This window comes from Pseudomonas sp. GW821-FHT03A09 (assembly GCF_059421065.1).
On sequence record NZ_JBWKUX010000003.1, the window covers coordinates 1 to 56,292 of the forward strand.

Below are 56,292 nucleotides of genomic sequence, written 5' to 3' on the forward strand. Positions count from 1 at the left end.
GCGGTAGTTCAGTCGGTTAGAATACCGGCCTGTCACGCCGGGGGTCGCGGGTTCGAGTCCCGTCCGCTGCGCCATATCTGCTTCAAGGCCCACTGAACGCCTTGGTGCACAAAGCAAGCCTCGGGCTGCTTTGATCCGATAGCAAAGACCCTGGTCGAAAGACCGGGGTTTTTTGTTTCTGCGATTTGGTATGTGGTGGCGGGCTTGCTCGCGAATGCGGTGGATCAGTCAACTAATCTATCGACTGACACTCCGCTTTCGCGGGCAAGCCCGCTCCCACAGTTTGGTTGGGTCAGAACCCCAGCTTGTCCCGCAGGCCGTAATACCAGGCTCCCAATGCCGCAAACGGCGTGCGCAGTAATTGCCCGCCTGGGAACGGGTAGTGCGGCAGGTCGGCAAACGCGTCAAAACGCTCTGCCTGGCCTCTCAGCGCCTCCGCCAGTACCTTGCCTGCCAAGTGTGTGTACGTCACGCCATGGCCGCTGCAGCCCTGGGAGTAGTAGATGTTGTCGCCCAGGCGTCCGACCTGTGGCAGTCGGGAGAGGGTCAGCAGGAAGTTGCCGGTCCAGGCGTAGTCGATTTTCACATCCTTGAGCTGCGGGAAGGCTTTGAGCATCTTCGGTCGGATGATCGCTTCGATATTGGCAGGGTCGCGTGCGCCATAGACCACGCCACCGCCGAAAATCAGGCGCTTGTCGCTGGTGAGGCGGTAATAGTCGAGCAGGTAGTTGCAGTCTTCTACGCAGTAATCCTGCGGCAGCAGTGTCTTGGCCAACTCATCGCCCAGCGGTGCAGTAGTGATGACCTGGGTGCCGCACGGCATCGACTTGGCAGCCAGCTCCGGCACCAGGTTGCCCAGGTAGGCATTGCCCGCGACGATGATGAATTTGGCTCTGACCTTGCCTTCTGCGGTATGCACCACAGGGTTGGCAGCGCGTTCGATGCGCACCGCCGCAGACTGTTCATAAATGGTGCCGCCCAGGGACTCCACTGCGGCTGCTTCACCCAGCGCCAGGTTGAGCGGGTGAATGTGCCCGCCGCTCATGTCGAGCATGCCGCCTACATAGTTGTCGCAGGCCACCACTTCGCGAATACGGCGCTCGTCCAGCAACTCCAGCTGCGTGTGGCCGAAGCGTTCCCATAGGCGCTTCTGCGACTCCAGGTGGCCCATGTGCTTGCTGTTGAGTGCCGCGAACACGCCGCCGTCCTTCAGGTCGCACTGGATCTGATACTTGGCCACGCGCTCACGGATGATCTTGCCGCCCTCGAATGCCATTTGCCCCAGCAGTTGCGCTTGCTTGGGGCCGACACTGCGCTCAATCACATCGATATCACGGCTGTAGCTGTTGACGATTTGCCCGCCATTGCGGCCAGAGGCGCCGAACCCCACCTTGGCGGCCTCCAGCACCGTCACGCGAAAACCGTTCTCCAGAAGGAATAGTGCGCTGGAAAGACCGGTGTAGCCGGCACCAATCACACATACATCGGTTTCGACTTCGCCCTGCAGTGTCGGACGAGGCGGGACCGCATTGGCGGACGCGGCGTAATACGACTGGGGGTAGGGGGTGTTCGCCATCCTGGAACCTCTGTTTTATATTTTTTACGAGTGCTCCGATCCTACCTGAGTTGAAAATTGCCTGCCAGCCACCCGAAAATCACGAGCGTGCCTGTCGCAAATAAAAAATTCGCATATTCATAGGGTTAGCTGCAAAAAAGATGTTGACACCCCTCCGGAATTCCGTAGAATGCCGCCTCACAGCAGGCACGTAGCTCAGTTGGTTAGAGCACCACCTTGACATGGTGGGGGTCGTTGGTTCGAGTCCAATCGCGCCTACCAAACAAAATCCGCTCTGCTGGGCGGTATGAAAAGGCTCACCGAAAGGTGGGCCTTTTTTTTGTCTGAAATTTGGGCAGTGCTGAGGCTCCGTAAATGTTGTATCCCTTTCAGGCGTGCGATCTTTGCTCGCCTCTCGTTCCTTTGTGTACTGCGGGACGTTCATTCGAAATTATTGCTATATGCTATGATCGCGTGCGTTGAATAGTAAGGTGTTCATGTTTTGGCGTTGTTTTAAAAACTTAGATAAGCCTCAGTTGTTATCTGGGAGTTCGATAAGAAAAATAATATCGAAAAATAGGGGAGTAGGGGTGTTTACTAAAGAGTTGGGTGTAGCGCTGGATTTCACGCGGGTAATCGCTTGCTTGATGGTTGTCATGCTTCATGTGTCTGGGCCCGGTGTTTCAGAATTTACCCAGGGCTGGATATATTCTGAAATTTATCAGTCGCTTGTAAGAGTGTGCGTTCCGTTATTTTTAATGTTGTCCGGGGCTCTTCTGCTGAGTCGAGGGGGCGGGGCGATTGATTTTTATAAAAAACGCTTTGTCAGGGTTTTTCCACCGCTGATTTTTTGGTCGATCTTCTATATCTGTTGGAAGTCAATATTGAATGGTGATATTACAGGGCTGATGGGGGCTTTCGCTTCGGCGCTTGCCGGGCCTGCGTATTATCACCTTTGGTATCTTTATGCCCTCATTGGGATTTATCTTTTTATTCCTTTCATGTCACAGATATACAGAGCCTCAACAGAGGTTGAAAAAATAATATATCTCATTATTTGGTTTGTTGTTGCTTGTGTCTTTCCGACGGTTTCTTATTTTTTTCCAGCGGTGGGTGATCTTGCTTTTGTATATGGGCTTTCGTCATTTGTCGGCTTAAGTGGGTATGTATTTCTAGGAGCGTTCTGTTTTGAGCGGATTCGAGCTCGTGGGTGCCCGTCAGTGCTTTCAAGTGCATGTGGGTATATGTTGTGCGTCTTATTTATCGCCTTGGCGACCTATTGGTTGTCTATGAAAGATGGAGCCCCCAATCAATTTATGTTTCGTTACTTGGCGCCATTTGTTGTGATCGGCTCGTTTTTCGGCTTTAGACTCTTGATTACTTTAGGTGTACGGCTTTCCAGGTATGCCAACCCACTCAGCGTCCTGGCAGGTTGTACACTCGGGGTATATTGTCTGCACGTATTTGTAATGAATAGACTGAGCTTGTTCTATGGAGCTTTAATCGAAGGACATTCAGTGCTATGGGTAACGCCGCTGCTGGTTGCTGTTATTTTCATCGTGACGTTAATCCCCATCTTTATTGCTCGACTGTTCAAGCCGCTGCGACAGATTATCTAGAGGGTTGAGTAAAAAAGGCGTGCAGTGCACGCCTTTGTCCTTACAGTGCTTTAAGCGGGTTTCCCTCTCGCTTGATGTACTCATCACCTAGTGCGGCGGCGCCTAGAGCATTGAGGTGAGATCCATCCAGTCGGAAGATTATCTTCCCGTCTACTATTGATGTGCATTTTTCTTGGCACAGTACGTCGTTGGGATCAATCAATATGACCTCTGGGTAGGTTTTTTTGATTTTGTACTCGATGCGTTGTTCGTTTTTTCTCGGTGGGTGCAAGCATTACTTTTGATGGGGCGGTGTGTTTCAATTTCATTTCACGTAGCTTGCTCTCCGTTGCCCTTCCAATCTCGGCAAAGGGCTGGACAATGATGACTACTTTGACGCCCGCATCTAAATAAACCTTTACAGTAACTCAAAAAAACGGAAGGGCAGTAGCAAGTAGGCGGCGTTCTTATGGTTGACAGCGTAATACTCAGAGGCTAGCAGTGACACCACAAACAAACCGGCGATGACATAGCGGGCAATCTTGTTACTGCTGACTCAGGCCAGCCCCAACAGGACAATCGGCCAAACAATATAGAATTGTTCTTCGACATCAATGGACCAAGTGTGCAGCAAGGGTTCAGTACTGGCAGAACCGAAATAGCCTGTGCCCGAATAGAAGTAGATGTTGCTGATGGCCACCAGCGAATAAACCGCGCTTTTGGCATAGGAAATCGGGTCGTCGGGCATTAGATAGTTGTAGCAGTACATCGACAGGCAACACATCATGAATGCATAGGCTGGCAACAAGCGTTTGATACGCCGCACGTAAAACGACTTGAATGAAAACTTATCGGCCAGTATTTCCCGGCGCAGTATTGAAGTAATCAGATAGCCGGAAATAACGAAGAACACGTCTACGCCGACGAAACCACCCAGGATGGGGAATTTTGCGTGGTAGAGAACGACGAGCAGCACAGCAATTGCCCGCAGACCGTCAATATCCGGTCTGTAGGATTGGTTTTTGACTTGCATGAATTCCCTTTCTCTGGTTTTTAACCAGTTTTTTGTTGGTTTTGCCTTGGGGTTTAGAAGCGATTCCGGATTTTGTCTGCTTTATTCGCAGCCTGTATAAGTGAAATAGTGCAGCCCTTATTGGGTCTGCCTATGCCTTGAGCTTGGGTGGTCAGCAAAAGAGCTGTGCCACCGCCAGCAGGCAGATGATCTGGACGATCACCTGGCACCGGATCTCCCCGAACATCATTGTCGTCATACTCATTTGCCCTGCGTACATAGCGTCTCACCTCTGCGCCGACTAGGGTGCTGCGAACCTTGTGCAGAAACACTCAGATGCATTATTGAGTATAGGCAATGATCCAGATTTTCCAGCGCTGAACCCGAGCTGGCAATTGTGCGATGGAGCTGGCAATTGAGGCGTTGCACAATGTGACGAAGCCAAATCATCCAGGGCCAATTACCCACAAAATTTATTGGTTTGCAGCAACAATTTTTCTTGTTGGACACCCCCTGTCCCAAGCAGCAAAGATGCGGCCACTGACGCTCGACCTTCCGGGTCAACAATAAAAAATCGAGCCGACTGCCCGCCACTTTCACGCTGTGAACCCTTGGTTCACATCCTGCTTTAATGGCGCCGCAGCGCGCACTTAAGGACCTCACCGTCATGCAAACTGTTGTGAACCTATGGCCGTTGATCGGCGTGCTTGTCATCGTGGTTGGCTTTGTCTTGCGTTTCAATCCGCTCTTGGTGGTCACCGCCGCCGCTATTGCCACCGGGTTCGCAGCCCATTTTCCATTGGAAAAAATCCTCGCCACCATGGGTGATGGTTTCCTTCAGACGCGTGCCTTACAACTGATTCTGTTGCTGCCCTTGGCAGTCATTGGTCTGCTGGAGCGTCACGGGCTGCGCTTGCATGCTCAAAACTGGATTGCGCGATTTGAACGAGCCACCGTCGGGCGCTTGTTGATTATTTACCTGTTCGTGCGTGAGTCCACGGCGGCCATGGGTCTGACCAGCCTGGGTGGCCATCCGCAGATGGTGCGCCCACTGTTGGCGCCAATGGCCGAAGGGGCTGCGGAAAAGCGCTACGGTAAATTACCGGACAAGCAGCGCCACAAGGTGTTGGCCATGTGCGCGGCCACCGACAACGTCGGGTTGTTTTTCGGTGAGGACATCTTTGTCGCGTTTGGTGCGATCGCACTGATGCACACCTTCCTGCTGGGTTCAGGCATTGATGTGGAGCCGCTGCACATCGCGGTGTGGGGTATTCCGACGGCAATCTGCGCCTTCATCATTCATGCGATCCGCTTGCATCGATTTGATCGCAGGCTTACCCGTGAGCTTTCCGGCTCTACCGCCGCTTCCGTGGAGGCGGTGCAATGATCATCTCCATTGAATACCTCTACTGGCTTGCTGGTGTGCTGTTGCTGATTACCGCAGGCATGATCCTGATGGACCGCACCCATCCCAAACGTTGGTCCAGTGCTCTGTTCTGGCTGTTGTTTGCCATTCCGTTTTTGATCGGGGAGCGCTTGCCTTCGGTGGTCATCGGAATGGGTGTCGTGATCATGGCGCTGATCGCCGGGCTGGGTGGCGTGGGTCGAGGTGCGCATGCCGAGCTGCATGACAAGGCTTCCCGCGCCAGCGCAGGTCGCCTGGGGCACAAGCTGTTTATCCCTGCACTGGCCATTCCCCTCACGACGGTGATTGGCTCTGTGTTGCTCAAGAACACCGAGATTGCTGGCATACCGTTACTGGACCCGAAAAACACCACGTTCGTATCCCTGGGTATTGGTTGTTTGATCGCTCTCGGCCTGGCCTGCTGGCTGACCCGCGACACGCCCGTACAAGCCTTGCGCGAATCCCGACGCCTTACAGAAGCTTTGGGCTGGGCCATGGTGCTACCTCAAATGCTGGCAATGCTCGGGTTGCTATTCAATGAAGCTGGGGTGGGTACTGCGGTCGCCCATGTCACCACCACCTACATCAACTTGGATTTCAAGTTGGTAGCGGTGATGGTTTACGTGCTGGGGATGGCGTTGTTTACCGTGATCATGGGCAATGGGTTTGCGGCGTTTCCGGTCATGACCGGCGGGGTTGGTGTGCCAGTGCTGGTGGGGATCTATGGCGGCAACCCGGCAGTGATGGCGGCGATCGGTATGTTCTCAGGTTATTGCGGTACGTTGATGACCCCCATGGCGGCCAACTTCAATATCGTTCCTGCGGCGTTACTGGAGCTGCCCGACAAGAACGCAGTGATCAAGGCTCAGTTACCAACAGCGTTGATGATGCTGGTGGTCAATATTGTTCTGCTTTACCTACTGATGTGAGGGCAAGATGCAAACCCTATTGCTGACGGGCTTCGAGCCATTCGATCAAGACCCGGTCAACCCATCTTGGGAGGCTGTACGTCAGTTGGACGGCGTGCAATGGGGTGATGAGGTGCAGATTTTGGCACGCCGCTTACCCTGTGCATTTGCTACGGTAGGGGAGCACTTGACTCAACTGATTGAGGAAGTACGCCCCGCCATGGTGATTGCTACCGGCTTGGCTCCCGGACGCAGTGATATCTCCATTGAGCGGGTGGCAATCAACCTCAACGATGCGCGTATCCCCGACAATCTGGGGGCGCAGCCAATCGATACGGCTGTGGTGAGCGGCGGCCCTGCGGCTTACTTCAGCACGTTGCCGATCAAGGCTATGGTCAAGGCGGTGCGCGAGGCGGGGATTGCGGCGTCGGTTTCGCAGACCGCAGGTACGTTTGTGTGCAATCAGGTGTTCTACCAATTGCAGCATACGTTGGCGGGCTCTGGCATACGCAGTGGGTTTATCCATGTGCCGAGCCTGCCGGAGCAGGTGGGTGACTCGGGGAGGCCATCAATGGCTTTGGATACGTTGGTTGAAGGTTTGCAGGTGGCAATACTGACGGCGTGGCGAACCACGGTGGACGTCTCTGAAACGGGCGGACAGGTCAGTTGATCGGCCATCTGCAAGAATGCTGACCTCCACTGTGTTGGCCAGCCCTTCGAAACCACAAGGTTGTAATGCGATGGCGTGATCCGTAGATTGCATCGGGGTCAGCCTATGTCCGCGAATAGAAGGAAAACCCAACAGTGTCCGCCCCAGGCCCCGCCGCATTTACCCAGCGTTACCGTGCCTTCCTGTTCGATATGGATGGGACGCTGCTTAATTCCATTGCCGCCGCCGAGCGTGTGTGGAGTCGCTGGGCTGAGCGCCATGGCTTGGATGTGGAGGCGTTTCTCACCACCATCCATGGCGCTCGGGCCATCGATACCATTACCCGCCAGGCGTTGCCAGGCGTTGACCCGGAGATCGAAGCACAGTGGATCACTGAGGCTGAAATCGACGATGTCCAGGGTGTGGTGGCAATTCCCGGCGCTATCGAATTTCTGAACAGTGTGCCGAGTAAGCAATGGGCGCTGGTCACGTCTGCACCCAAGGCGTTGGCATTGCGTCGGCTGCAAGCGGCGGGCATTGCTGCGCCGGCGGTGATGGTGACGGCCGAAGATGTCGTCTGTGGCAAGCCCGATCCCGCGTGTTATCTGCTCGGTGCGCAACGCTTGGGCGTGCCGGTACAGGAATGTCTGGTGTTCGAGGATGCGGCGGTGGGTATTCGAGCGGGGGAAGCAGCGGGAGCGGATGTAATGGTCGTTACCTCGACCCACCTCACACCCATGGCGACAGCACATGCCCGCATTGAAGGCTATGAGGGGTTGCAAGCCCGGCGCGATACGGAGGGTTGGCTGTACTTGAGAGCGTTGCTTGGCTGATGTGAAAACACCAAGCATAAGTGCTGTCGTGGCTCTGTAAATGCCGGTGATCTGATGCGTAAGTAGAGGCGTCAGCGTGCGGCTTTGTGGTGCTCACGATGGGCGGCACGTTGGCATAATTTACGCAGAACCGCCTTTTGGATCGGCTTGAGGCAGAACGCTAGCAGGTAACCACATAGCAATAGTGTCAGGTCCAGCCACGAGTGAGCGCTGGGATCGCTGACGCGTTCAATTTCGAACCTCAGGCCATATCCAGCAGCTAGAAAAAACAACCCAATCAACAGGGCGATGATCCAGGATCTGGAAATAAGCGGTTGTGTTACTGGAGGCCTCATCGACGTGCTCCTAGATGCACACAGATGGCAGGATGATTGTCAGAAGCTTCGGCTGCGAATAGCGCAGCAAGTTCCAGGCTTCATGACAGTTTCATCTTGCGGCGAAGGAAAATCGGTAAGGCGCGCTGGTCGCGTGAGCAAGCGCGAGCAGGCTGAATGGGTTTTCGCCAGCCGTCAGTATGGATGAAAAGGCTGGCTACTCGGGCTGCGTCAAGGAGTCTGGTTTTTGTCCGGTGCCGTAAGGCCGGCCTGGATACGCTGGTAAATTTCCTCACGATGTACGGCAACGTCCTTGGGGGCGTTGATGCCGATTCGAACTTGCTGGCCGCTGACGCCCAGGATGGTGATCGTAATGTCATCACCGATGTTTATGCTTTCACCGACTTTGCGGGTGAGTATAAGCATGGAGTTCTCCTTGATTACTTTTAAGGACACATGTTTCAGACAGGGTCGTTGTCGGATGTGTGTAGCTTACTGCTAAGCGCTTCCCTGTGACTGCCTCTTTCTAGGACGCATAGAGGCGACATTAATTCCCATGGTGGCATCATACAGGTCTGCGATACATCATTCGCATTGTTTAAGCCAACGTTTATGACGGCCAGAATAGACAGTGAATGGTAAAGTTGCCTCTTTATCCTCAAAGGAGCAGGGCAGTGCGTAAAGTAGCGATGGCAATTGCGGTGTTGGCATTGGCCGGTTGCGGTGAAGGTAAAAGTGTCGATGCCCCCAAGGCCAAGCCTGCCGCGACCGAAAGCCAGCCACAGACCGGTGCAATTGCCGCTCAGGAATGGGATGTGTGGGTTGGCCCGCCAGATCACAAGCTGCAGGCGATCACCGACCTTACCGCTTGGTTGCTGGAGCACGGTTTCAGTTTTTACATCGTGAAGGTAGACGGTAAGGATGAAGTGTTTCTGGGGCCGTTTGCCAGCAAGGCCGAAGCCGAAGCCAAGCAAACACTGCTGACCGAGAAGTTGGCTCGTGCCAAGAAGAACGACACCGAGTCGCAAGTCATCGAGCACACGCCCGCGCAGTAACGGGTAGGTTGGGCGGGAGTGCCGCCCACGTTCAACCGCAGGCTTTCAGGTTCACCGGGCCGACAAACTCATTGCCGCGCCCCATCACACAAGCCACGGTCTGGTTGCGCTGACGCTCCCAGGGTTGTACCGGATAGGTCTTGTTCCAGGCTTCGTAGAGTTGGCGGTCCTGTTTTGACAGGCGCAATCCGTACTGCTTGCTCATGTAAAAGTACGTGCGCGCGATCATGCCGCGAATGGACGGGCGCGGCATGACCTTCTTGGCCTTGAAGTCCACTTGAGTCAGGCATGAGCCGTACTGCCCGCTTTGTACCGGCAGCCAGCCGAAGCTGAAGTTGTTACGGTCGCCATTCACTTCGCCGATGCTCGGGACCAGGTTGTGCAAATCAGCCTCGGCGCGCTTGAACACCTCGTCATTGCGTGTGCAGTTCTTGCGTCCGCCGTTCTGCCAGCATTGGCGCTGGTGCCCGATCTGCCACGCTGGAACGATATGTTCCCATTCGATGCGTGCGGCGCGGTTGGCGTTTTTACGCGGGATATAGCCGCAGGCTTTCAGGTCCACACGGTTACCGGTGTATTTGCAGCCGCAATAAAACTCAGTGGATTGCGGGGCGTAGAGCTTCCAGGCGATTTTCTTGGCTTCGCTGAAGGTTCGAGGCGCCTGGGCGTGGGCGGTGATGGAAAAAAACAGGCAAAACACGGCAATAAAGCGGGCACTCATTGAATCAATCTTCCTTCGGTACAACCCAAAAAATCTGCACGCCACCGTCATCCCGATAGGCGAGAGTGACGTTATCGTTCTCCGCGATTTCTTCCAGCAGGCGCTCCCATTCACTCACCGGTTCATCCGGCAAACGGAATATCAACGCGGCCTTGGCTTTCTGGGCGTTGGTCGAATTGATGATTTTTTGCACACGAAGGGCCAGGCGTTCGTACGCATCAGGCGGTGTGGGCGTTGCGGAAGAGGACTTTGCCACGGACGTATCCTTAATAAGCTGTACGCACATACAGTATTTAACTGTGAGCGATTTCGCAACTGCTTAAATTTCAAGAGCTTCGTCTGACAGCTGTTTAAGAGGATTGGTGTAGGGCGGGGGGGATTGGGGGTAGGGAGATAGGGGCGGTCAAGCCCCTATCGAGGTGTCAGCGCAAATCAGTATTCCCAGAACATCCGCTGCAGCTCTTTGCTGTCTTGGGTCTTGGTCAGTGCGACCATGGCCAGGATGCGGGCTTTCTGTGGGTTCAGGTCATGGGCGGCCACCCAGTCGTATTTGTCGTCAGGCTGTTCGGCATTGCGCAGAACGAAACCGCCGGCATTTACGTGGGAGGAGCGGATGATCTGTACACCTTGCTTGCGCAGTTCCTGCAGGGCAGGAACGACCTTGGAAGACACCGAACCATTACCGGTACCGGCATGAATGATGGCTTTTGCGCCGGCCTGCGCCAGGGCCTTGACGGCGGTGTCGCTCACGTTGCCGTAGCCATAGGCGATTTCCACATCTGGCAGGCTCTTGATGGTCTTGATATCGAATTCCGAATCCATGGTGTGGCGCTTGGCAGGTAGGCGGAACCAGTAGGATTTGCCTTCAACCACCATGCCCAACGGGCCCCATGGGCTTTTGAACGCTTCGGTCTTGATGTTGATCATCTTGCTGACGTCGCGACCCGACTGGATCTCGTCGTTCATGGTGACCAGCACACCTTTGCCGCGCGCGTCTTTGCTGCCGGCTACGGCCACGGCGTTGTACAGGTTGAGCATGCCATCAGCCGACATGGCGGTGCCTGGGCGCATCGAACCGACCACAACGATTGGCTTGTCGGTTTTTTCGACCAGGTTCAGGAAGTAGGCGGTTTCTTCCAGGGTGTCGGTGCCGTGGGTGATCACGATGCCGTCCACGTCCTTGCTGTCGGCCAGTTCGGCCACGCGGCGGCCCAGCTGCAGCAGGTTTTCGTTGTTGATGCTTTCGGACGCAATTTGCATCACTTGTTCGCCACGCACATTGGCGATCTGGCTAAGCTCAGGAACGCCGGCGATCAGTTGTTCGATGCCGACTTTGGCCGCCTGGTATGTGGCACTGTTGGCCGCACTGGCGCCGGCGCCGGCAATGGTACCGCCGGTGGCGAGGATCACCACGTTGGACAGTTTGGTCTTGGTTTCAGCTTCCTTCGCCTGGGCGGCAATGGGGAACAGCAGCAGAAGGGCGAGGGCGCCCGGAACAAAGTTCTTCAGTGCAGATTTCATTATTTTTCTCTCTGGTTTTTGATGAGTGCTGGTGCAGGTTCATCTAGAACACCCGGGCGGTTCTGAACGCCTCAAGGTTCTGAGAAAGAGCAGGATTTGTACCAGGCGGATTGTGTGTGCGGATATAAATTAAGGTATTGATTTAAAACAATTTAATTTTGATTTTGAAATGAATGAAGCGAGCTGTTGTCCGGCTTTCCGAACAGTGGGCTAGTATTTCGTTCGGTTGTCCGAAAATCATGATGGGATATCCATGGCGGGTGTATGACCCTGGCGTAACAGCCTGTCGTTTTAGAGAACGATCCGGACAGGACGATGTTTAAACGCATCACTGGATGGGCGTCGAGGCAGTGGCTGAATACCTTGAGTGAAAGACTGCTCTCACCCGTTGACAAATCTCGGCAAGGTTCTCATAGTTTGATTAACGCAAACGTTTGCGAGATGTTTCACGGAGTGCTCCTTGAGTATCGTGGCCGCTCGTATCAGCCGCCCAGGTGGGAAGGCTGCCGAAGAGATCTTCGGAGCAAGCGTTGCTCACAATAATCATAAGATCGGAGTGAACCCATGAAGCTGCCATTTGCTGGACGTCTTCTTGCTGTCGCTGTGCTTGCTGCCGCATCCGCTGCTCTGCCTCTCTCCTCTGCATTTGCCGATGACGTCGCCAAACCCAAGGTCGGCCTGGTCATGAAATCCCTCGCCAACGAATTCTTTGTCACGATGCAGGACGGCGCCAAGACGTACCAGAAAGAACACGCCGCCGATTTCGACATGATCACCAACGGCATCAAGAACGAAACCGATACCAGCGCGCAGATCGATATCGTCAACCAGATGATTCTCGCCAAGGTAAACGCCATCGTGATCGCGCCGGCTGACTCCAAGGCACTGGTCACCGTGTTGAAAAAAGCCTCGGACGCCGGCATCAAGGTCGTCAATATCGACAACCGCCTTGATCCGGACGTGTTGAAAAGCAAAAACCTCGACATCCCGTTCGTAGGCCCGGACAACCGCAAAGGTTCCAAGCTGGTAGGTGACTACCTGGCCAAGCAACTGACCTCGGGTGACAAGGTTGCAATCATCGAAGGTGTGCCGACCACCACCAATGCCCAGCAACGCACCGCAGGCTACAAAGATGCGATGGACGCTGCGGGTATGAAGATCGTCTCTACCCAATCCGGTAACTGGGAAATTGACCAGGGCCAGAAAGTGGCTTCCGCGATGCTGAGTGAATATCCAGACCTCAAGGCGCTGCTGGCCGGCAACGACAACATGGCCCTGGGGGCTGTCTCTGCCGTACGCGCGGCAGGCAAGGCGGGTAAAGTGCTGGTGGTTGGCTACGACAACATCGAAGCGATCAAGCCGATGCTGCAGGACGGTCGTGTACTGGCGACCGCTGACCAGGCCGCCGCCCAGCAAGCCGTGTTCGGTATCCAGAACGCGCTCAAACTGGTCAAGGGTGAGAACGTCGATGCCAAAGACGGCGTGATCGAAACCCCGGTCGAACTCGTCCTCAAGAAGTAATCCTGGCGGCACCCAACAGCGTCCGCTCGTCCTGAGCGGACGCCTGGAGATTTTCCTATGTCATCTTCCGCCCCGAACGCTGTCCTCTCGGTCAGCGGTATCGGCAAGACTTATGCGCAACCGGTTCTATCCGACATCACCCTGACGCTCAATCGAGGGGAAGTGCTGGCGCTGACCGGCGAGAATGGCGCGGGTAAAAGCACGCTGTCGAAGATCATCGGTGGGTTGGTCACGCCGACCGCCGGGCACATGCAATTCAACGGTCAGGATTACCGTCCAGGCAGCCGCACCCAGGCCGAAGAGTTGGGCGTGCGCATGGTCATGCAAGAGCTCAACCTACTGCCGACGCTGACCGTAGCCGAAAACCTGTTCCTGGATAACCTGCCCAGCAAGTGTGGCTGGATCAGTCGCAAGCAATTGCGTACGGCCGCCATCGAAGCCATGGCCCAGGTCGGCTTGGATGCGATAGACCCGGATACCCTCGTCGGTAGCCTGGGCATCGGCCATCAACAGATGGTTGAAATTGCACGTAACCTGATCGGCGACTGCCACGTACTGATTCTCGACGAGCCCACGGCCATGCTCACCGCCCGTGAAGTCGAAATGCTGTTCGAGCAAATCACCCGCCTGCAGGCCCGGGGCGTGGCGATCATTTATATTTCGCATCGGCTCGAAGAACTGGCCCGTGTCGCCCAACGCATTGCGGTATTGCGTGACGGTAAGCTGGTTTGCGTCGAGCCGATGGCCAACTACAACAGCGAACAACTGGTCACCCTGATGGTCGGTCGTGAGCTGGGCGAGCAGATCGACCTGGGCCCGCGGACTATCGGAGGCCCCGCTTTGACGGTGAAAGGGCTGACCCGTTCGGACAAGGTCCGCGATGTGTCCTTTGAAGTGCGTGCTGGTGAAATCTATGGCATCTCCGGCCTGATTGGTGCCGGCCGCACAGAGTTGCTGCGCCTGATCTTCGGTGCAGACCTGGCGGACAGTGGCACCGTTGCCCTGGGTTCGCCAGCCCAGGTGGTGAGCATTCGTTCCCCGGTGGACGCGGTGGGCCATGGCATTGCCCTGATCACCGAGGACCGCAAAGGTGAAGGCTTGCTACTGACCCAGTCCATCAGCGCCAACATCGCCTTGGGCAACATGCTCAAGATTTCCGGTGGCGGGGTGGTGAACAGTCGCGACGAAACTGCCTTGGCCAAGCGCCAGGTCGATGCCATGCGCATCCGCAGTTCCAGTCCGGCGCAGCTGGTCTCCGAGCTTTCGGGCGGCAACCAGCAGAAGGTCGTGATTGGTCGCTGGTTGGAGCGCGATTGTGCGGTGATGCTGTTTGACGAGCCGACCCGAGGTATCGACGTGGGTGCCAAGTTCGATATTTATGCCTTGCTCGGCGAACTGACTCGCCAAGGCAAAGCGTTGGTGGTGGTGTCCAGCGATCTGCGCGAGCTGATGCTGATCTGTGATCGGATCGGCGTGCTGTCAGCCGGACGCCTGATCGAAACCTTCGAGCGCGACAGCTGGACCCAGGACGAGTTGCTCGCCGCCGCTTTTGCCGGTTACCAAAAACGTGATGCGCTGCTCAATGACGCAGTGCTTAGGGATACCCCATGAAAACAACAACTTCCCCCGGCAAAACCGGCGGTAACTTCTACGGCCTGGGCACCTATCTGGGCCTGGCCGGTGCCCTGCTGGCGATGATTGCACTGTTCTCGGTGCTCAGCGATCACTTCCTGTCCTATGACACCTTCAGCACCCTGGCCAACCAGATTCCAGACCTGATGGTGTTGGCGGTGGGCATGACCTTCATCCTGATCATCGGCGGTATCGACCTGTCGGTGGGCTCGGTGCTGGCGCTGGCCGCGTCGGCCGTCAGCGTGGCGATTCTTGGTTGGGGCTGGAGCGTGATGCCCGCTGCTGTCCTCGGCATGGCGTGCGCGGCGTTGGCCGGCACGATCACTGGCTCCATCACGGTGGCTTGGCGAATTCCGTCGTTTATCGTGTCCCTCGGTGTGTTGGAGATGGCCCGTGGCGTGGCCTACCAGATGACCGGCTCGCGCACCGCTTACATCGGCGACTCGTTTGCCTGGTTATCCAACCCGATTGCTTTCGGCATTTCTCCGTCGTTCATCATCGCGTTGCTGGTGATTATCGTGGCGCAGTTGGTGTTGACCCGCACGGTATTTGGTCGGTACCTCATCGGTATCGGTACGAATGAAGAGGCAGTGCGCCTGGCAGGGATTAATCCCAAGCCTTACAAGATCCTGGTGTTCAGCCTGATGGGGCTGTTGGCCGGTGTGGCTGCACTGTTCCAGATCTCTCGCCTTGAAGCGGCAGACCCGAACGCCGGCTCGGGTCTGGAGTTGCAAGTGATCGCCGCTGTGGTGATCGGCGGCACCAGCCTGATGGGCGGGCGCGGTTCGGTCATCAGTACCTTTTTTGGTGTGTTGATTATTTCGGTACTGGCGGCCGGTCTGGCGCAGATCGGTGCGACGGAGCCCACTAAACGCATCATTACCGGTGCTGTCATCGTGATCGCCGTTGTCCTCGATACCTATCGCAGCCAGCGCGCCAGTCGGCGGGGCTAAACCATGGCTACGATCAAGGATGTGGCAGCGCTTGCGGGTATTTCCTACACCACGGTGTCCCATGTGGTGAACAAGACACGCCCAGTCAGCGAGCCGGTACGCATCAAAGTCGAGGCGGCGATCAAGCAATTGGACTATGTGCCAAGCGCCGTCGCGCGCTCACTCAAGGCGAAGACCACGGCCACCATCGGTTTGCTGGTGCCCAACAGTCTTAACCCCTATTTTGCGGAGCTGGCTCGGGGTATCGAGGATTATTGCGAGCGTAATGGCTACTGCGTGATCCTGTGCAACTCCGATGACAACGCCGAAAAACAACGTAACTACTTGCGCGTGTTGTTGGAAAAACGCATCGACGGCCTGATCGTCACCTCGGTGGGTGGCGACGACAGTGGTCTGGCTGCTGGCTTGAGTGCGGTACGTACGCCCATGGTGATTGTCGACCGGGCGTTGGATGGCATTGATGTCGACCTGGTGCGAATTGACCACGAAGAGGGCGCCTACCTGGCGACTCGGCACCTGCTTGAGTTGGGGCATCGGGACATCGCCTGCATCGGCGGGCCAGGACATACCCGCGTGGCGCAAATGCGATTGGCGGGGTATCACCGTGCCTTGCGTGAGGCGGGCGTCGAGTTGGCGTCCAATCGCATCCGGGAAAGTGATTTCACCAGTACCGGTGGTTATGCCGCCGCCGTGCAATTGCTGGCGGAACATCCGCCCAGCGCGATTTTTGCCAGCAACGATATGATTGGCTTCGGCGTTCTGCGTGCGGCGGCGGAACGCAATATTCGCGTGCCGGGCGAACTGTCGGTGATCGGCTTCGATGATATTCAGATGGGGCGTTATGTTTATCCGGCGTTGACCACGGTCGGGCAGTCGATCGTGCAACTGGGTGAAACGGCGGCCGAGCTTTTACTGCGTAGAATTGCAACACCCCAACTGCCGGTCGATCAGCGCATAGTGACGCCGAGCATTGTCTTGCGCGAGTCGACAGCACCGTTGACCGGCGTGTTTGCCCAATACCGCTGAACCGAATTGATGAGTACTGATGTATGCCAGCAAAAGTAGTGGTAATAGGCAGCCTGAATATGGACCTGGTCACCCGTGCCAGCCGGTTGCCCCGTGCCGGTGAAACCCTGATTGGCCAAACATTTGCCACTGTTCCTGGTGGCAAGGGGGCGAACCAGGCCGTGGCGTCGGCGCGCCTGGGAGCCGAAGTGGCGATGATCGGTTGCGTCGGCACGGATGCCTACGGTGTCCAATTGCGCGATGCGTTGCTGGTGGAGGGCATCGATTGCCAGGCCGTCACTACAGTGGACGGTTCCAGTGGTGTGGCACTGATCGTGGTGGATGACAGCAGCCAGAACGCAATCGTGATCGTGGCCGGCAGCAACGGCGAGCTGACACCTGCATCGTTGCAGGCCGCCGATGCGGTTCTGCAGGCCGCCGATGTGATCGTCTGCCAATTGGAAGTGCCAATGGAAACTGTCGGCTATGCGCTCAAGCGCGGCCGTGAGCTGGGCAAGACAGTGGTCCTCAACCCGGCGCCGGCGAGCGGCCCCTTGCCAGCCGAGTGGTATACCTCGGTTGACTACCTGATTCCCAACGAGAGTGAAGCCACGGCCCTGAGCGGCGTGACGGTCGACTCCCTGGACAGTGCCAAACTGGCCGCGACGCACCTGATCAAGGCGGGTGCCGGCAAAGTCATCATCACCCTTGGCGCGCAGGGTGCCCTGTTTGCCAATGGCAACGGTTTTGAGCACTTGGTGGCGCCCAAAGTCAAAGCGGTAGACACCACCGCAGCGGGGGACACTTTTGTAGGTGGTTTCGCCGCCGCACTTGCCAATGGCAGGAGCGAAGCCGAGGCCATTCGATTTGGCCAGGCTGCAGCCGCGTTGTCGGTGACTCGCGCCGGAGCACAGCCCTCTATTCCTATGTTGCTCGACGTTCAAGGTTTTGTGCCCTCATGAAAAAGACACCATTGCTTAATATCGCCCTGTCGCGTGTGATCGCGTCCCTCGGTCATGGTGACATCCTGGTCATCGGTGACGCTGGCCTGCCGGTGCCGCCGGGTGTCGAGTTGATCGACCTTGCACTGACCCAGGGTATTCCTGATTTCATCAGCACGTTGCGCATTGTGCTCAGCGAAATGCAGGTGGAAAGCCACGTGTTGGCGGAAGAAATCCTGCTCAAACAGCCTCCGGCGCTGGCGGATCTCAATGTGTTGACCGAACAGGTCGCGCTGGGTGAGCGTCGCCTGGTCAGCCATGAAGAGTTCAAGCAGTTGAGCCGCAAGGCGCGCGCTGTTGTGCGCACTGGCGAATGCCAGCCTTACTGTAATATCGCGCTGGTTTCCGGCGTAACGTTCTAGCATTTCCCTACGACAAGGAGTGTTTCATGCAACGTGGTCTCCCAACCCTGAAGAACCTGTTCCGGAGTGTCCTGCTTTTGTCCGCACTCACTGCTGCCAGCGCCCAAGCGGCGGAAAAAATCGACCTGATCATCGATACCGACCCAGGGGCCGATGATGTGGTGGCTTTGTTGTTCGCCATGGCCTCGCCAGAGGAGTTGAGCATTCGTGCACTGACTACCGTCGCTGGCAACGTGCGACTGGACAAGACGTCCCGCAATGCTCGTCTGGCTCGTGAATGGGCAGGGCGTGAGGACATTCCGGTCTATGCGGGTGCGCCAAAGCCGATGCTGCGCACACCGATCTATGCCGAGAACATTCACGGTAAGGAAGGCATTTCCGGTGTCACTGTGCATGAACCGAAAAAAGGCCTGGCCGAAGGCAATGCCGTCGATTACCTGATCAAGACCCTGAGTGCCGCCAAGCCCCATAGCATCACCATCGCCATGCTCGGCCCACAGACCAACCTGGCCTTGGCGCTGACCCAAGCACCGGAAATTACCCAAGGTATCAAGGAAGTGGTGGTGATGGGTGGCGCGCACTTCAACGGCGGCAACATCACGCCGGTGGCCGAATTCAACCTGTTCGCCGACCCTATTGCGGCTGAAGTCGTGCTCAAAAGTGGCGTCAAGCTGACTTACCTTCCGCTGGATGTGACTCACAAGGTGCTGACCAGCGAAGCGCGCCTGAAACAAATTGCTGCGCTTAACAACAACGCGAGCAAGGTGGTGGGCGACATCCTCAATGAATACGTCAAGGGCGACATGGAGCACTACGGCATCCCTGGGGGGCCGGTACATGACGCCACCGTGATTGCCTATCTGCTCAAGCCTGCACTGTTCAGTGGGCGTGAGGTGAATGTGGTGGTCGACAGTCGCGAAGGCCCAACCTTCGGCCAGACCATCGTCGATTGGTACGACGGCCTGAAACAGCCGAAGAACGCATTCTGGGTTGAGAACGGCGATGCTCAGGGCTTCTTTGATCTGCTGACTGAGCGCCTGGCTCGTCTGAAGTGATGTAACTCCCGGTCGGCGCTCGCCGGCCGGTTCTTATTCGCGCTCTGGATTGTGCGCGCCCATGTGATCGGTCGGGTATTTCTCGAATATCTGGCCGATGAACGCCTGTGCCGCCTGGGTGCCGAGCTCTTTGACCAGCAGGTCGATACCAATGATTGCCAGTTCTTCCGGGCTCCCAGGGCTGTAGGAACTCTGTCCTTGGGGCCATTTGGCTTTGATGTCGGCTTGGAGCGTTACGGTGGTCATGGAGGTCTCGCGAGCTGTAGATACGGGGTAATGCGCTAAAACGCGGTTCGTGTGTGGGAGGTTAACCATTTTGCGCCATGATTGGCACTGCTACTTAGGCATGGGACAGGTGCTGTGCGACACTGTCCGTCTGTTTAAGTGTTGGGAAACGTCGCGTGCAGATCGATTTGAGCAAACCCGGGAACCTGACGCTGGAGTCCGTGCGTCATCTGATCGCCAGCGCCAGTGATGACGAACATACCCAGTTGCGGGTAACCAGGGCCGGTATCGCCTATATCTCGTCCGGCAGGGCCGTCGGCGGTGTCGATGTGGAGGGTCTGCTGTTTCGTCTGGAGACCTGGGCCAAGGGCTCCGGCTACGTCGGTAACGTGGCGGCCAGCGATGAAGTCTGGGTCATGCAGATTTTCAATGCGCTGCAGCAGAATTGGCCAACGCCGCCGTTTGACTATATCGACATCTACTGAATAGGTTCATATTTCGTGACGATTACCCTGGCGATTGCCCGCTGTGAGTCAGGCAGACTTACCGTAAGTGGTTAACGTCTTGAAACCAATCGGCCTAGCCGCTGTCGCACGATCTCTGTCCATTTTTTATCATAGGAGGCTTCATGCCTTGGAAGCTCGCATCATTCGGTACTTTGTTGGCGGCACTCGCGTTGGCGGGTTGCAGTACCCCGGGTACCTCTGAGCCAGCCAAAGACGCCGCCGTGGCCGATGCTGGTCATAGTCGCTGTGAGTCGAAGGCCGCCGAGTTCACGATCGGCCAGAAAGCTTCGCCCCAGTTGCTGGAGCAAGCGCGTACCCGTGCCGGTGCGCAGAATGCACGCATCCTCAAACCTAACGACATGATCACTTTGGAGTACCGCTCCGACCGCTTGAACCTGAACACCGACGACAACCTGGTGGTCACGCGGGTCAATTGCGGCTAAGTCTCTCCAGGCTTTTGCAGCGCCCATAAAAAACCCCGTCACTTGGACGGGGTTTTTTAGCTCAGCGGAGAATTACTCGCCGCGAACCTGTGCAGCTTGCATACCCTTTTGGCCTTTCTCAGCCACGAAGGAAACGGTTTGGCCTTCTTTCAGGCTTTTGAAACCGTCGCTTTCGATAGCTTTGAAGTGTACGAACAGGTCGTCACCGCCACCTTGAGGAGTGATGAAGCCGAAGCCTTTTTCATCGTTGAACCATTTAACGGTGCCGGTTTGGCGATTAGACATGGTGTATCTCCAAGAAACATATATTTTCAGTAGTGCTGTGCTGCTCAGGCCAACTGGGCACACTGGGCTATCATAGTCGAAATGTTCGGCTTGGGAGCCCCCCCAAGGCATTGTTTGCCAATCAATAGCGTTGAGTTTGGTGCTTTGTTCGGCTGAAAGCCCCGTTCTACGGGGCTTTGACGCGAAATATCAGCTGTTAAAAAAAGCCGTAAAAGCTACGTAATTTGTGAGAAATGGCAGTTTTAGAGCCATTTTTCCAGCAGCGCTGCTGTGTGATCAGCTGTAAATCTTAATTTTTCTTCACGACTTTGCAGGACGAAATAGCCGCGACTGCTTTGTTTTTAAGCTCCGGGCTGGCGTTCTGGTTGGTCATGAGCTCCTTGATTTCGGCAGTGCTCAATTCTGCGTTGATCTTGTCAGCGCCACATTCGCAGTGGGCTTTGGCAGTTTTGACGTCTACGTTCTGGCTGGCGGCTGCGCTGCAGTCGCTGATGAAGCTGTCGCGGGCACCGGCTGGCCAGTTCGATGGGGCTGCGGCCTGCGCACCGAGGGAAAGGAGGGTCAGGGAAGCGGCGAGAGCGAGGGTCGAGGTGAAACGCATCATGAGGATGCTCCTTTGGGTCGAGGACGAACGGCGATTCTCAGTGGCTTTGAGGGCTGACGTACAGCCCAAGTTCACTTTTGCAGCTATAAAGGCCGAATTTGTATTTACGCAAGATAGCGGCGGCGCGATGACCGTTCATCTGTGCTAGCATCGTGCGCTTGGCTATTTACAGGTGCGCCAATTGCCGCCTTGCCATATTTTTAGCTCACTCCAGTCACTCTGGTTCGATTATCGGTTGGCCGAAAGGCTCCTGCCGCTGTAAGGCAGGCGTTCATCACTGAACGGCCTGGTGTTGGATCTTGTACTGGCTCATCCCAACCCACGTGACCTTTGGTAGGGGTCACCACTAGGAGAGGAGGCGCCATGCCAACTATTACTCTTCCCGACGGCAGTCAACGTTCATTCGATCATTCGGTTTCCGTAGCCGAGGTCGCCGCATCCATCGGTGCCGGTTTGGCCAAGGCCACCGTGGCCGGCAAGGTCGACGGCAAGCTGGTTGATGCCAGCGACCTGATTACCTCTGATGCCAGCCTGCAAATCATCACGCCCAAGGATCAAGAGGGGCTGGAGATCATTCGCCACTCTTGCGCGCACTTGATTGGCCATGCGGTCAAGCAACTGTACCCAACCGCGAAAATGGTGATCGGCCCGGTTATCGAAGAAGGCTTCTATTACGACATCGCCTACGAGCGTCCTTTCACTCCGGACGACCTCGCGGCCATCGAACAGCGCATGCATGCGCTGATCGAAAAAGATTACGACGTGATCAAGAAAGTCACGCCGCGCGCAGAAGTGATCGACGTGTTCACCGCCCGTGGCGAAGACTACAAGTTGCGTCTGGTGGAAGACATGCCGGACGAGCAGGCCATGGGCTTGTACTATCACGAAGAATACGTCGACATGTGCCGTGGCCCGCACGTGCCGAATACGCGTTTCCTCAAGTCGTTCAAGCTGACCAAGCTGTCCGGCGCCTACTGGCGTGGTGATGCGAAGAATGAGCAACTTCAGCGCATCTATGGCACCGCTTGGGCTGACAAGAAGCAGCTGGCCGCCTACATCCAGCGCATCGAAGAAGCTGAAAAACGCGACCACCGCAAGATCGGCAAACGCCTGAACCTGTTCCACCTTCAGGAAGAAGCGCCGGGTATGGTGTTCTGGCACCCGAACGGCTGGACTCTGTACCAGGTGCTTGAACAGTACATGCGCAAGGTTCAGCGCGAAAACGGCTACCTGGAGATCAAGACTCCTCAGGTTGTTGACCGCAGCCTGTGGGAGAAGTCCGGGCACTGGGCCAACTATGCCGACAACATGTTCACCACCCAGTCGGAAAACCGCGACTACGCCATCAAGCCAATGAACTGCCCTTGCCACGTGCAAGTGTTCAACCAAGGCCTGAAGAGCTACCGCGAGTTGCCGATGCGCCTGGCCGAGTTCGGTGCTTGCCACCGTAACGAGCCATCGGGTGCGCTGCACGGCATCATGCGTGTGCGTGGCTTCACCCAGGACGATGCCCACATCTTCTGCACCGAAGAGCAGATGCAGGCCGAGTCCGCCGCGTTCATCAAGCTGACCATGGACGTTTATCGCGATTTCGGCTTTACCGAAGTCGAAATGAAGCTGTCCACTCGTCCGGAAAAACGCGTCGGTTCCGACGAACTGTGGGATCGCGCCGAAGCGGCACTGGCCGCAGCGCTCGACAGTGCGGGCCTTGCGTACGACCTGCAGCCTGGCGAGGGTGCGTTTTATGGTCCGAAGATCGAGTTCTCGCTGAAAGATTGCCTTGGCCGCGTCTGGCAGTGTGGTACCCTGCAGCTCGATTTTAACCTGCCGATCCGTCTGGGAGCCGAATACGTCTCCGAAGACAACAGCCGTAAACACCCGGTTATGCTGCACCGGGCGATCCTTGGTTCGTTCGAACGGTTCGTCGGTATCCTGATCGAGCACTACGAGGGTGCATTCCCTGCGTGGCTGGCTCCGACCCAGGCAGTGATCATGAATATCACTGATAAACAGGCAGATTTTGCCGCAGAAGTTGAAAAAACACTCAACGAAAGCGGGTTTCGTGCCAAGTCCGACTTGAGAAATGAAAAGATCGGCTTTAAAATCCGCGAGCATACTTTGCTCAAGGTTCCCTATCTTTTGGTTATCGGAGATCGGGAAGTCGAGATGCAGACTGTCGCTGTGCGTACTCGTGAAGGTGCTGACCTGGGCTCGATGCCCGTCGCCCAGTTCGCTGAGTTCCTCGCGCAAGCGGTTTCCCGGCGTGGTCGCCCAGATTCGGAGTAATTATTATTAAGCGTGAAATGAGACAAGATAAACGAGCTGCACCGAAAGCCCCGATCAACGAGAATATCTCGGCACGCGAGGTTCGGTTAATTGGCGCTGACGGCGAGCAGATTGGCATCGTCTCGATTGATGAAGCGCTTCGTATCGCTGAAGAGTCCAAATTGGACCTGGTGGAAATCTCCGCCGACGCAGTCCCGCCTGTTTGCCGGGTGATGGACTACGGCAAGTCGATCTTCGAAAAGAAGAAGCAGATTGCTGCGGCGAAGAAGAACCAGAAGCAGATTCAAGTAAAAGAAATCAAGTTTCGTCCAGGGACGGAGGAAGGGGATTACCAGGTAAAACTGCGCAACCTGGTACGTTTCCTGAGTGATGGGGACAGGGCCAAGGTATCCTTGCGATTCCGCGGCCGTGAGATGGCCCACCAGGAGCTGGGGATGGAACTCCTCAAGCGGGTTGAAGCTGACCTGCTCGAGTACGGTTCGGTCGAACAGCATCCTAAGATGGAAGGACGCCAGCTGATCATGGTCATCGCCCCGAAAAAGAAGAAGTAATCAACAGGGCACGGCAGGCCTTCTGATTATGTTTATCAACTGAATGCGGAGTATCCGAACATGCCAAAGATGAAGACTAAAAGTGGTGCTGCTAAGCGGTTTCTGAAAACTGCTAACGGTATCAAGCACAAGCACGCTTTCAAGAGCCACATCCTGACCAAAATGTCGACCAAGCGTAAGCGTCAACTGCGCGGTAGCAGCTTGCTGCATCCGTCTGACGTGGCAAAAGTCGAGCGCATGCTGCGCCTTCGTTAATTTTTGGATCAAGAATAGAGGAAGTAACTCATGGCTCGTGTAAAGCGTGGCGTCATTGCCCGTAAGCGTCACAAAAAAATTCTGAAACTTGCTAAAGGCTACTACGGCGCGCGTTCACGCGTATTCCGTGTTGCCAAGCAAGCGGTAATCAAGGCTGGCCAATACGCCTACCGTGACCGTCGTCAGAAAAAACGTCAGTTCCGCGCTCTGTGGATCGCTCGTATCAACGCTGGTGCACGTGTTAACGGTCTGTCCTACAGCCGTTTCATCGCTGGCCTGAAAAAAGCGTCCATCGAAATCGACCGTAAGGTTCTGGCTGAACTGGCCGTGAACGAAAAAGCGGTGTTTGCTGCGATTGTCGAGAAAGCTAAAGCCACCTTGGCTTAAGTACCCCCGACAGTCACCCTGGGCTGCTCCTGCAGTCCAAGGTGGTAAACGTCATAAATAGGGGAAGAGCCTTCAAGCTCTTCCCCTATTTTGTATCTGGAGTCTGTACATGGAAAACCTGGACGCGCTCGTCGCTCAAGCTCTTGAGGCTGTGCAAAGCGCTGAAGATATCAATGCCCTGGAGCAAATCCGGGTTCACTACCTTGGCAAAAAGGGTGAATTGACTCAGGTGATGAAGACCCTGGGAAATTTGCCGGCTGAAGAGCGCCCGCAAGTCGGTGCGCTGATCAACGTCGCCAAGGAGCGTGTTACAGAGGTGCTCAATGCGCGCAAGGCGACTATGGAGGAGGCCGATCTCGCGGCCAAACTCGCCGCCGAGTCCATTGACGTAACCTTGCCTGGCCGTGGCCAGGCCTCGGGCGGTCTGCATCCGATCACCCGGACTCTGGAACGTATCGAGCAGTTCTTCACCCATATCGGCTACGGCATTGCCGAAGGCCCTGAGGTCGAAGACGACTATCACAACTTCGAGGCGCTCAACATCCCAGGCCATCACCCGGCCCGGTCGATGCACGACACCTTCTATTTCAACGCGAACATGCTGTTGCGCACCCATACCTCGCCGGTACAGGTCCGCACCATGGAAGCGAACAAGCCGCCGATCCGCATCGTCTGCCCAGGCCGTGTGTACCGTAGCGACTCCGATATCACCCACTCGCCGATGTTCCACCAGGTCGAAGGCCTGCTGGTTGATCGCGATATCAATTTCGCCGACCTCAAAGGCACCATCGAAGAATTCCTGCGGGTGTTCTTCGAGAAAGAGCTGGCGGTGCGTTTCCGTCCATCGTTCTTCCCGTTCACCGAGCCGTCCGCTGAAGTCGACATGGAATGCGTGATGTGCAGCGGTAAAGGTTGCCGGGTCTGCAAGCAGACCGGCTGGCTGGAAGTGATGGGCTGCGGCATGGTTCACCCTAACGTGCTGCGCATGTCCGGGATCGACCCGGAAGAATTCTCGGGTTTTGCCTTCGGCATGGGCGTTGAGCGTCTGGCCATGCTGCGTTACGGCGTGAACGACCTGCGTCTGTTCTTCGACAACGACTTGCGGTTCCTCGCGCAATTTCGCTAGTCGTAACGAATCTTTAGGAGAGCAGGATGAAATTCAGTGAACAATGGCTGCGTGGCTGGGTAAGCCCGCAGGTAGATCGCGACGAGCTGGTTGCTCGTCTGTCGATGGCCGGCCTTGAGGTCGATAGCGTCACGCCGGCCGCCGGTGTTTTCAGCGGTGTTGTCGTCGGCGAGGTGCTGAGCACCGAGCAGCATCCCGATGCAGATAAATTGCGTGTGTGCCAGGTCAGTAATGGCGCGGAAACCTTCCAGGTCGTGTGCGGAGCGCCTAACGTGCGCCCGGGCCTGAAGATCCCGTTCGCCATGATCGGTGCTGAGTTGCCGGGTGACTTCAAGATCAAGAAGGCCAAGCTGCGTGGTGTCGAGTCCAACGGCATGCTGTGCTCCCAGGCTGAACTGCAAGTAGGCGAAGGCAATGATGGCCTGATGGAACTGCCGGCTGATGCGCCGGTGGGCCAGGACATTCGCGTTTACCTGGCGCTGGAAGATGCAAGCATTGAGGTCGATCTGACCCCGAACCGCGGCGACTGCCTGTCCCTGGCCGGCTTGGCTCGTGAAGTCGGTGCGCTGTACAACGCACCCGTCGCGCGTCCGGTTGTTGCTCCGGTAACGGCAGTGCACGACGAAGTGCGTTCTATTGAAGTGCTGGCGCCAAACGCCTGTCCACGTTACCTGGGTCGTGTGATCCGTAACGTCGACTTGTCCAAGCCAACCCCGCTGTGGATGGTTGAGCGTCTGCGTCGCGCCGATGTGCGCAGCATTGATGCTGCTGTCGACATCACCAACTATGTGATGCTGGAGTTGGGTCAGCCACTGCACGCCTTCGATCTCGCCGAAATCAACGGTGGCATTCGCGTGCGTATGGCTGAAGAGGGCGAAAAACTGGTTCTGCTCGACGGCCAGGAAGTCAGCTTGCGTGCCGACACCTTGGTCATCGCCGACCATGCCCGCGCCCTGGCGATTGCCGGTGTGATGGGTGGCGAGCACAGCGGTGTGTCCGCGACCACTCGCGATATTTTCCTTGAGAGTGCGTTCTTCGATCAGATCGCTATCGCTGGCAAGGCCCGTTCCTATGGCTTGCATACCGATGCCTCGCACCGCTATGAGCGTGGTGTGGACTGGAAGCTGGCCCGTGAAGCCATGGAGCGCGCCACTGGCCTGCTGCTGGAAATCACCGGTGGCGAAGCCGGCCCGATCACTGAAACCGTCAACGAACAGTTCTTGCCGTCCGTTGCGCCGATCACCCTGCGAGCCAAAAGTGTCGAGCAAATGCTTGGCCTAGTGATCGAGCCTGCTCAAATCGAACAACTGTTGTCGGCCCTGGGCCTGGCTATCTCCGTGAGTGGGGAAGGGCAGTGGCACGTTGAAGTGCCAAGCCATCGTTTCGATATCAGCCTGGAAGTCGATCTGATCGAAGAGCTGGCCCGTCTGTATGGTTACAACCGCCTGCCGGTTCGTTACCCGCAAGCGCGTCTGGCACCGCAACCCAAGGCTGAGGCGCGTGCACACTTGCCTGAGCTGCGTCGCCTGCTGGTTGCCCGTGGCTACCAGGAAGCGGTGACCTATAGCTTCATCGATCCAAAGCAGTTCGAGCTGTTCAACCCGGGCGTAGAGCCGTTGTTGCTGGCCAACCCAATCTCCAACGACATGGCCGCCATGCGTTCGTCGCTGTGGCCTGGCCTGGTGAAAGCGCTTTCCCATAACTTGAACCGTCAGCAAGATCGCGTTCGCATGTTCGAAAGCGGCCTGCGTTTCGTCGGTCAGTTGGATGGCCTGAAGCAAGAGCCGATGTTGGCGGGCGTGGTGTGCGGTAGTCGTTTGCCGGAAGGTTGGGCGCAAGGTCGCGATACCGTGGATTTCTTCGACGTTAAAGCTGACGTGGAAGCGGTGTTGGGTTTTGCTGGTGCACTGGACGATTTCGTTTTCGTGCCAGGCAAACACCCTGCGTTGCACCCCGGCCAGACTGCGCGTATCGAGCGCGAAGGTCGCTTGGTGGGCTTCATCGGCGCGATTCACCCAGAACTGTCGAAAACCCTCGGTCTCGACCGTCCGGTCTTCGTTTTTGAGCTGGTCTTGGCTGAAGTTGCATCGGGCAAAATGCCTAAATTCAGCGAGTTGTCGCGTTTCCCTGAAGTACGCCGTGACCTCGCGCTGATTGCCGACCGTGACGTGGCCGCCACTGCCGTTCTGGATGTAATCCGTGAAAATGCAGGGGAATGGCTGACAGACCTCAGGCTATTTGACGTCTATCAGGGTAAAGGTATTGATCCGCATAGAAAAAGCCTTGCAGTTGGCTTGACCTGGCAGCATCCATCGCGCACTCTTAATGACGATGAGGTGAATACCACGACACAAAATATCCTCACCTCGCTCGAACAAAGGTTGAACGCCACGTTAAGGAAGTGACGTATGGGGGCTTTGACGAAAGCTGAGATGGCGGAACGTCTGTACGAAGAGTTGGGTCTGAACAAGCGCGAGGCCAAGGAATTGGTCGAGCTGTTTTTTGAAGAAATCAGGCACGCTCTGGAAGACAATGAGCAGGTCAAGTTGTCCGGTTTCGGTAACTTTGACCTGCGAGACAAACGCCAGCGGCCTGGCCGCAATCCAAAAACGGGAGAAGAAATCCCGATCACGGCTCGCCGTGTGGTCACCTTTCGTCCAGGGCAGAAGTTGAAGGCCCGAGTTGAGGCTTATGCTGGAACCAAGTCATAACGACGAGCTACCCGTCATCCCAGGCAAACGCTACTTCACCATCGGTGAAGTCAGCGAGCTCTGTGCGGTAAAGCCGCACGTGTTGCGCTATTGGGAGCAGGAGTTTCCTCAACTCAACCCCGTCAAACGCACCGGGAACCGTCGGTATTATCAGCGCCAGGATGTGCTGATGATCCGACAGATCCGTGCGTTGCTGTACGACCAGGGGTTTACCATCAGCGGTGCGCGCCAGCGTATGTCCGGTGATGAAGCCAAAGACGACACCACCCAATACAAACAAATGATCCGCCAGATGATCTCCGAACTCGAAGATGTGCTGGTGGTTTTGAAGAAGTAATCCAGGCTTTAAAATACTTCCACATTTCAAAAGCTTGCGGTATATTCCGGTTCGCTTCGTTAAGAAGCGAACCCAGTAACACGCCTAGTCGGGGCGTAGCGCAGTCCGGTAGCGCACTAGCATGGGGTGCTAGGGGTCGAGTGTTCGAATCACTCCGTCCCGACCATTATTCCTGAGTAAAGTCAGACACTTAAGCCGATCAGATAGATCGGCTTTTTTGTGCCTGCGCAAAACTACCTGTAAGGAGGCGTCAGATTTGGTGTCAGCGCCGGGTTGTTTGTTTCTGTCCTTCTCCGCCCAGCCAATGACGGCTGTACGCCTCTAGCGGTCAAATGGCACGATAGGGTTCCCGCATCAAAAGTGATGGAGAGTCAAGGATGTTCAGTCACATCACCGTTGGAACAAACGATCTTGATCAGGCCGCCGCCTTTTATGACGCCATACTGATTCCTTTAGGGCTGTGCCGCCGGGTTGTAACCCCTGATGGTGGACCGCCTTCGGCATGCTGGATTAAGGCAGATAGCGTTCTCCCTCGCTTCTACGTGTACAGTCCCTATGACCGCAACGGTGCCAGAGCAGGGAATGGCAGCATGGTTGCTTTCACTGCGCCCTCTCCAGGTGCGGTAGATACTGCCTATGCGGCCGGACTTCTTGCGGGCGGACTTGATGAGGGTGAGCCTGGCCTGCGTTCGCACTATGGTGATGGTTACTACGGTGCGTACCTGCGTGATCCAGACGGCAACAAGGTACACATCGTTCATCGTGGCGATTTGCACCTGCCGTAACGAGTTCTGCCTCTTCTCTTATGTTCGACTCAAGCCCGCACACTTAGCCAATATTTGCGCTCAACAGCTGCATCCTGCTTGGAATACTTTGTTACAACCATTCCCCCTTGGACACAGCCTGTATAGAACTTCGAGCTTTTGTTCTAATCCTACTGCTAGGCGTGTTTTAAACCGTGAACGCCTGCCGACAACCCATAGAGGTTCACAAAATGAAAATGACACTACCCGCCCTGGTTTTGGGTGTCCTCATTTCGCAAGGAGCGATGGCTGCCGGAGATGGCACAGCCGCTCTTGGAGGCGGCGTTGGTGGTGCACTCGGTAATATCGTAGGCCAACAGCTCGGGGGCTCGACAGGCGCAGCGGTAGGCGCAGGCGTAGGCGGTGCCGCCGGCAGTGCCATCGGTGCTCAAAGAGGCAACAGAGCGGAAGCTGCATTAGGCGGCGGTATCGGCTCAGCAGGTCACTCATAGGCAATCGCCTCGGTGGCACGGCTGGCTCGACTATAGGTGCAGGTCTCGGCGGCGCTGCAGGTGGCGCGCTAGGAAACAATCTGGCGGATGATGAGAGCAATCATCGATCGGATGGTAAGAAGTACAAAGGCAACAACAAGCATAAACACAAGAACAAGCATCGTTAGTTTCTGACGCTGTTATATCGAAGCCCGGCCCAGCGCCGGGCTTTCTGCATTTGGCTCAAGGCTTTTCGGCATTGGCCTCCTCAAGCAGCCCTGCAACGTCTTCGAGTCATATCAGGTTCGACTCCACATCGACTCACCTTCGATCAGCGCCAGCCCATGCCCAGTCGGTTTTGCGCGCAAAAATCACTTCATATTTTCCATGCAGGTTCTAAGCTGGTTGGAACGGGAGGGCATCGAGAGGCGCAAGCGCTTGTTGTCGCACCGCTCAGCGCTTGTCATGGGAGTCGCATTGATGAAAACAGGTCTGGTCTGGGTATTTGCGTCGCTGCTGCTGGTGGGGTGTAATGGGGTTCCTCGTCCGCTTGTCAGTGACGAGGGCTTGCATGGTCATTTCACGGTCAATTCGGGCTTTCCATTGCCCTATTTCTTTCAGGGCAGCGCCGTACAATGGAACCAGGATTATGCGGTGACCGTACGGCATATCCCGTTGATTCCGAATGTGGTTTACCAGTGCAGCTCCGGTTGCGACATGGTGTTCATCCGGCATCCGGCCGAAGGGCCGATCCCGCTCTGGCGTGATCCCGTGCGCGGGGAACCGGTCACGGCAGTAGGGTTCAGCCCGATGTTGATGGACCTCAAGGGCGAGGGCAGTGCCAAGGGTATGCGGGTCCGGCTGAGCAACAGCTCCGATCCGACAGCCTACGCGGTACACGACGGGCCAATAGTGCACGGGATGTCAGGCGGACCGGTGTACGGTCGTGATGGTGCGGTACTTGGCATTACCGTGGGCATGCTGTTCGGCGCCACTCCTGCGTTTGGTGATCTTAAGTCCAGCGAGCGGCTCAGCCTGTATCTGCCCTATGACGTGATCAACAAGGAGTGGGAAGCTTATAACCGCAGCTTGAAGGCCAAGCTAGTGGCGGCCCGTCACTGAGTTCGTCGAGGCGTGACCCACTCAGGCCGAGAAAAAACTTAACATCGTGTCCGGGATGAGTCGCCCACTGCACTTGCTTAGTAGGCACTGGAGGAGGACGAGTGTTCATTCGTCAAAGAACACCAGTGCCCGCAACTCGATGCTCCGTCGCGGCGGAGCATCCGCTGGCGTGGTCGGGTCATCAAACGCAGTGTGCGCACTCAACCTCGCTACATCCCGCCGCGAATCGTAGATTTTCAACAGCAAGGCCTCCTCAGGCCGCAACTGTGGGTAGTAATACCAGCGGTGCGCCGGATTGGCCTTGACTGAAAACGTCTCGCCCACCTTGTCGCGGTACACCAGGTCACTGGGTAGCAGGTCGTTCGCCGCCAGGCTGCGTGCATCGCACAAAGCCAGCGGCGTACTGAAAACCGGAGCCCCGATAGGTCGCCAGACATTAATGATTGCAAACCGCTTGAGCAGCCGCAGTTTCGCTTCGTCGGCCGGTAAATGGTCACGCACGCGGCGGACGGCCGAGCGCTCAGTCTGGTCGTTATGCACATACCGCACCGGTTCACGCAGCCCGCGCGCTTCTCGCCCGGGGTCATCCACGCGAATCGTATGATCGAAAATTACCACTTTCACGGCGCCGGTCTGCTGCTTGAGCAGGGCTTCGGTTTCGGAGTAGTAAAGCAGGCGTACTTGCTCGTCATCTTCCAGGTTGGCGACGGCACTGGTGTGATCGACTTTCTCGAAGCCTTGCCGATCGAGTCTGGCCGGTTCATTCAGCAGCCGCGCGTTATGGATGGTCACCCGGGTGGGGTTGAGCACGCCGCTGCGTTGGGCGACGCCGTCGGGGGCTGGGTAGGTGTAGTTCACCGGGCGTTCACCGGTGTCCTGCAAGTAATTGAGCACGCCGTACACCGATACGGGGGCGAGTCGAGTCTGATGGGTTCCCATAAAACTACCTCCAGCAATCAGAACGGTTCCTTGAATGGCCGCAGGTCCAGCTCCTGGGTCCAGGCGCTGCGCGGTTGGGTGTGCAGGTACCAATAGGCGTCGGCGATATCGTCGAGTTTCAATGAGCCGTCCTCACCCAGCTTGGCCAGGTAATCCGGCGCGCGGCTTTTTATACGTTCGCCGTCGATGGAACCGTCGATAACCACGTGGGCAACATGCACATTTTTAGGGCCGAACTCCCGGGCGAAGGACTGTGCCACCGAACGCAATCCAGCCTTGCTCGCTGCAAAGGCGGTGTACGGCGGCTTGCCGCGCAATGACGCGGTAGCGCCGGTAAACAACAGGCTGCCACCACCATTGGCGAGTAGCGCGCGAGTGGCCTCTCTGGCGAACAGAAAACCGCCCAGTGTGGATGCACGCCAGGTTTGCTCGAACAGTTCAGCGCTCAACTCCAGCGACAGCGCCGACACCGAATTGCCTACGTTGAAAACCGCCGCCTTGAGCGTGCCAAGCTGATTGACCTGCGCCACCGCCGCGAGCACCTGCGCTTCCACGCCCGAGTCGGCCAGCACCGCGTTCGCCTTGCCACCACGGGCTTCGATATCCGCGACCACGGCCTGCAACTTGTTCAGGCTCCTGCCGCTGACTGCCACGCGATATCCCTCACGGGCAAAGCGTCGCGCCAATGCCGCACCCAGGCCGGCTACCGCACCGACACCGGCAATCCACACCACTGATTCAGCCATCAACCAATGCTCCCATGAGATCCGTGGCTATCAATCTACCGATCCAGACCCGCCGGGAATAAGAATATCGACAGCTAAGGATATGCCCGCTGGCTGTTACTTACGCCCACCCATGGGGCATTTTCTGAGCCATTTGGTAGCAAATTCCTACGCCTGCATGTCGGTAGACTGGCCGTATTTCGCAGTTATTTCACCTGAATCAATCACTTGGTTCGCCGCCCATCCTGTTGGCACGCATCCTGCTTTTTTGCATCTATGGATAATTGGATACAAAAATTCAAAAGGTGCTGCCGATGCAATTTGCCCCCGTTTACGTTGACCGCCAGCCCCTCACTGCCGAGGAGGAGGCCTACAGCTTCCTGCTCGATGCCATTTGTGGTGGCCGCTACCGAAAGGGCGACCGCTTGATTGCCGAGGACATCGCCAGCGAGATCGGCATGAGCCGCATGCCGGTGCGTGAAGCCTTCCGGCGCCTGGATGCCCAAGGCCTGGTGACCTTGCGGCCCAACCGGGGTGCCGTCGTCAGTGGCTTGGATATCGATGAGTTGCATGAGGTATTCGAGATGCGCAGCGCCCTCGAAGGCCTGGCGGTGCGCGTGGCGGTTGGCCGTATCGGTGAACGCCAGTTGGCCGCACTGGAACGCATGCTCGACGAGATGGACGACTACCGCGACGAAAGCACCGCCTGGGTCAGCCGTCACCGCGCCTTTCACGAATACCTGTGCAGCCTCAGCGGCCGTCCGCGCTTGATGAAGCAGATCTCGGCACTGTACTCGTTGGTAGAAGCGCCCATGCGCTTGTGGTTGCAGCATGGCGACAAACCTTTCAGCGCCCGTGAAGAACACGCGGTGATCCTGGATGCGATTCGCGCCGGTGATGCCGCTCGCGCCGAAGCTGTGGTGCGCGAGCACATCGAAGGCACCGTGCCAGCGCTGATTCAATTCCTGCAATCGGAACAATAACAAGAGGCGGGCCCAAGCCCGCCCGTGTTTTGACTTTGAGTCCTGCCCCGTTACCCAACGAACTGGAGTGTCTGGTCATGCATAAACGCCGCGCCTTGCTGGTGGCTGTCTCCCTCGGCCTCTGTACCCAATGGGCCATTGCTGCACCGCAGGTGCCGGAGCGCCTGAAGAACGTCGACAAACTCATCTACTGCTCAGGGATGGATTCACCGCCCCTGGTGTCCTTCGATGAAGCCCAGAAACCGCGCGGTCTTACCGTCGACCTGGGTCTGGAAATCGCCAAGCGCCTGGGGGATAAAAAGGTGCAGTGGCGGGTGATTCCGTTCTCCGGCCTGGTGCCCGCATTGCTCGCCCAGCAGTGCGACATGATCGTCGATCAACTGTTCGACAAGCCCGAACGGCGTCAGGTGATCGACATCGTCAACTACATGTATTCCAGCCAGTCGGTGGTGGTGCCCAAGGGCAACCCCAAAGGTATCAAGGCCCTGGATGATCTGTCGGGGCACAAAGTCGCGGTGCTCAACGGTTCCACCATCAAGACCTTGCTGGACACGCAAAACGACAGCCTGGCCAAGGCCGGCAAACCGCCGATGAAACTGGTGGTGTACAACACCGACACTGACGCCTTCCAAGCCCTGCGCATCAACCAGGTTGACGCCTACGGCACTACCGTGGAGACCGCCGGTTATTACGCGGCGATGGCCCCGGACCTGTTCCAGGAAGGCGTGCCGGCGTTCAGCCGCATCCTCACCGGGCTGGGCATGCGCAAGGACGACCCGCAACTCACGACAGCCGTGCAGCAGGTGATCAGCGACATGCGCAGCGATGGCAGCTACGTGGCGTTACTGAACAAATGGCATGTCAGCAGCGACACTCTCGACTGAGGTTTACACGCAATGAACTTCAATTGGGATGTGTTCTGGCAGTACCTGTTGCAGCCCAGCGGGGTGTATCTCACCGGGCTCTGGCTGACCTGCCTGATCGCGGTGTCTGCGATGCTGCTGGGCTGCGTGCTGGGGTTGGCGGCGGCGTTGTTGCGCTTGTCGAAGAACCCGTTGCTGCACCTGCCGGTACGTTTTTACGTGTGGCTGATGCGCGGCACACCGCTGTTGGTGCAGATCGTGTTTTTGTACACGGCCCTGGCGGCGGGCGGGATTTTCCGCTTCGAGGATATCGAGCTGTTCGGCCTGGTTGTCCCCGGCAATATCCAGGCGGCGATCATCGCCCTGGGTCTTAACGAAGGCGCGTACATGGCCGAGATTATCCGCGCCGGCATTGGTGCGGTGGACAAGGGCCAGTACGAAGCCGGGCGGTCCCTGGGCATGGGCTTTGCCAAGCTGATGCGACGTATCGTGCTGCCCCAGGCGTTTCGCGTGATCGTGCCGCCACTGGGCAATGAGTTCAACGTGATGCTCAAGAACACCACCCTGGTCAGCGTGATCGGCGTGCAGGAGTTGTTGCTCAGTACCCAGATGGTCACCTCGGCGACGTTCCGTGTATTCGAGTTGTATCTGGTGGTCGCCATCTACTTCTTGATGCTCACCACCCTGTGGGGCTTCTTCCAGCGTTGGCTAGAGGCGAGTTTCGGTCAGTCCGACCGGCCTGGCGCGCCGCCTCCCGCGTCCAGCCGTCTGTTCGGGCGCAGCACCTTGAAACTGCTGAGGGGACGTTAACCATGGCGCACAAAAGTGATGAACTGATCATCGAAGCCCTGGACCTGCACAAGTCGTTCGGCGACCTGCAGATTCTCAAGGGCATCTCCCTGCAAGTACGGCGTGGCGAAGTGGTGGTGCTGATCGGCGCTTCGGGTTCGGGCAAGACCACCTTCATTCGCTGCATCAACCTGTTGGAAGACATCCAGGGCGGGCGCATCCGCGTCAACGGTCGCGCGATGGGCTATCGCGAAAGCAGCGACGGCAGCCTGGTGCGCGATTCGGAGCGCAATATCGCCCGCCAGCGCCGCGACATCGGCATGGTGTTCCAGCGCTTCAACCTGTTCCCCCACATGACCGCGCTGGAAAACATCATCGAAGCACCCATTCACGTGCTCGGCACACCGCGTGCCGAAGCCCTGGAACAGGCTCGTGGCTTGCTGGCGCGAGTGGGGCTGGCGGACAAGGCCAGTCATTACCCGTCGATGCTCTCGGGCGGCCAGCAGCAGCGGGTGGCCATCGCCCGAGCCCTGGCGATGAAACCCCAGGCCATGTTGTTCGACGAGCCCACCAGCGCCCTCGACCCGGAAACCGTCGGCGAAGTGCTGCAAGTGATGAAGGAGCTGGCCGAGGAGGGCATGACGATGGTGGTGGTCACCCACGAAATGGGTTTTGCCCGTGAAGTGGCGGACCGTGTGGTGGTGCTCGACCAGGGCGAACTGATCGAGCAGGGGCCGCCGGAGCAGATTTTCAGCCACCCCAGCCATCCCCGTACCCGGGCCTTTCTAAGCCGCGTGTTATGACCTGGAGCCGGGTCGAGCCCGGCCAATGAATCCTTGTGTGGACGAGTCCTTGCCATGTTGAAATTTTCTGCTCACGAGTATCCCTATCCTTCGCAGCGCCAGAGCGTGTTTGCCCGGCGCGGCATGGTGGCGGCCTCCCAGCCCCTGGCTGCCCAGGCCGGCATCCAGGTCATGCAAAAGGGCGGCAACGCCATCGATGCCGCCATCGCTACGGCGGCCGCGTTGACCGTCGTTGAGCCCACCGGCTGCGGCCTGGGGGGCGATGCGTTTGCCTTGGTCTGGTGCAAGGGCCAGTTGCATGGCCTGAACGGTAACGGCCATGCACCGGCGGCCTTGAGTATCGAGGCGGTCAAGGCGGCGGGGCATGACCAGATGCCGTTGTACGGTTGGACGCCGGTTACTGTGCCCGGCTGCCCATCGGCTTGGGCCGAGCTGTCGCAACGCTTCGGCCAATTACCGTTTGCCGAGTTGCTGCAACCGGCGATCAGCCTGGCACGCGAAGGTTTCCCGTTGTCACCGGTGGTTGCCCATCAATGGCAGGCCGCGTTGGATGAGTTCACCCCTCATCGCGACGCGGTGCTGAACGCCTGGTTCGACACTTACCTTATCGACGGCCGAGCGCCACGGGCCGGGGAGATTTTCCGCAACCCGGCCCAGGCCCGCACCCTGGAAGAACTCGCCGCCACTCGTTGCGAAAGCCTGTATCGCGGCGCCCTGGCCGATCGCCTGGACGCCCACGCCAAGGCCAGTGGCGGTTACCTGCGCGCCAGCGATCTGAAGGATTACCGCGCTCAGTGGGTGGAGCCGATCCATATCAACTACCGAGGCGTGGATGTCTGGGAGATCCCGCCAAGCGGCCAGGGCCTGGTGGCGCTGATGGCGCTGAAAATCCTCGAAGGCTTCAGCTTCGATCACCGCGATAGCCAACAGACCTGGCACCGTCAGTTAGAGGCGATGAAGCTCGCCTACAGCGATGGCCTGCACCACATCACTGACCCGCTGCACATGCGTGTGGCCGTCGCTGACCTGCTCAGCGACGATTACATCAGCCGTCGCCGTGGCCAGATCGCTGAACACGCCCAGCCACCCAAGCCCGGTGATCCTCACGCCAGCGGCACGGTGTACCTGGCCACGGCTGATGCCGAAGGCAACATGGTCTCGTTCATCCAGAGCAACTACCACGGCTTCGGTTCTGGCGTTGTATTGCCTGACAGCGGTATTGCCCTGCAAAACCGTGGGCAGGAATTCAGCCTCGATCCGACCCACGCGAACTGCCTGGCGCCGGGCAAAAAAACCTTTCACACCATCATTCCCGGCTTCCTTACCAAAGACGGCCAGGCCCTTGGCCCGTTCGGCGTCATGGGGGGGTATATGCAGCCCCAGGGGCATGTGCAGATGGTGATGAACCTCGTGGACTTCGGCCTCAACCCCCAGGCGGCCTTGGATGCGCCGCGTTGGCAATGGCTGGGCGACATGAAGGTGGGCATCGAGCAGGGCGCCTCCCGTGACTTGGCCAATGCCCTGGCACGGCGTGGTCATCAAGTGCAGATCGCCAGTGATCTCACTGACTACGGGCGTGGGCAGATTATCCTGCGTGATATGGCCAGCGGGGTGTTGTGTGGTGGTACCGAACCCAGGGCGGATTCGCACATTGCGGTTTGGTGATCGTGGCTAGGGTCGGGTTGCCTGTGACGATTGAGGGGGGTGGTGTACATATCCGTTGCTGCGGTAACGGCTGCTATTGGTTCCGCTCTTACAGCGGGTCACTTTTGGAAAGGCCCAAAAGTAACCAAAAGGCCTTCGCCCCAACACTCGGCACCTCGCCCAGGCTCGGTGTGCCCGAACGCAGGCTTTGGAGCGTGGGCCAGCGTGTTTAACGGGGCGATCGCAGATCAAAAGCCAAAGCGCGGCGGCCTTAAAGCCGACCGGACTCTGACAGTCGATCTCGGTCAAATGTGGGAGCTGGCTTGCCTGCGATGCGGACACCTCGGTGAATCAGGCATATCCGGTTGATGCTTTCGCAGGCAAGCCAGCTCCCACAGAAAAGCACATCTAATTCGGCTCTGGCTCTGGCTCTGGCTTTGTTTTTGATCTTGATCTTAGGCGCCCCGTTAAACACGCTGGCCGGAATTCGATATTGATTTGGGGGGTAAACCGGCAGGACGCCGGTTTAGCCGCCCCGCGCCATGGATGGCGCGTGGCGGCGGCCCCCCAAATCAATGTCGGATTACGGGCATACCGAGCCTAGGCGAGGTACCGAGTGTTGGGGCAAGAGCCTTTTGGTTACTTTGGGGCTTTTCCAAAGTGACCCGCTGTAAGAGCGGAACCACCAGCCGCCGTTACCTAAACAACGGATATACCCCCAATCCAATCCACAAAAAACATTCAAAAAAAGAATAAATATTTTAACAAATAATGAAATTAGAGAATATTAGCTTATACCAAAACAGCATTATATTTTTGAAATCCATTTCGTTATGTTTGGACTCAACAGCCTACCCCTGACCCCGGATGGTACCCAGCGTGATTCAGATTCCGCGCACCATGCCAGGGTGATCAACCCCTGAGCCCGCCGCGAATCGTTGGAAGGGAGCTCACCCCATGTTGCCGATTCAACCCCCGCACCACACCTAGCCCAAACCGCCGACACACCGCCTGACACCACGCCGTCGCCACGACCGCGTGACTGCCCGACCTCGCGATTTGGACATGCTGGAGTGGACATGAAGCAAACCTTACCCCCCACCGCCGCGCTGGCCCTGGCCCTTTTGGCCAACACCGCGCAAGCCCAGGACGACAACACCCTGTCCACCGTCGTCGTCACCGGCAACCGTGGCGCCGAACAGCGCACGGTCACCAGCAGCCCGGTGCCCATCGACGTAGTCAGCGCCAAGCAATTGCAGAGCACCGGCAAGCCCGGCCTGATGGAAGCCTTGAGCGCCGTGATCCCGTCGCTCACCCTGCCGGAAAAAACCGGCTGGGACGCCAGCGGCATTGCCCGCGCGCCCAACTTGCGTGGCCTGAGCGCGGCCGAAGTGCTGGTACTGGTCAATGGCAAGCGCCGCCATACCAGCGCCACGCTGAACATCAACGGAATCAACACCGGCGCCGCCCCGGCCGATCTCGACTTGATCCCCATCAGCGCCATCGACCACGTAGAAGTACTGCGTGACGGCGCTGCCGCCCAATACGGCTCCGATGCCATCGCCGGCGTGATCAATGTGATCCTCAAGGCCGACACCAGCGGCACCTCGGTAACCAATGTCGGCCAGGGTTACGATGGCAAGAAACAGACGGTGCAGCAAAGCCTCAACAAGGGCTTCGAGATCGGCGACGGCGGTATCGTGCAACTGGCGCTGGATGCGCGCAGCCAGAACGATGACAACAAAGCCAGCGCCAACGGCTACACCTACGAGCAAGCCTACGGCCTGGCGGGCAAGACCACCTACGGCGGCTACGGCACCCCCAAGACCAACCTGCTGACCCTGGGCTACAACGCCGAGTTGCCCATCGATGACAGCCTCAGCCTGTACTCCTTCACCACCTATTCGCGACGCAAGGCCGAGCAGGGTCAGAACTTTCGTCTGCCGACCATCACCAACACCATCACCACCGGGCCCAATGGTTACCCGGCTGGGTACACACCCACCTGGTACATCGACGAGAACGATTTCCAGGCCGCGTTCGGTGGTAAAGGCACCGTCGGTGAATGGAACTGGGACTTGTCCACCACCTACGGGCGCAACGAAGCGGAGCAGGGCACGACCCATAACCAGAACCCGTCCCTGGGTGAAGCCACACCGAACAGCTTCACTTCCGGCACCTGGGTTTCCACTGAACTGACCACCAACCTAGACTTCAAGCGCGGCTTCGATATCGGTCTGCAAAAACCGCTGGATCTGTCCTATGGCTTCGAGCATCGACGCGACACCTATGAAGTGCAGGCCGGTGACTACGCGTCCTATGCCAACGGCGGCTACTGCGTGGCACCGGGCAATTGCGCGTCGTCTGGGGCGCAAGTCACCAACGGTATTTCGCCGGATGAGGAAAGTAGCGCCTCGCGCAACAGCCTGGCCAGTTATGTCGACGTGGGTTTCAACCCGCTACCGGACTGGTACGTCGGCACAGCCTTTCGCTATGAGCATTACAACGAAGGCGTCGGCGCCACCCGCAGCGGCAAGCTGACCACCCGCTACGACTTCACCCCACAATTCGCCGTGCGCGCCACGGTGAGCAATGGCTTTCGCGCGCCGTCCCTGGCCAACAGCCTGTTCAGCGCGCGCTCCACGACGTATGGCGTGGTCGATGGCGTGTACCAGTCGATCAACTACGGCGTACTGCCGGTGGGCTCGGCGGCGGCCAAGGCCTTGGGCGCCCAGGATCTCAAGCCCGAGCGCTCGACCAACTTCAGCCTCGGTTTCACCTTCACGCCCAGCAACCGCTTGAACTTCACCGCCGACGCCTACGTGATCAACCTGCGAGACCGTATCACCCTCACCGGCACCTTGCTCGGCCCCGAAGTCACCCAAGTGTTGCAGAGCAACGGCATCAACTCCACCTCCGGCGGCCAGTACTTCATCAACGGTGCCGACACCCGTACCAAGGGCGTTGATCTGGTCAGTAACTACAGCCAGGACCTCGGCCAGTTCGGTTTGCTGAAATGGACGGCAGCGTTCAACTGGAACCAGACCAAGATCCTCAACTACAAGGCGTCCACCGACATCCTCGGTACTTCGTATGACCTGATGGACCGTCAGGCCCGCGGCTTGATCACCGATGTACAACCCAAGACCAAGCTGATCCTGGGCGGTGACTGGAGCATCGAGCGGTTCAACCTCAACCTGGCCTTGACCCGCTACGGCTCGTACAAAGAGGTCAATTCCTCGGCCAACCGCGACCTGGACCGGGTCTACAACGCCCGCTGGATCACCGACCTCGACCTTGGCTACAACCTCACCAAAGCCCTGAACATCGCTGTCGGCGCCAAGAACCTGTTCGATCTCTACCCCAAGAAGCAAGGTGTGCCGAGCAGCACCATGCTCGCCAGCTACGGCACCTACTCGCCCTACGGTTTTACCGGTGGGTACTACTACACCCGTTTGACCTACGCCTTCTAACGCCTGCACGAGCGAGGAACAGTACATGCCTATCGTCGCCAAATCCTATGACCTGATAGATGAAGTCAGCCCGGTTCGCCAGACTCGCATCGCCACACCGATCAAGGCCCTGCAGGTGGTGCCTGCCCGGCATCCCTGGCGCTGGGCCGGGTCGATCTTTGCCGCATTGGTGTTGCTCGCCATTGTGCATTCCCTGGCCACCAACCCACGCTGGGAATGGGGTGTGTTCGGCCAGTGGTTCTTCTCGCCATCGGTACTGCGCGGCCTGGGCCAGACGCTGTTACTGACGCTGCTCAGCACCGTGTTCAGTGTCATCCTCGGCACCGCGTTGGCGTTGGCGCGGTTGTCAGGGTCGCCGTTGCTGGCGGCTTTGGCCTGGGGCTACATCTGGTTCTTCCGCTCGATGCCGGCGCTGCTGGTGCTGATCATCCTCTACAACTTCGCGTACCTCTATGACCACATCGTGCTCGGCGTGCCGTTCACCGAGGTGGTGTTTGCCGAATGGTCGACGGTGGATGTGCTCAGCCAATTCACCGTGGCGGTGTTGGGCTTGAGCCTGATGCAGGCGGCCTATGCGGCAGAAATCATTCGTGGCGGCCTGATCGGTGTTGACGCCGGCCAGCATGAGGCCGCCGCGGCCTTGGGGTTGCCCACCTCGCGGCGTATCTTCCGCATCATCCTGCCTCAGGCACTGCGCTCGATTCTGCCGTCGGGGTTCAACGAGATTATCGGCCTGGTCAAGGGCACCTCCATCGTCTACGTGCTGGCGTTGCCGGAGCTGTTCTACACCGTGCAGGTCATCTACAACCGCACCCAGGCGGTGATCCCGCTGCTGATCGTGGCGACGGTGTGGTACCTGATTATCACCACCGTGCTCACCAGCGCCCAGTATTACGTCGAACGCCACTTTGCCCGGGGCACCGCCCGCGTACTGCCACCCACGCCGTTGCAGCGCCTACGCGGCTGGCTCAAGGAGAAAACCCATGGCTGAAGCACGCGCCGGGCGCATTCAGATCCAGGGCGTGGGCAAGCGCTTTGGTAACCAGCAGGTCTTGCAAGACATCGACCTGACCATCGACCCCGGCAAGGTCACGGTGATCCTTGGGCCCTCCGGCTCGGGCAAATCCACCTTGCTGCGCACCATCAACCATCTGGAGAAGATTGATAGTGGGCATATCACCATCGACGGTGAATACGTTGGCTATCGACGCAAGGGTGATCTGCTTTACGAGTTGAAAGAGCGCGAGATTCTCAAACGACGCATCGACGTAGGTTTCGTATTCCAGAACTTCAACCTGTTTCCACACCTCACCGCCTGGGAAAACATCGCCGAGGCGCCCCTGGCCCACCAGCGTTGGAGCAAGGCCGAGGCGCCAGCCAAGGCGGCGCAGCTGTTGGCCAAGGTCGGCCTGGCGGACAAGGCCGATGCCTACCCGCGCCAGCTCTCCGGTGGCCAGCAGCAGCGGGTCGCCATTGCGCGGGCCCTGGCGCTGGACCCCAAGGTTCTGCTGTTCGACGAACCCACCTCGGCCCTCGACCCGGAGCTGGTGGGCGAAGTGCTCGATGTGATCAAGGGCCTGACCCAACTAGGCGTGACCCTGGTGATCGTCACCCATGAGATCGGCTTTGCCCGAGAAGTGGCTGACCACGTGGTGTTTCTCTGCGACGGCCAACTGATCGAAGAAGGCCCGCCCGAACAGATTTTCCGCCAGCCCCGACATCCCCGCACCCAAGCCTTTCTCGGCAAAGTGCTTTAGTTCAAGGAGTGACTGCCCATGTTCATCAATACCGCCCGTGTGGCCTTGCTGACGCTCTCCGTCGGCACCGCACACACCGCCTACGCCGTGCAGCAGGTTGACCTCAGCCCCGACCGTGTGCGCATCCATGTCCCCCGTAACGAAGCGGCCATCGCGCAGATCCCGCCGGGCTTCAAGTTCGCCCAGCCGGGCAAGTTCACCGTGGCTGTGTCCGGTGTGGCGGGGCCACCGCTGGCGCTGCTGGCCAACGACGACAAGACCACCATCGGCAGCGAAGCCGACACCGCGCAGCTTGTCGCTGATAGTTTGGGCCTGCAACTCAACGTGGTGCAGACCAGTTGGGAGGATTGGCCCCTGGGCGTCAGTTCGGGCAAATATGACGCGGTGATCAGCAACGTCACCGTGACCGAAGCGCGCAAGAAGCGTTTTGACTTCGCCACTTATCGCCAGGACGTGCTCGGGTTTTATGTGAAGAGCACCAGCAAGATCAGCGAAATCAAACAGGCCTCGGACATCGCCGGGCTGAAGATCATCGTCGGTTCCGGCACCAACCAGGAAAAGGTCCTGCTGGCCTGGAACGAGGCCAATGAGAAGGCCGGCATCAAGCCTGCGCTGCTGCAGTACTTCGACGACCAGGCTGCCGCGCAACTGGCGGTGCAGTCGGGGCGTAGCGATGCGTTGTTCGGCCCCAATTCGGTATTCGCCTATTCCGCCGCGATCACCGGTGGCATCAAGCGTGTCGGCACCGTGAACGGCGGCTGGCCGTTGCAGGCGGATATCGCCGTGACCACGCGCAAGGATAACGGCCTGGTCAAGCCGATCCATACGGCGTTGGAGGGCGCGATTGCCGGTGGCCAATACGAGCAGGTGCTGCAGCGTTGGGGGCTGGATGTGGAGCGCATCGATAAGTCACTGATCAACCCACCGGGCCTGCCGGACTAGGAGCTTCGACCATGGGACTGACACGACGTGAAGCGCTGTCGAGCATCGCCGCCGTGGGTGGCGAGAAAGCCGTCAAGGATGCACTGGCGGTTTTGGGCCTGGGCCCTTCGTCGCACCGCCGACCGCAACCGCTGAAACTCAAGGACGGCCTGGGGCAGGGCACTCGTGTGCTGGTGCTCGGCGCCGGCATCGCCGGGCTGGTCACCGCCCTGGAACTGAGCCGTGCCGGGTTCAGCGTGCAGGTGCTGGAAGCGCGGGATCGGGTGGGCGGCCGCACGTGGACGATCCGTAACGGTGACCGCGTGGACTACAAGGACGGCCGCACGCAAACGGCCGCGTTTGACCCAGGCCATTACTTCAATGCCGGCCCCGCACGGATTCCCAGCCAGCACCGCACGATACTCGACTATTGCAGTGAGCTGGGCGTGCCGCTGGAAGTGCTGGTCAACAGCAGCCATGGCGCCCAGGTGCGCCCGGACCTGCAACAGCCGGCGTTCACCGTCGGCCAGGCGATCAATGATGCGCGTGGGCATTTGTCCGGCCTGCTGGCCAAGGCCGTGCAACGGGATGCCCTCGATGATGTGTTGAGCGGCGAAGAGCGCACCCGGTTGCTGGCGTTCTTGCAAGTGTATGGCGACTTGTCACAAGCGCTGGTGTTCGAGGGCACCCTTCGTTCCGGACACCTGGAATCACTGGCGCATCCCGGCGCCTTGCCCGCTAGCCGTGGCCCGTTGTCGCTGGATCGGCTCCTGCATCCAGAACTGTGGGGCGCGTTGTTGCATACCGAATTCCCGGAGTTCTCGGCCACCATGTTCCAGCCCGTGGGCGGTATGGATCGCATCACCGAGGCCTTCTACCAACGTGTGCGCGGGCAGGTGCAACTGGGTGCCCAGGTGCGGCAGATCCGCCAGCTAGAAGATGGCGTGGCGGTGACCTACCACGACTCATCCAGCGGGCGCGAGCAGGTGGTGCGCGCGGATTACCTGGTCTCGACCTTGCCCCTGCCGCTCCTGGCCAAGCTTGATACTGACTTCAGCGACCCGATCAAGGCCGCTTTGCGCAGCACCCGCAGTGATCAGGCCACCAAGGTGGCGTGGCAATCACCGCGCTTCTGGGAGACCGATTACCGCACCTACGGTGGCCTGTCCTGGATCGACCATCCGGCGCGGCTGCTGTGGTACCCGAGCAATGACCTCAACACCCTTGAAGGTTTATTGGTGGCCGGTTACGTGACCGGGGAGGGGGCCGACGTGTTTGGCGCACAGCCATTCGCCACGCAATACGCCACATCAAAAGAGGCGGTGGAGTGGCTGCATCCGGGTTACTCCAAACACCTGCGCCACCCGCTGGCGGTGTCTTGGGAACAGATCCCCTACAGCGAAGGCCCGTGGCTGCAACGGGAACATTTCCCGGCCGACGCCAGCGCCTTGCTGGAGCAACCTCACGGCCGCGTGTATTTCGCCGGCGACGGCCTGGTGCAAAGCGGCGTGGGCATCTGGCAGGAGTCGGCGGCCAACTCGGCGCGTCATGTGGTCGGGCAACTGGCCGAGCGGGTGACTCAACAACGACAGCGAGCGGCAGTGGCCGCCTCATAAGGAGCAACACCATGAGCGACAGCATTCAACGCACCAGCGTCGGCGATTTCCCGATCTCGCAGACGGTTACCGTACCGGCTTCGGCGAGCCTGGTTTTTGTCAGTGGTACCTTGCCCGACCTTGCCGATTCGAACGTCCCAGGCGTCTATGGCAATACCGAAATACAGACGGTTTCGGTGTTCAATAAAATCCGCCACATCCTGCGTCAACAAGACCTGGACCTGGGCGATATCGTGCAGTTGCGCGTCTTTCTGGTGGGCGCCGAGGAAACCGACGGCAAGCTGGATTTTGCCGGATTGCAGCGCGGCTACACGCAGTTCTTCGGCACACCGCAGCAGCCCAACAAGCCCGCGCGTACGGCGTTGCAAGTGGTGGCGTTGCCATTGCCGGGGGCGTTGGTGGAAGTGGAGGCGATCGCCGCCAGGACGGTGTGATCCATCTAGGCTGTTCACGGTCCGGTACATGACCGTGAATAGCGTATGTCATGTCTTTGTCGCTTACAGTCCCTACCTTGTTCGGAGCGTTTTCTCTCACGAACCTCAAGGGATTGAATAGTGCTATGTCGACTCTTACCCGCCGAACCCTGCTGAAGGCCGCCGCCATCGGCTCTGCCTACACCCTGCTGCCTGACTCCATTCGCCAGGCCCTGGCGATACCCGCCAACAACCGTACCGGCACGATCATGGACGTGGAACACGTGGTCATCCTGATGCAGGAAAACCGTGCGTTCGACCACTACTTCGGCACCTTGCCTGGCGTGCGCGGCTTCAGTGATCGCTTCACGATTCCGCTGGCAGGTGGGCACAGTGTGTGGGAGCAACAGGGCAAGGGACGGCGGGTGTTGCCGTATCACCTCGACAGTTCGCAGGGCAACGCCCAGCGGGTCGATGGTACGCCGCACTCCTGGGTGGACGAGCACGCTGCCTGGGGCAGTGGCCGCATGAACGCCTGGCCGACCTACAAGACCAACACCTCGATGGGTTACTACCGCGAACAGGAGTTGCCGTTCCAGTTCGCCCTGGCCAACACCTTTACCTTATGCGATGCCTACCACTGCTCGGTCCACGCCGGCACCAACCCCAACCGCCTGTTCCATTGGACCGGCACCAACGGCCCGACTGGTGCCAACGTCGCCGCAGTGGTCAACGAATGGGATGGCCCGGGCGCGGTGAGCGTGGGGTACACCTGGAAAACCTACCCCGAACGCCTGGAAGAGGCGGGCGTGAGTTGGAAGGTCTATCAGTTCTTGCCGGACAACTTCGGCGACAACCCCTTGGCCGGTTTTCGCCAGTTCCGGGCGGCGAGCGTCGCGGCCGGCAACCCCGCCGTGCCCCCGAAAGACTTCAAGAATTTTGTGCCCTACAGCGATCAGCTCAACGCCCGCGTGCCACTGTACAAAGGCAACGGCAACACACTGCCGTCCGCCAACGGGGCGGACCTGGAAGCGATCATCCAGGGGTTTCGCGACGATATCCAAAACGGTCGCCTGCCCCAGGTGAGCTGGCTGGTCGCGCCAGCCAATTACTCTGAGCACCCCGGGCCTTCCAGCCCGGTGCAGGGCGGTTGGTTCACCCAGGAGATCCTCAAGGCACTGACCGACAACCCTCAGGTCTGGAGCAAGACGGTGTTGCTGGTCAACTACGATGAGAACGATGGTTTCTTTGACCATGTTCCCTCGCCGTCAGCCCCGTCCAAACGTGTGGACGGCAGCTTTGCCGGTAAGTCGACGGTGAAGTTCGACAGCGAGGTGTTCACCCACCCGGCACCGCCCGGTTCCACTCAACAGCCTGCGCCCGACGGTGGCGTCTACGGGCCAGGGCCACGGGTGCCGATGTTGGTGCTGTCGCCCTGGAGCCGTGGTGGTTGGGTCAATTCCCAGGCGTTCGATCACACCTCGGTGCTGCAATTTCTGGAGAAGCGCTTCCAGGTGCGCGAACCCAATATTAGCGCGTGGCGTCGTGCGGTGTGCGGCGACCTCACGTCGGCGTTCAACTTCGTCAACCCCAACACCGAACTGCTGCCACCGCTGCACACCACTACCCGGCAGGCTGCGGACTTGCTGCGCCAGCGCCAGGAGCAACTGGCTCAAGTGACGGTGCCAGCGGTGGGCCGGCAACAGACGCCGCATCAGGAACCCATGGCTCGGCCCTCCCGCGCGTTGCCGTACCAGTTGAATGTCGGGGGGACGGTTGACCGTCGCGCCAGCTCGCTGACCTTGAATTTCTTCAACCATGGTGAGCAGGGCGCGGTCTTCCACGTCTACGATCAGCGTCGCTTGGAAGAGATTCCACGGCGCTACACCGTGGGCGCCGACAAGAACCTCAGTGACACCTGGGCAATCGCGGGCGGCTATGACCTGTGGTTGCTGGGACCGAATGGCTTTCACCGCGCTTTCAAAGGGGATTTGCTACGTCGCGAGCCCGAGTTATCGGTGGCCTATCAGGGCGACAGTCTGCAACTGACGATGATAAACCCCAGTAAGTACCCGGCCTCGATCACGATTGAGCGTTGCCCTTACACCCAGCAAGGGCCTTGGCAGGTTGAAGTCGCCCCGGCCAGTTCCCAGCAACGCACCTTCTCGCGCCAGCCGAGCGGTGGTTGGTATGACTTCACGGTACGCAATGAGCATGGCTGGGTTCGCCGAGTGGCGGGGCGGATCGAGACTGGTGCGCACAGCATCAGTGATCCGCTGATGGGGAAGCGGGGTTAACGATCATCTCCTGACGAGTGCGGCCAAGTTTGTAGTGAGCGGGCAAGCCCGCTCACTACAAGCTGCATTATTCTTGCAACTGCAACGCCTGCTGCTTGAGCCTGCGCTTCTGCTCGAACGGCAGCTTTTCATCATCCCGGTATGGCGCGCTGTACCAGTTGCCATAACTCGGGTTGGGCAGTAGAAACCAGCGCTGCCCCAGCCAACTCACATAGGGTTCGACGGCCTTGCGCTGGGCTTCCAGCGTGTTGTGTTCGGCTTGCACGAAATCACCGAGCGAATCCCCGGCCATCAACAGTACCCGCGCATGGTCCGCGACCCATTGACGGCGGCAGCTCTTGCCATAACCGGCGCTTTCGCAATGACCGGTGGGCGTGCTGGCGGCGAGTATCTGCTGGTTGTTTTCAACCGGAAAGCCGCGCAAGCGCAGGTTGGCAACGGTGGCCGCGACCTGGCTGTGTTCACGGTTGGTGAGGTAGTAGACCTGGATGCCTTTTTGCTTGGCCGCTTGCAGGAAGGCCACGGCGCCTGGCAATGCCTGGGCCTTGGCCTGGTCGACCCAGGTGTTCCAGCGGTCGTAGGAGTAGACCTGGTTGTGAATGATGTCGCGGGCGTTGAGCGGCACGTTGTCCAGCAGGGTCTCGTCGATATCCACCACCACCGCCGGTGGCAGGCCGGTCAGGTTGCGAGTTGGGAAGGGAAGGGCATCCCAGGTTGGGTCGGCGAGGGCCACGTCGAGTTGGCGGGTGGCGTTGGCGAACAGCTGACGGTAGATCAGCTCGTGTTCGATGGAGGTCTGAGTCCAGAGCACGGCGTCGAGTTGGTCATTGGCCGGGGGCGTTTGCTGGCAGCCCACCAGTGTGGTGGACAGCAGGCAGACCCCGGCAAAAATCAGATTGCGCATTGAACAGTCTCGAAGAGGGATGGCAGCACAGTAGCCTAACCCCCCACACAATCAAGGCTTGCACACCAATGACTGGCGCTCGTAATTCAACGCCTTGTTCTGCGGTGGCAGCGCATAGCTTGCGCTACAGTGCTGTTCGCCCCACTTGATGACCAACGTGTCTTGGTCTTGCTCCACCAGTGCCAGCGCATTCCCATTCGGATCGGCAATCGCCAACTGCTTCCCAGTGGCATCCTCCAGCGAAGCCCCAAACGACAGCGGCTGATGCTGCGCATCGAACAGCTCGAACAACACCCGCCGCCCGGTGGTGCCGCTGTAATGCGCCACTACGATGGCGCCACGGCGCGGCACCAGTTGCTGGGTGGCGTTGGTGATTTCCACGTCGCCGCCCAGGTCGCGGGTGTCCAGGCTGATCCAGTTCACCCGATAGGGCTGGGCCGTGGGGATCACCGCATAGCCGTTGTAGCCGGTCTCCACACCGCTGTAGCTGCCGATTTTAGCCCCACTGATGCCTGGCACTTCGGCGAGGGCGAAGGTTTCGCTGACGGTCTGCCCCAGGTTGATGCCACCCGCATGGGCCACCACCGAACCTGCGAGGTTGAGGTTTTGCGAGTTGTAGCCCTGGCCCTGGCTGTAACCCAGGCTGACGTCTGCCACCGAGGTCCGGCTGTTGATATTCACCGAGCCTGAATCGCCACTGGTGTCGCTGTGACCGGCCTGCACCGAGTAAAAGGTGTCGCTGGTGTCGGCCACGTAGCCGTTGATACCGGCTTGGGTCGTGGTGTCGCCGTGGTTGCTGCTGGTGGTGACGAATGCCCGTGGTGCCCGTGGCTGGCTGCCCAGCGGGAAGGCGATGGACAGGTTCACCTGGGTGTCATCGCTGGGTTCGCCCCAGGTGACGATTTGTTTGGTGCGGGTCACGCCGAGGTTGTACGTCACATCGCCCCAGTTGCTGGTGTAGCCGGCGGAAAAACTCTGGGAGCCGCCACGGTTCCAATAGCGCTGGTCGCTGGCGTTCATGTACAGGCTGCCGTACTCGCGGTTGCGCCCGATGCTCTGGTTGATGGTCAGGTCGGTGCGAGTCTTGGAGTTGCCGGTGCGCACCCGGGCACCTTCGCTGATGTCTTCGACGTGGTCGGTGAAGCTGCGGTAGCCCTCGGTGGAGTAGCGGTATGCCGCCAGGGTGAAGTTGGTGTCGGTGCCGGCAAAGGTCTTGGCATACAGGGCACGTACGCTGTTGCCCTGGGTGGTTTGCCCACGGGCCTTGCTCGACGAGTGCGTCACGTCCAGCGAGACCGCGCCCAGCGCCGTGTTTTTACCCGCACCCAGGGACAGCGCGTTGTACGCCTCGCTGGCTTGCAGGCCGACGATACCGCTCAAGCTGCTGGTGAGGCCGTACGCCACGGTGCTGCTGACAAAGCGTGGCGTGGCCAAGCCTTCGGCATTGCTCTTGAACGTACCCGCCGACACGCTGTACTTGACCTGGCCTTCACGCACCATGATCGGCAGGCTGGAAAACGCCTGCATACTCACGCGGCGGCTGCCGTCGGCTTCGATCACGGTGATCTGCAAATCGCCGTTGGAGCCGCTGGGGTAGATGTCGTTGATCTCGAACGGGCCGGGCGCGACGTTGGCGGTGTAGAGGATGTAATCGTTCTGGCGGATTTCCACGGTCGCGTTGGTCTGCGCCACACCCCGGATCACAGGGGCATAGCCGCGCTCGCTGTCGGCGCGCATGCCTTCATCCGAGGCCAGTTTCACGCCGCGATAGCGCACGCTGTCGAACAGGTCAGTGTCGGAGAAAATCTCGCCGGCACTGAACTGGCCCTTGATCGCCGTCACGTCATGCTGCACGTAGGTGCGGTTGCTGGTGAAGGTGTTCGAGCGCCCGGTGCCGCCACTGAAGTTCGACTCGTTGCGCAGGCGCCAGGCGCCCAGGTTGATGCCGTTGCGCATGCCCAGGTTATTGGCGATGCGTGTGTCGTAGTCGCCGGCCGTGCGGCTGCTGTTGAGTTGATAGTTGATAAACGCGGCCGGCACACCGTCGTCCCACAGTTGCGGGTCGACATAGCCGCGCATGCCGCGTTGCAGGGCTATTTGTGGAATGCTCGCCATCAGGCGCAGGCGGCTGCTGTCGTACCGTACGCTGGCGTCTTCGATCAACTGCTCCAGTGAGTAGCAGGGTGAAGGATGCTCGAGGTCGATTTTGCCCTGGGCCTGCAGGCGGGTCATGTCGATTCCCAGTTGCTTGAGCAGGTCGAGGGTCAGGCAGGCTTCGACCCGTCCATTTTGTGGGTTGCGCTGAAAGTCGATATCGCGCCGGCCCACCAGCACTTCGTTGCTGTACAGGTCCACCCGGTAATTGCCTGGCAATACGCTGTTGGCCGCGAGCAACTGCTGCAGGTCGACGGTCTGCCCACCTTGCAGGAACGTGGTGTTGAACGCTTCGGCAGACTCATCGGCCATGGCCCAGGCCGGCAGGCTGGCGGCAATCGCCAGGGACAGCGTCTTGAGTTTCAGCGCGCAACGTGCGGGCCTGGTGCTGGAAAGAGAAGACATGCTTAAGGCGCCAGACGTGATTCAGTGGCGTGCGCAGGGGCCGAAACGCCACTGGAAAGGGGGGCGGTGTAGTGGTTTTGCGCGCCGTAGTCATTGATGCTGTAGAACGACAACTGCACCGGGCCACTGGCGGGTAGGGCATTCAGCGGGAACTGTTTTTGCTCACCGGGGGCGATCATGGTGGAGTCACTCGCCAGTTGCGCCTGCACTTTGATGTCGGCCATCGACACGTGATACAGCGTCGGGTTCTTCACGCTCAGCAGTGTCTGCGCGCCGCGACGGACCAATGCCCACTCGAGCTGCGCCGGGGCCTGCAAGGCACTGCCAGGCAGGCCGGCAGGGCGGTAAAAAATCTTGATGCGTTGGCGGATGGCCAACTGCAAGGTGTTCTCGGCCTCACTGGCCTTGGGGATTTCCTGCACGTTGAGCCACACCACCGACTCGCGGTCCGTGGGCATGCCGGTGCCTTCATACAAGATCCGCAGCAGTTGCTGCTCTTTGGCAAACACACGAGCCAGGGGCGGCGTGACGGCGAAGGGCGCGCGGCTGGCGCTGGCGTCATTCATGTCGACCCAGGATTGCACCAACACATCCTGGCTACCGTTGCGCACAGTGATGTTGGCTTCCTTGTGGTCGCCATCGAACACGATACGGGTGGCATTCAGTGAAATGCTGGCGCTGGCCTGGGTCGCCATAAGCATGCCCAGCAGCCCCAGGCATGCGGCAATCGAACGAGGCAGCATGAGGTTTATCCAGTGTGATCAAAAAGAAATGGCGAGGCCGCAGGGCCTCGCGCGTTCGGTGCCGGGGCGCCGATTATTCGTATTGCAGGATGAACGGCAGGGTCGCGTCACCACGACCGGCAACGGCCGAGCCGGCGGCTGCGGTGGTCACGTAGGCGGCAGCGAAGCTCAAGGTGGCGTCGCCGCCTTCGGTACCTTGGCCGTGGATGGTGCTTTCAATGCGCGCCGTGGATGGCGAGCTGAGGTCGATCAGCGCGCCGTTGCTGTCGAGCAGGGCGATACCGACGTTTTTCGCCGAGGCGGAGCCGGCGTTCAGCGCCAGTACTTTCTTGCCGGTGACCAGGCCCGAACCGCCGTTGTTGGCGTCAAAGATCATCGCGACCTTGGTGCCTGCGTTGCAGTTGACGTTCAGGTTGAAGTCTTTGGCGGTCACGCGACCGGCAGCCGGGTTTTCTGCGGTGCCCATGTCCTTGATCGACACGTTGCCCATGTCGACCGAGATCGTGCGGTCGGAGTTGGCACCGTCAACCGAGCAGGCGTCGTTGTTGATCACGCCGGTGAAGGTGATTTTGCCGCTGCCACCCAGGGTAGGAGTGGGCTTTACCGTTTCATCGGCAAATGCACTGCCGGAAGCGGCGATAATGGCCGAGGCGATAACAGCCAGGGAAAACTTCTTCATGATGATGTCCGTAAGTGTTAGTTGGAAAATGCTGTTGTTTAACTGCCAGGAAAGAGTAAGGGACGTCGAGGGGCGGGCGAATAAGACGATTCTTATAAGTGGTTTTAGAGGCGGGTCAGCTACGCTGGATAAATAGACGGGATGCCTGTAAATAAAGGGCAAAGCCATTTTCCAGGAATGGCTTGCAAGTTCTTCGTTAGTTGAAAATGTTGCGCGCCAGACAATAAGCCAACAGGTCTTGGTCACTGCTGACTTCAAGTTTGCGCATGGCCGAAATTTTTTGCGCGCTGATGGTTTTCGAACTTCGGTTCTGGCAGCGCGCAATATCACTTACGCTCATGCCGGAAATAAATAAGCGCAAGATTTCGAACTCTTTGGGCGACAAGGTGGAAAAACGCTCGTCGATGGCCGTCAGCGTCTCGATCACCGATGTCTTGGGCGGCTCCAGGCTGTGATAAGTGCCTTGTTGCGCAATGGCCTTGAGCGCCAGTTGAATCTCGGTGTGCAACTGGCTTTTCTGGATAATTCCGACCACCCCCAGTTCTTGCAGGCGGGTGAGGATCAGGTGATTGGAAATCATCGTCAGGATCAGGATCTGTACCTGAGGAAAGTGCCGTTTCAGGTATTCCACCAGTTTGAGGCCGTCGCCGTAGGGCGAGTCCCCCGGCATGTTGTAGTCGGTGATCACGATGTCGACCTCCTGACGCTGCAACAACTCGATCAAACCCGCCGAGCAGATGGCCTCGCCCACGACCGCAAAGCGCGTATCGCGCTCCACCAATTCGCGTACACCGAGCAGCACGATCGGGTGATCGTCCGCGATAACCACGTTGAATGTTTTCATAAGGGGCCGTCCGTAGTGCCAGTTCAAGTGAGTGAAGTGTGCCCAGGCTGGAGTGTTTCCAGGATGGCCGACATTCGCTGCATGACAGCCTTCACCTTGAGTACCAGTGCGGTGTTGAGGCTGCTGCTGTTGAGTGCGCTTTCCAGTTCGATGCAGGCCTGGGCCAGCGCGAGTGCCTGCACGGCGCCCAGGGCTCCGGCCGCCGAATGCAGGCGTTGCCCGAGGCTATGGGCATCGCGCTGCTCCAGTGCTGCGCCGATGCGCTGCAGGTCTTGTTGCAGGCTGCTGATGAACAGCGCACGCATTTTTTCCGACAGTTGCACGCTGTCATCGAAAGGCTCGACGGCGGGCTCCGGCGGCGGCTTGACCTGGCACCACTTGATCAACTGGGCACGCAAGGTTTGCAGGCTCAGGGGTTTGACGATCCAGGCGTTCATGCCCACCGCCAGGCAACGCACACCTTCCTCGCGCATCGCATTGGCGGTCACGCCGATGATCGGCAACTGTGGATCATGCTCGCGTAACGTCCTGGCCAACTCATAACCGTTCATCAACGGCATATTCACGTCGGTCAGCACCAGGTCGAAGACCTGCGGTTGCCACAGTTGCAACGCTTGCTCGCCGTTGACGGCCAGGGTTACCGAGCAACCGAGGGCCTGTAGTTGTTCCTTGATGATCGCCTGGTTGACCGGGTTGTCCTCGGCTACCAGGATGCGCAAGCCCAACTGGCCGGCGCTTCGTGGCTGTGCCGCTGCGGGTTGCTCATACTGGCCGTGCTGCGCCAGTGACACGGTGGCGGCAAGTGTACGCACATCGTGCAAATCGACCACCCAGCCCTGTGCCGTATGCAACGGCGGGGTGTGTGCGCCCGGGAGGCAGAGTACGCGTTGGCCGGGCCAGGGCCGGGGGGGCTCGTTGGGCAACAGGTCGACCAGCACCGCGTGACGGCTGTCTTTTTCCTGGACGGCCGCCGCCAGGTCAGCCGCAATGCCCAGGCGATTGAGCCAGTCACTCATTGACTGTGCCAGTTCGCGTACCGGTGCCTGCACATACACCGGCGTCGGGCTTGGTTCGATCACCGGCAGATTGGTCAGCGCGCCGCCGCACAGTGGCAGGCGCATTTTCAGGGTAAAGCTGCTGCCCAGACCTGGCTCGCTGACCAACCTGATTTCACCGCCCATCATCTGCGCCAGCCACCGGCATATCGGCAGCCCCAAGCCTGCGCCGCCCTCGCTGGCTGTGTCCGGTGCCTGGTAGAACAGATCGAACAGCTTGGCCTGCTGCGCCTCGGGGATGCCGACACCGGAGTCGGTGACTTGCCATTCCAGGTCGACATTATACGCGTCGCGCGCCATCACCCTGGCACGAATGACCACGCGCCCGGTGTCGGTGAACTTAATGGCGTTGCTCACCAGGTTGTTGAGGATCTGGCGAATGCGCATCGGGTCGCCCATTACACAGTCAGGCAACTGTGGGTCGATGCAACTATACAGCTGCAAACCCTTGCGCTGGGCGAACGCGGTGTAGGTGTGCAGCGTGTCTTCGAGTATGTCCAGCGGGCAAAAATCCATGGCTTCTATCGCCATTTGCCCGGACTCGATCTTCGAGACATCCAGCACATCACTGATCAGTTGGAAGAGCGTGGTGGACGAGCGCTGGATGGTGTGCAGGTAGGTTTGCTGGTGCGGGTCCAGGTCGGTCAGGCCGAGTAATTCAAGGGTGCCCAGTACGCCATATAGCGGTGTGCGGATTTCATGGCTCATGGTTGCCAGGAACAGCGTCTTGGCCTCGTTGGCGGTGTCGGCGGCGTGACGTGCCTCCTCCAGTGCCTGGGCATCTTCGATATGCCGAGTGATGTCGTTGAACGCGTACAAACGTACGTTCTCGGCCTGATAACGGGTCGACACGAAGCCGATTTGCAGGTGCCGGCCTTCGATCTCCAGATGCGTCTCGCCGTTCTCGGCATGCTCATGTTGACCGGCCATGGCCGCCACCAGGCGGGCGGTGCCCGGCCATTGTTGGGCGCGCTGGTTTTCGATCAGCACCTTGCCGTCGCTGCGCCTCACCACGCACAGCCCGGTGGGTGCGGTGTCGATGATGACGCGGCTGAACGCCACGCTTTCGGCAATGCGTTCATGGGCCAGACGCGCCGGCGTGAGCACCTGGCG

56 protein-coding genes, 2 tRNA genes and 1 pseudogene (1 of these 59 only partly in view) are annotated in these 56,292 nt (G+C 58.6%); 40 read left to right on the forward strand and 19 right to left on the reverse strand.

Translation table 11 applies throughout. The features are described from left to right. Positions 1-292: 292 nt before the first annotated feature. Positions 293-1,576: an NAD(P)/FAD-dependent oxidoreductase gene (locus AC07V4_RS05310; protein ID WP_492635702.1), complete on the reverse strand. Its 1,284-nt coding sequence runs from the start codon at positions 1,574-1,576 to the stop codon at positions 293-295. 184 nt (positions 1,577-1,760) lie between these two features. Here AC07V4_RS05310 and AC07V4_RS05315 point away from each other — a divergent pair. Together AC07V4_RS05315 and AC07V4_RS05320 are read left to right on the forward strand one after the other, a co-directional pair. Next, positions 1,761-1,837: transfer RNA gene (locus AC07V4_RS05315), tRNA-Val, on the forward strand. 308 nt (positions 1,838-2,145) lie between these two features. After that, positions 2,146-3,174, forward strand: a complete 1,029-nt coding sequence (locus AC07V4_RS05320; protein WP_492635701.1) for an acyltransferase — start codon at positions 2,146-2,148, stop codon at positions 3,172-3,174. Positions 3,175-3,214: 40 nt separating this feature from the next. Here AC07V4_RS05320 and AC07V4_RS05325 read toward each other — a convergent pair whose 3' ends face one another. Together AC07V4_RS05325 and AC07V4_RS05330 are read right to left on the reverse strand one after the other, a co-directional pair. Next, positions 3,215-3,445 carry an SGNH hydrolase domain-containing protein gene (locus AC07V4_RS05325; protein ID WP_492635700.1) on the reverse strand — a complete coding sequence of 77 codons (231 nt, stop codon included), beginning with the start codon at positions 3,443-3,445 and terminating at the stop codon, positions 3,215-3,217. A gap of 264 nt (positions 3,446-3,709) precedes the next feature. Continuing rightward, positions 3,710-4,186: an acyltransferase family protein gene (locus tag AC07V4_RS05330; protein WP_492635699.1), complete on the reverse strand. Its 477-nt coding sequence runs from the start codon at positions 4,184-4,186 to the stop codon at positions 3,710-3,712. A gap of 646 nt (positions 4,187-4,832) precedes the next feature. On the opposite strand from AC07V4_RS05330, the gene AC07V4_RS05335 reads away from it, so the two are divergent. The 4 genes from AC07V4_RS05335 (at position 4,833) to AC07V4_RS05350 (ending at position 7,960) form a co-directional block, all read left to right on the forward strand. Beyond that, positions 4,833-5,552, forward strand: a complete 720-nt coding sequence (locus AC07V4_RS05335) for a DUF969 domain-containing protein (RefSeq protein ID WP_492635698.1) — start codon at positions 4,833-4,835, stop codon at positions 5,550-5,552. Then, positions 5,549-6,499 carry a DUF979 domain-containing protein gene (locus AC07V4_RS05340; protein WP_492635697.1) on the forward strand — a complete coding sequence of 317 codons (951 nt, stop codon included), beginning with the start codon at positions 5,549-5,551 and terminating at the stop codon, positions 6,497-6,499. Before AC07V4_RS05335 ends, AC07V4_RS05340 begins: the two co-directional genes overlap by 4 nt. Before the next feature lie 7 nt (positions 6,500-6,506). Continuing rightward, complete coding sequence (gene pcp, locus AC07V4_RS05345; RefSeq protein WP_492635696.1) at positions 6,507-7,148, forward strand: pyroglutamyl-peptidase I; 642 nt, start codon at positions 6,507-6,509, stop codon at positions 7,146-7,148. Positions 7,149-7,282: 134 nt separating this feature from the next. Next, the gene (locus AC07V4_RS05350; protein ID WP_492635695.1) at positions 7,283-7,960 is read left to right on the forward strand and encodes an HAD family hydrolase; all 678 of its coding nucleotides are present in this window, start codon (positions 7,283-7,285) and stop codon (positions 7,958-7,960) included. 71 nt (positions 7,961-8,031) lie between these two features. Here AC07V4_RS05350 and AC07V4_RS05355 read toward each other — a convergent pair whose 3' ends face one another. Together AC07V4_RS05355 and csrA are read right to left on the reverse strand one after the other, a co-directional pair. Then, entirely contained in the window at positions 8,032-8,295 is a 264-nt protein-coding gene (locus AC07V4_RS05355; RefSeq protein ID WP_492635694.1) for a hypothetical protein, read from the reverse strand. Between the two features lie 210 nt (positions 8,296-8,505). Next, on the reverse strand, positions 8,506-8,700 hold the full coding sequence (gene csrA, locus AC07V4_RS05360; protein WP_003192511.1) for a carbon storage regulator CsrA: 195 nt from the start codon (positions 8,698-8,700) through the stop codon (positions 8,506-8,508). Positions 8,701-8,963: 263 nt separating this feature from the next. Between csrA and AC07V4_RS05365 the strand changes: the two genes are divergently transcribed. Continuing rightward, positions 8,964-9,329, forward strand: coding sequence for an SPOR domain-containing protein (locus AC07V4_RS05365; protein WP_492635718.1), 366 nt, complete (start codon positions 8,964-8,966; stop codon positions 9,327-9,329). Positions 9,330-9,360: 31 nt separating this feature from the next. Here the strand turns inward: AC07V4_RS05365 and AC07V4_RS05370 are convergent, their stop codons facing one another. The 3 genes from AC07V4_RS05370 to AC07V4_RS05380 form a co-directional block, all read right to left on the reverse strand. Then, complete coding sequence (locus tag AC07V4_RS05370) at positions 9,361-10,050, reverse strand: endonuclease (RefSeq protein WP_492635693.1); 690 nt, start codon at positions 10,048-10,050, stop codon at positions 9,361-9,363. Positions 10,051-10,054: 4 nt separating this feature from the next. After that, complete coding sequence (locus AC07V4_RS05375; protein ID WP_492635692.1) at positions 10,055-10,306, reverse strand: DUF1654 domain-containing protein; 252 nt, start codon at positions 10,304-10,306, stop codon at positions 10,055-10,057. A gap of 176 nt (positions 10,307-10,482) precedes the next feature. Then, positions 10,483-11,571, reverse strand: a complete 1,089-nt coding sequence (locus AC07V4_RS05380; RefSeq protein WP_492635691.1) for an asparaginase — start codon at positions 11,569-11,571, stop codon at positions 10,483-10,485. Positions 11,572-12,135: 564 nt separating this feature from the next. On the opposite strand from AC07V4_RS05380, the gene AC07V4_RS05385 reads away from it, so the two are divergent. Genes AC07V4_RS05385 through AC07V4_RS05415 form a run of 7 tightly spaced genes read left to right on the forward strand, consistent with a single transcriptional unit; the run spans position 12,136 to position 19,100 of the window. Next, entirely contained in the window at positions 12,136-13,092 is a 957-nt protein-coding gene (locus tag AC07V4_RS05385; protein ID WP_492635690.1) for a sugar ABC transporter substrate-binding protein, read from the forward strand. A 57-nt stretch (positions 13,093-13,149) separates the two neighbouring features. Then, positions 13,150-14,703 (forward strand): sugar ABC transporter ATP-binding protein, encoded by a 1,554-nt coding sequence (locus tag AC07V4_RS05390; protein ID WP_492635689.1) that lies wholly within the window; start codon positions 13,150-13,152, stop codon positions 14,701-14,703. Continuing rightward, positions 14,700-15,677, forward strand: coding sequence for an ABC transporter permease (locus AC07V4_RS05395; RefSeq protein ID WP_492635688.1), 978 nt, complete (start codon positions 14,700-14,702; stop codon positions 15,675-15,677). The genes AC07V4_RS05390 and AC07V4_RS05395 overlap by 4 nt, the downstream gene beginning before the upstream one ends. 3 nt (positions 15,678-15,680) lie before the next feature. Further along, positions 15,681-16,703 carry a LacI family DNA-binding transcriptional regulator gene (locus AC07V4_RS05400; RefSeq protein WP_492635687.1) on the forward strand — a complete coding sequence of 341 codons (1,023 nt, stop codon included), beginning with the start codon at positions 15,681-15,683 and terminating at the stop codon, positions 16,701-16,703. A 23-nt stretch (positions 16,704-16,726) separates the two neighbouring features. Beyond that, positions 16,727-17,644 carry a ribokinase gene (gene rbsK / locus AC07V4_RS05405; RefSeq protein ID WP_492635686.1) on the forward strand — a complete coding sequence of 306 codons (918 nt, stop codon included), beginning with the start codon at positions 16,727-16,729 and terminating at the stop codon, positions 17,642-17,644. Then, complete coding sequence (rbsD, locus tag AC07V4_RS05410) at positions 17,641-18,045, forward strand: D-ribose pyranase (protein ID WP_492635685.1); 405 nt, start codon at positions 17,641-17,643, stop codon at positions 18,043-18,045. The genes rbsK and rbsD overlap by 4 nt, the downstream gene beginning before the upstream one ends. Before the next feature lie 26 nt (positions 18,046-18,071). Then, positions 18,072-19,100 carry a nucleoside hydrolase gene (locus tag AC07V4_RS05415; protein ID WP_492635684.1) on the forward strand — a complete coding sequence of 343 codons (1,029 nt, stop codon included), beginning with the start codon at positions 18,072-18,074 and terminating at the stop codon, positions 19,098-19,100. A 33-nt stretch (positions 19,101-19,133) separates the two neighbouring features. Here the strand turns inward: AC07V4_RS05415 and AC07V4_RS05420 are convergent, their stop codons facing one another. Beyond that, positions 19,134-19,346, reverse strand: coding sequence for a hypothetical protein (locus tag AC07V4_RS05420; RefSeq protein WP_122539596.1), 213 nt, complete (start codon positions 19,344-19,346; stop codon positions 19,134-19,136). A gap of 155 nt (positions 19,347-19,501) precedes the next feature. Here AC07V4_RS05420 and AC07V4_RS05425 point away from each other — a divergent pair, with 155 nt between their 5' ends. Next, a complete protein-coding gene (locus AC07V4_RS05425) occupies positions 19,502-19,810 on the forward strand; it encodes a hypothetical protein (protein WP_492635683.1) in 309 nt (102 codons plus the stop codon). A 143-nt stretch (positions 19,811-19,953) separates the two neighbouring features. Further along, on the forward strand, positions 19,954-20,274 hold the full coding sequence (locus AC07V4_RS05430; RefSeq protein ID WP_492635682.1) for an I78 family peptidase inhibitor: 321 nt from the start codon (positions 19,954-19,956) through the stop codon (positions 20,272-20,274). Between the two features lie 72 nt (positions 20,275-20,346). Here the strand turns inward: AC07V4_RS05430 and AC07V4_RS05435 are convergent, their stop codons facing one another. Both AC07V4_RS05435 and AC07V4_RS05440 read right to left on the reverse strand, forming a co-directional pair. Further along, positions 20,347-20,559, reverse strand: a complete 213-nt coding sequence (locus tag AC07V4_RS05435; RefSeq protein ID WP_003234260.1) for a cold-shock protein — start codon at positions 20,557-20,559, stop codon at positions 20,347-20,349. 289 nt (positions 20,560-20,848) lie between these two features. Further along, a complete protein-coding gene (locus AC07V4_RS05440; RefSeq protein ID WP_492635681.1) occupies positions 20,849-21,163 on the reverse strand; it encodes a hypothetical protein in 315 nt (104 codons plus the stop codon). 363 nt (positions 21,164-21,526) lie between these two features. Here AC07V4_RS05440 and thrS point away from each other — a divergent pair, with 363 nt between their 5' ends. The 12 genes and pseudogenes from thrS (at position 21,527) to AC07V4_RS05500 (ending at position 31,172) form a co-directional block, all read left to right on the forward strand. Next, entirely contained in the window at positions 21,527-23,449 is a 1,923-nt protein-coding gene (thrS, locus tag AC07V4_RS05445; RefSeq protein WP_025857830.1) for a threonine--tRNA ligase, read from the forward strand. Then, complete coding sequence (gene infC / locus AC07V4_RS05450) at positions 23,449-24,000, forward strand: translation initiation factor IF-3 (protein WP_169850653.1); 552 nt, start codon at positions 23,449-23,451, stop codon at positions 23,998-24,000. Before thrS ends, infC begins: the two co-directional genes overlap by 1 nt. 60 nt (positions 24,001-24,060) lie before the next feature. Further along, the gene (rpmI, locus tag AC07V4_RS05455) at positions 24,061-24,255 is read left to right on the forward strand and encodes a 50S ribosomal protein L35 (RefSeq protein ID WP_002553160.1); all 195 of its coding nucleotides are present in this window, start codon (positions 24,061-24,063) and stop codon (positions 24,253-24,255) included. 30 nt (positions 24,256-24,285) lie between these two features. Continuing rightward, the gene (gene rplT, locus AC07V4_RS05460; RefSeq protein ID WP_003174975.1) at positions 24,286-24,642 is read left to right on the forward strand and encodes a 50S ribosomal protein L20; all 357 of its coding nucleotides are present in this window, start codon (positions 24,286-24,288) and stop codon (positions 24,640-24,642) included. A 109-nt stretch (positions 24,643-24,751) separates the two neighbouring features. Then, complete coding sequence (gene pheS, locus AC07V4_RS05465) at positions 24,752-25,768, forward strand: phenylalanine--tRNA ligase subunit alpha (protein ID WP_017737822.1); 1,017 nt, start codon at positions 24,752-24,754, stop codon at positions 25,766-25,768. A 26-nt stretch (positions 25,769-25,794) separates the two neighbouring features. After that, positions 25,795-28,173, forward strand: coding sequence for a phenylalanine--tRNA ligase subunit beta (pheT, locus tag AC07V4_RS05470; protein WP_492635680.1), 2,379 nt, complete (start codon positions 25,795-25,797; stop codon positions 28,171-28,173). A gap of 3 nt (positions 28,174-28,176) precedes the next feature. After that, positions 28,177-28,479, forward strand: coding sequence for an integration host factor subunit alpha (gene ihfA / locus AC07V4_RS05475; protein WP_002553164.1), 303 nt, complete (start codon positions 28,177-28,179; stop codon positions 28,477-28,479). Then, a complete protein-coding gene (locus AC07V4_RS05480; protein ID WP_003219935.1) occupies positions 28,460-28,816 on the forward strand; it encodes a MerR family transcriptional regulator in 357 nt (118 codons plus the stop codon). The genes ihfA and AC07V4_RS05480 overlap by 20 nt, the downstream gene beginning before the upstream one ends. Before the next feature lie 89 nt (positions 28,817-28,905). After that, positions 28,906-28,982 (forward strand) — tRNA-Pro (locus AC07V4_RS05485). Positions 28,983-29,193: 211 nt separating this feature from the next. Beyond that, the gene (locus AC07V4_RS05490; protein ID WP_492635679.1) at positions 29,194-29,601 is read left to right on the forward strand and encodes a VOC family protein; all 408 of its coding nucleotides are present in this window, start codon (positions 29,194-29,196) and stop codon (positions 29,599-29,601) included. A 209-nt stretch (positions 29,602-29,810) separates the two neighbouring features. After that, positions 29,811-30,238 (forward strand): annotated as a pseudogene (locus tag AC07V4_RS05495) (hypothetical protein). Positions 30,239-30,530: 292 nt separating this feature from the next. Beyond that, the gene (locus tag AC07V4_RS05500; protein ID WP_492635678.1) at positions 30,531-31,172 is read left to right on the forward strand and encodes a trypsin-like peptidase domain-containing protein; all 642 of its coding nucleotides are present in this window, start codon (positions 30,531-30,533) and stop codon (positions 31,170-31,172) included. A 105-nt stretch (positions 31,173-31,277) separates the two neighbouring features. Here AC07V4_RS05500 and AC07V4_RS05505 read toward each other — a convergent pair whose 3' ends face one another. Continuing rightward, positions 31,278-32,111, reverse strand: a complete 834-nt coding sequence (locus AC07V4_RS05505) for a CmcJ/NvfI family oxidoreductase (RefSeq protein ID WP_492635677.1) — start codon at positions 32,109-32,111, stop codon at positions 31,278-31,280. A gap of 17 nt (positions 32,112-32,128) precedes the next feature. Then, entirely contained in the window at positions 32,129-32,857 is a 729-nt protein-coding gene (locus AC07V4_RS05510; protein WP_492635676.1) for an SDR family NAD(P)-dependent oxidoreductase, read from the reverse strand. Positions 32,858-33,150: 293 nt separating this feature from the next. Between AC07V4_RS05510 and AC07V4_RS05515 the strand changes: the two genes are divergently transcribed. The 12 genes from AC07V4_RS05515 to AC07V4_RS05570 all read left to right on the forward strand — a co-directional run bounded on the left by AC07V4_RS05515 (position 33,151) and on the right by AC07V4_RS05570 (position 48,395). Further along, on the forward strand, positions 33,151-33,819 hold the full coding sequence (locus AC07V4_RS05515; protein ID WP_492635675.1) for a GntR family transcriptional regulator: 669 nt from the start codon (positions 33,151-33,153) through the stop codon (positions 33,817-33,819). A gap of 77 nt (positions 33,820-33,896) precedes the next feature. Beyond that, complete coding sequence (locus AC07V4_RS05520; RefSeq protein WP_492635674.1) at positions 33,897-34,703, forward strand: ABC transporter substrate-binding protein; 807 nt, start codon at positions 33,897-33,899, stop codon at positions 34,701-34,703. 12 nt (positions 34,704-34,715) lie between these two features. Further along, positions 34,716-35,492 carry an amino acid ABC transporter permease gene (locus AC07V4_RS05525; protein WP_492635673.1) on the forward strand — a complete coding sequence of 259 codons (777 nt, stop codon included), beginning with the start codon at positions 34,716-34,718 and terminating at the stop codon, positions 35,490-35,492. A 2-nt stretch (positions 35,493-35,494) separates the two neighbouring features. After that, a complete protein-coding gene (locus AC07V4_RS05530; RefSeq protein WP_492635672.1) occupies positions 35,495-36,274 on the forward strand; it encodes an amino acid ABC transporter ATP-binding protein in 780 nt (259 codons plus the stop codon). 54 nt (positions 36,275-36,328) lie between these two features. Then, positions 36,329-37,939 (forward strand): gamma-glutamyltransferase family protein, encoded by a 1,611-nt coding sequence (locus AC07V4_RS05535; protein ID WP_492635671.1) that lies wholly within the window; start codon positions 36,329-36,331, stop codon positions 37,937-37,939. Between the two features lie 1,058 nt (positions 37,940-38,997). Then, positions 38,998-41,391, forward strand: coding sequence for a TonB-dependent receptor plug domain-containing protein (locus AC07V4_RS05540; RefSeq protein ID WP_492635670.1), 2,394 nt, complete (start codon positions 38,998-39,000; stop codon positions 41,389-41,391). Positions 41,392-41,416: 25 nt separating this feature from the next. Next, the gene (locus AC07V4_RS05545) at positions 41,417-42,382 is read left to right on the forward strand and encodes an amino acid ABC transporter permease (RefSeq protein WP_492635669.1); all 966 of its coding nucleotides are present in this window, start codon (positions 41,417-41,419) and stop codon (positions 42,380-42,382) included. Next, on the forward strand, positions 42,375-43,148 hold the full coding sequence (locus AC07V4_RS05550; protein WP_492635668.1) for an amino acid ABC transporter ATP-binding protein: 774 nt from the start codon (positions 42,375-42,377) through the stop codon (positions 43,146-43,148). Before AC07V4_RS05545 ends, AC07V4_RS05550 begins: the two co-directional genes overlap by 8 nt. 18 nt (positions 43,149-43,166) lie before the next feature. After that, positions 43,167-44,090, forward strand: a complete 924-nt coding sequence (locus tag AC07V4_RS05555) for an ABC transporter substrate-binding protein (protein ID WP_492635667.1) — start codon at positions 43,167-43,169, stop codon at positions 44,088-44,090. An 11-nt stretch (positions 44,091-44,101) separates the two neighbouring features. Continuing rightward, entirely contained in the window at positions 44,102-45,685 is a 1,584-nt protein-coding gene (locus AC07V4_RS05560; protein WP_492635666.1) for a flavin monoamine oxidase family protein, read from the forward strand. 11 nt (positions 45,686-45,696) lie between these two features. Then, positions 45,697-46,119: a RidA family protein gene (locus AC07V4_RS05565; protein ID WP_492635665.1), complete on the forward strand. Its 423-nt coding sequence runs from the start codon at positions 45,697-45,699 to the stop codon at positions 46,117-46,119. Positions 46,120-46,244: 125 nt separating this feature from the next. Beyond that, positions 46,245-48,395, forward strand: coding sequence for a phosphocholine-specific phospholipase C (locus AC07V4_RS05570; RefSeq protein WP_492635664.1), 2,151 nt, complete (start codon positions 46,245-46,247; stop codon positions 48,393-48,395). A 67-nt stretch (positions 48,396-48,462) separates the two neighbouring features. Here the strand turns inward: AC07V4_RS05570 and AC07V4_RS05575 are convergent, their stop codons facing one another. The 6 genes from AC07V4_RS05575 to AC07V4_RS05600 all read right to left on the reverse strand — a co-directional run. Continuing rightward, a complete protein-coding gene (locus AC07V4_RS05575; RefSeq protein ID WP_492635663.1) occupies positions 48,463-49,299 on the reverse strand; it encodes a 5'-nucleotidase, lipoprotein e(P4) family in 837 nt (278 codons plus the stop codon). Between the two features lie 51 nt (positions 49,300-49,350). Further along, positions 49,351-51,858 (reverse strand): fimbria/pilus outer membrane usher protein, encoded by a 2,508-nt coding sequence (locus AC07V4_RS05580; RefSeq protein ID WP_492635662.1) that lies wholly within the window; start codon positions 51,856-51,858, stop codon positions 49,351-49,353. A 2-nt stretch (positions 51,859-51,860) separates the two neighbouring features. Continuing rightward, positions 51,861-52,601, reverse strand: a complete 741-nt coding sequence (locus AC07V4_RS05585; protein WP_431749540.1) for a fimbrial biogenesis chaperone — start codon at positions 52,599-52,601, stop codon at positions 51,861-51,863. Between the two features lie 73 nt (positions 52,602-52,674). Further along, on the reverse strand, positions 52,675-53,280 hold the full coding sequence (locus AC07V4_RS05590; protein WP_492635661.1) for a fimbrial protein: 606 nt from the start codon (positions 53,278-53,280) through the stop codon (positions 52,675-52,677). 196 nt (positions 53,281-53,476) lie between these two features. Beyond that, positions 53,477-54,124 carry a response regulator gene (locus AC07V4_RS05595; protein ID WP_492635660.1) on the reverse strand — a complete coding sequence of 216 codons (648 nt, stop codon included), beginning with the start codon at positions 54,122-54,124 and terminating at the stop codon, positions 53,477-53,479. A gap of 23 nt (positions 54,125-54,147) precedes the next feature. Further along, positions 54,148-56,292, reverse strand: the 3' portion of a protein-coding gene (locus AC07V4_RS05600) for a hybrid sensor histidine kinase/response regulator (RefSeq protein ID WP_492635659.1). It continues 1,029 nt past the right edge of the window; only the last 2,145 of its 3,174 coding nucleotides appear in the window; its start codon lies off the right edge, out of view — the gene reads right to left on this strand; its stop codon occupies positions 54,148-54,150.

Bases quoted from the DNA above. Each gene is read 5' to 3' on its own strand.
- AC07V4_RS05480 (WP_003219935.1), top strand. From the start codon at position 28,460: ATGCTGGAACCAAGTCATAACGACGAGCTACCCGTCATCCCAGGCAAA.
- AC07V4_RS05535 (WP_492635671.1), top strand. From the start codon at position 36,329: ATGTTGAAATTTTCTGCTCACGAGTATCCCTATCCTTCGCAGCGCCAG.
- AC07V4_RS05565 (WP_492635665.1), top strand. From the start codon at position 45,697: ATGAGCGACAGCATTCAACGCACCAGCGTCGGCGATTTCCCGATCTCG.
- AC07V4_RS05395 (WP_492635688.1), top strand. From the start codon at position 14,700: ATGAAAACAACAACTTCCCCCGGCAAAACCGGCGGTAACTTCTACGGC.
- AC07V4_RS05555 (WP_492635667.1), top strand. From the start codon at position 43,167: ATGTTCATCAATACCGCCCGTGTGGCCTTGCTGACGCTCTCCGTCGGC.
- AC07V4_RS05510 (WP_492635676.1), bottom strand. From the start codon at position 32,857: ATGGCTGAATCAGTGGTGTGGATTGCCGGTGTCGGTGCGGTAGCCGGC.
- AC07V4_RS05505 (WP_492635677.1), bottom strand. From the start codon at position 32,111: ATGGGAACCCATCAGACTCGACTCGCCCCCGTATCGGTGTACGGCGTG.
- AC07V4_RS05525 (WP_492635673.1), top strand. From the start codon at position 34,716: ATGAACTTCAATTGGGATGTGTTCTGGCAGTACCTGTTGCAGCCCAGC.
- AC07V4_RS05435 (WP_003234260.1), bottom strand. From the start codon at position 20,559: ATGTCTAATCGCCAAACCGGCACCGTTAAATGGTTCAACGATGAAAAA.
- rbsK (WP_492635686.1), top strand. From the start codon at position 16,727: ATGCCAGCAAAAGTAGTGGTAATAGGCAGCCTGAATATGGACCTGGTC.
- AC07V4_RS05340 (WP_492635697.1), top strand. From the start codon at position 5,549: ATGATCATCTCCATTGAATACCTCTACTGGCTTGCTGGTGTGCTGTTG.
- rbsD (WP_492635685.1), top strand. From the start codon at position 17,641: ATGAAAAAGACACCATTGCTTAATATCGCCCTGTCGCGTGTGATCGCG.
- AC07V4_RS05490 (WP_492635679.1), top strand. From the start codon at position 29,194: ATGTTCAGTCACATCACCGTTGGAACAAACGATCTTGATCAGGCCGCC.
- AC07V4_RS05550 (WP_492635668.1), top strand. From the start codon at position 42,375: ATGGCTGAAGCACGCGCCGGGCGCATTCAGATCCAGGGCGTGGGCAAG.
- AC07V4_RS05515 (WP_492635675.1), top strand. From the start codon at position 33,151: ATGCAATTTGCCCCCGTTTACGTTGACCGCCAGCCCCTCACTGCCGAG.
- AC07V4_RS05365 (WP_492635718.1), top strand. From the start codon at position 8,964: ATGGCAATTGCGGTGTTGGCATTGGCCGGTTGCGGTGAAGGTAAAAGT.
- pcp (WP_492635696.1), top strand. From the start codon at position 6,507: ATGCAAACCCTATTGCTGACGGGCTTCGAGCCATTCGATCAAGACCCG.
- AC07V4_RS05330 (WP_492635699.1), bottom strand. From the start codon at position 4,186: ATGCAAGTCAAAAACCAATCCTACAGACCGGATATTGACGGTCTGCGG.
- AC07V4_RS05385 (WP_492635690.1), top strand. From the start codon at position 12,136: ATGAAGCTGCCATTTGCTGGACGTCTTCTTGCTGTCGCTGTGCTTGCT.
- AC07V4_RS05545 (WP_492635669.1), top strand. From the start codon at position 41,417: ATGCCTATCGTCGCCAAATCCTATGACCTGATAGATGAAGTCAGCCCG.
- AC07V4_RS05440 (WP_492635681.1), bottom strand. From the start codon at position 21,163: ATGATGCGTTTCACCTCGACCCTCGCTCTCGCCGCTTCCCTGACCCTC.
- AC07V4_RS05415 (WP_492635684.1), top strand. From the start codon at position 18,072: ATGCAACGTGGTCTCCCAACCCTGAAGAACCTGTTCCGGAGTGTCCTG.
- AC07V4_RS05390 (WP_492635689.1), top strand. From the start codon at position 13,150: ATGTCATCTTCCGCCCCGAACGCTGTCCTCTCGGTCAGCGGTATCGGC.
- AC07V4_RS05595 (WP_492635660.1), bottom strand. From the start codon at position 54,124: ATGAAAACATTCAACGTGGTTATCGCGGACGATCACCCGATCGTGCTG.
- AC07V4_RS05355 (WP_492635694.1), bottom strand. From the start codon at position 8,295: ATGAGGCCTCCAGTAACACAACCGCTTATTTCCAGATCCTGGATCATC.
- ihfA (WP_002553164.1), top strand. From the start codon at position 28,177: ATGGGGGCTTTGACGAAAGCTGAGATGGCGGAACGTCTGTACGAAGAG.
- rplT (WP_003174975.1), top strand. From the start codon at position 24,286: ATGGCTCGTGTAAAGCGTGGCGTCATTGCCCGTAAGCGTCACAAAAAA.
- AC07V4_RS05590 (WP_492635661.1), bottom strand. From the start codon at position 53,280: ATGAAGAAGTTTTCCCTGGCTGTTATCGCCTCGGCCATTATCGCCGCT.
- pheS (WP_017737822.1), top strand. From the start codon at position 24,752: ATGGAAAACCTGGACGCGCTCGTCGCTCAAGCTCTTGAGGCTGTGCAA.
- AC07V4_RS05310 (WP_492635702.1), bottom strand. From the start codon at position 1,576: ATGGCGAACACCCCCTACCCCCAGTCGTATTACGCCGCGTCCGCCAAT.
- AC07V4_RS05575 (WP_492635663.1), bottom strand. From the start codon at position 49,299: ATGCGCAATCTGATTTTTGCCGGGGTCTGCCTGCTGTCCACCACACTG.
- AC07V4_RS05570 (WP_492635664.1), top strand. From the start codon at position 46,245: ATGTCGACTCTTACCCGCCGAACCCTGCTGAAGGCCGCCGCCATCGGC.
- AC07V4_RS05500 (WP_492635678.1), top strand. From the start codon at position 30,531: ATGAAAACAGGTCTGGTCTGGGTATTTGCGTCGCTGCTGCTGGTGGGG.
- AC07V4_RS05430 (WP_492635682.1), top strand. From the start codon at position 19,954: ATGCCTTGGAAGCTCGCATCATTCGGTACTTTGTTGGCGGCACTCGCG.
- AC07V4_RS05370 (WP_492635693.1), bottom strand. From the start codon at position 10,050: ATGAGTGCCCGCTTTATTGCCGTGTTTTGCCTGTTTTTTTCCATCACC.
- pheT (WP_492635680.1), top strand. From the start codon at position 25,795: ATGAAATTCAGTGAACAATGGCTGCGTGGCTGGGTAAGCCCGCAGGTA.
- AC07V4_RS05380 (WP_492635691.1), bottom strand. From the start codon at position 11,571: ATGAAATCTGCACTGAAGAACTTTGTTCCGGGCGCCCTCGCCCTTCTG.
- rpmI (WP_002553160.1), top strand. From the start codon at position 24,061: ATGCCAAAGATGAAGACTAAAAGTGGTGCTGCTAAGCGGTTTCTGAAA.
- AC07V4_RS05585 (WP_431749540.1), bottom strand. From the start codon at position 52,601: ATGCTGCCTCGTTCGATTGCCGCATGCCTGGGGCTGCTGGGCATGCTT.
- AC07V4_RS05420 (WP_122539596.1), bottom strand. From the start codon at position 19,346: ATGACCACCGTAACGCTCCAAGCCGACATCAAAGCCAAATGGCCCCAA.
- csrA (WP_003192511.1), bottom strand. From the start codon at position 8,700: ATGCTTATACTCACCCGCAAAGTCGGTGAAAGCATAAACATCGGTGAT.
- AC07V4_RS05400 (WP_492635687.1), top strand. From the start codon at position 15,681: ATGGCTACGATCAAGGATGTGGCAGCGCTTGCGGGTATTTCCTACACC.
- AC07V4_RS05335 (WP_492635698.1), top strand. From the start codon at position 4,833: ATGCAAACTGTTGTGAACCTATGGCCGTTGATCGGCGTGCTTGTCATC.
- AC07V4_RS05560 (WP_492635666.1), top strand. From the start codon at position 44,102: ATGGGACTGACACGACGTGAAGCGCTGTCGAGCATCGCCGCCGTGGGT.
- AC07V4_RS05540 (WP_492635670.1), top strand. From the start codon at position 38,998: ATGAAGCAAACCTTACCCCCCACCGCCGCGCTGGCCCTGGCCCTTTTG.
- AC07V4_RS05530 (WP_492635672.1), top strand. From the start codon at position 35,495: ATGGCGCACAAAAGTGATGAACTGATCATCGAAGCCCTGGACCTGCAC.
- AC07V4_RS05520 (WP_492635674.1), top strand. From the start codon at position 33,897: ATGCATAAACGCCGCGCCTTGCTGGTGGCTGTCTCCCTCGGCCTCTGT.
- AC07V4_RS05580 (WP_492635662.1), bottom strand. From the start codon at position 51,858: ATGTCTTCTCTTTCCAGCACCAGGCCCGCACGTTGCGCGCTGAAACTC.
- thrS (WP_025857830.1), top strand. From the start codon at position 21,527: ATGCCAACTATTACTCTTCCCGACGGCAGTCAACGTTCATTCGATCAT.